At 60.2% G+C, this 57,671-nt stretch carries 44 protein-coding genes and 1 pseudogene (2 of these 45 only partly in view); 22 read left to right on the forward strand and 23 right to left on the reverse strand.

What is annotated here, in order from left to right; translation table 11 throughout:
* The 7 genes from HBO10_RS08135 to HBO10_RS08165 all read right to left on the reverse strand — a co-directional run.
* Positions 1–197: the start of a response regulator gene (locus HBO10_RS08135; protein ID WP_034129124.1), read on the reverse strand. 703 nt of this gene lie to the left of the window's left edge; only the first 197 of its 900 coding nucleotides appear in the window; the start codon lies at positions 195–197; its stop codon lies beyond the left edge, outside the window.
* 164 nt (positions 198–361) lie between these two features.
* On the reverse strand, positions 362–1,123 hold the full coding sequence (gene phoU, locus HBO10_RS08140; protein ID WP_034129125.1) for a phosphate signaling complex protein PhoU: 762 nt from the start codon (positions 1,121–1,123) through the stop codon (positions 362–364).
* 115 nt (positions 1,124–1,238) lie between these two features.
* Positions 1,239–2,072: a phosphate ABC transporter ATP-binding protein PstB gene (gene pstB / locus HBO10_RS08145; protein ID WP_003195626.1), complete on the reverse strand. Its 834-nt coding sequence runs from the start codon at positions 2,070–2,072 to the stop codon at positions 1,239–1,241.
* A 177-nt stretch (positions 2,073–2,249) separates the two neighbouring features.
* Positions 2,250–3,920 carry a phosphate ABC transporter permease PstA gene (pstA, locus tag HBO10_RS08150; protein ID WP_034129126.1) on the reverse strand — a complete coding sequence of 557 codons (1,671 nt, stop codon included), beginning with the start codon at positions 3,918–3,920 and terminating at the stop codon, positions 2,250–2,252.
* A gap of 15 nt (positions 3,921–3,935) precedes the next feature.
* A complete protein-coding gene (locus HBO10_RS08155) occupies positions 3,936–5,969 on the reverse strand; it encodes an ABC transporter permease subunit (RefSeq protein WP_169921968.1) in 2,034 nt (677 codons plus the stop codon).
* Positions 5,970–6,453: 484 nt separating this feature from the next.
* The gene (locus tag HBO10_RS08160; RefSeq protein ID WP_003195633.1) at positions 6,454–7,440 is read right to left on the reverse strand and encodes a phosphate ABC transporter substrate-binding protein PstS; all 987 of its coding nucleotides are present in this window, start codon (positions 7,438–7,440) and stop codon (positions 6,454–6,456) included.
* A gap of 119 nt (positions 7,441–7,559) precedes the next feature.
* Positions 7,560–8,849: an MFS transporter gene (locus HBO10_RS08165; RefSeq protein WP_034129128.1), complete on the reverse strand. Its 1,290-nt coding sequence runs from the start codon at positions 8,847–8,849 to the stop codon at positions 7,560–7,562.
* 406 nt (positions 8,850–9,255) lie between these two features.
* On the opposite strand from HBO10_RS08165, the gene HBO10_RS08170 reads away from it, so the two are divergent.
* Positions 9,256–9,660, forward strand: coding sequence for an acyl-CoA thioesterase (locus HBO10_RS08170; protein ID WP_003176975.1), 405 nt, complete (start codon positions 9,256–9,258; stop codon positions 9,658–9,660).
* A 58-nt stretch (positions 9,661–9,718) separates the two neighbouring features.
* Positions 9,719–10,618 carry a D-hexose-6-phosphate mutarotase gene (locus HBO10_RS08175; protein ID WP_034129129.1) on the forward strand — a complete coding sequence of 300 codons (900 nt, stop codon included), beginning with the start codon at positions 9,719–9,721 and terminating at the stop codon, positions 10,616–10,618.
* Between the two features lie 115 nt (positions 10,619–10,733).
* Here the strand turns inward: HBO10_RS08175 and HBO10_RS08180 are convergent, their stop codons facing one another.
* The 8 genes and pseudogenes from HBO10_RS08180 to HBO10_RS08215 all read right to left on the reverse strand — a co-directional run.
* Positions 10,734–11,270, reverse strand: a complete 537-nt coding sequence (locus tag HBO10_RS08180; RefSeq protein ID WP_034129130.1) for a DUF3299 domain-containing protein — start codon at positions 11,268–11,270, stop codon at positions 10,734–10,736.
* 77 nt (positions 11,271–11,347) lie between these two features.
* The gene (locus HBO10_RS08185) at positions 11,348–11,593 is read right to left on the reverse strand and encodes a GlsB/YeaQ/YmgE family stress response membrane protein (protein WP_005792540.1); all 246 of its coding nucleotides are present in this window, start codon (positions 11,591–11,593) and stop codon (positions 11,348–11,350) included.
* A gap of 105 nt (positions 11,594–11,698) precedes the next feature.
* Positions 11,699–12,784, reverse strand: a complete 1,086-nt coding sequence (locus HBO10_RS08190) for a 5-(carboxyamino)imidazole ribonucleotide synthase (protein ID WP_020302828.1) — start codon at positions 12,782–12,784, stop codon at positions 11,699–11,701.
* Positions 12,785–12,795: 11 nt separating this feature from the next.
* Positions 12,796–13,287, reverse strand: a complete 492-nt coding sequence (purE, locus tag HBO10_RS08195; RefSeq protein ID WP_003195648.1) for a 5-(carboxyamino)imidazole ribonucleotide mutase — start codon at positions 13,285–13,287, stop codon at positions 12,796–12,798.
* Between the two features lie 197 nt (positions 13,288–13,484).
* Entirely contained in the window at positions 13,485–14,021 is a 537-nt protein-coding gene (locus HBO10_RS08200) for a HipA domain-containing protein (protein WP_052200006.1), read from the reverse strand.
* The gene (locus tag HBO10_RS08205) at positions 14,018–14,170 is read right to left on the reverse strand and encodes a hypothetical protein (RefSeq protein ID WP_080757762.1); all 153 of its coding nucleotides are present in this window, start codon (positions 14,168–14,170) and stop codon (positions 14,018–14,020) included. The genes HBO10_RS08200 and HBO10_RS08205 overlap by 4 nt, the downstream gene beginning before the upstream one ends.
* A gap of 39 nt (positions 14,171–14,209) precedes the next feature.
* Entirely contained in the window at positions 14,210–14,416 is a 207-nt protein-coding gene (locus HBO10_RS08210; RefSeq protein ID WP_052200007.1) for a hypothetical protein, read from the reverse strand.
* A 110-nt stretch (positions 14,417–14,526) separates the two neighbouring features.
* A pseudogene (locus HBO10_RS08215) lies at positions 14,527–14,859 on the reverse strand (hypothetical protein); the annotation flags it as partial.
* Between the two features lie 151 nt (positions 14,860–15,010).
* On the opposite strand from HBO10_RS08215, the gene HBO10_RS08220 reads away from it, so the two are divergent.
* Positions 15,011–15,664: a reprolysin-like metallopeptidase gene (locus HBO10_RS08220; RefSeq protein ID WP_034129131.1), complete on the forward strand. Its 654-nt coding sequence runs from the start codon at positions 15,011–15,013 to the stop codon at positions 15,662–15,664.
* 59 nt (positions 15,665–15,723) lie between these two features.
* On the opposite strand, the gene HBO10_RS08225 is transcribed toward HBO10_RS08220, so the two are convergent.
* Positions 15,724–16,638 (reverse strand): LysR substrate-binding domain-containing protein, encoded by a 915-nt coding sequence (locus HBO10_RS08225; protein ID WP_034129132.1) that lies wholly within the window; start codon positions 16,636–16,638, stop codon positions 15,724–15,726.
* 181 nt (positions 16,639–16,819) lie between these two features.
* On the opposite strand from HBO10_RS08225, the gene aspA reads away from it, so the two are divergent.
* The 8 genes from aspA to HBO10_RS08265 all read left to right on the forward strand — a co-directional run bounded on the left by aspA (position 16,820) and on the right by HBO10_RS08265 (position 33,921).
* Entirely contained in the window at positions 16,820–18,244 is a 1,425-nt protein-coding gene (gene aspA / locus HBO10_RS08230) for an aspartate ammonia-lyase (protein WP_003195657.1), read from the forward strand.
* A 392-nt stretch (positions 18,245–18,636) separates the two neighbouring features.
* On the forward strand, positions 18,637–20,082 hold the full coding sequence (locus HBO10_RS08235; RefSeq protein ID WP_034129133.1) for an alanine/glycine:cation symporter family protein: 1,446 nt from the start codon (positions 18,637–18,639) through the stop codon (positions 20,080–20,082).
* Positions 20,083–20,158: 76 nt separating this feature from the next.
* Positions 20,159–21,136: an asparaginase gene (locus HBO10_RS08240; RefSeq protein ID WP_034129134.1), complete on the forward strand. Its 978-nt coding sequence runs from the start codon at positions 20,159–20,161 to the stop codon at positions 21,134–21,136.
* Between the two features lie 115 nt (positions 21,137–21,251).
* On the forward strand, positions 21,252–25,889 hold the full coding sequence (locus tag HBO10_RS08245) for a hypothetical protein (protein WP_034129135.1): 4,638 nt from the start codon (positions 21,252–21,254) through the stop codon (positions 25,887–25,889).
* A 63-nt stretch (positions 25,890–25,952) separates the two neighbouring features.
* Positions 25,953–26,945 (forward strand): AraC family transcriptional regulator, encoded by a 993-nt coding sequence (locus tag HBO10_RS08250; RefSeq protein ID WP_034129136.1) that lies wholly within the window; start codon positions 25,953–25,955, stop codon positions 26,943–26,945.
* A gap of 127 nt (positions 26,946–27,072) precedes the next feature.
* Positions 27,073–28,107: a histone deacetylase family protein gene (locus HBO10_RS08255; protein ID WP_034129137.1), complete on the forward strand. Its 1,035-nt coding sequence runs from the start codon at positions 27,073–27,075 to the stop codon at positions 28,105–28,107.
* Positions 28,104–29,195 (forward strand): polyamine ABC transporter substrate-binding protein, encoded by a 1,092-nt coding sequence (locus tag HBO10_RS08260; RefSeq protein WP_034129138.1) that lies wholly within the window; start codon positions 28,104–28,106, stop codon positions 29,193–29,195. The genes HBO10_RS08255 and HBO10_RS08260 overlap by 4 nt, the downstream gene beginning before the upstream one ends.
* A gap of 115 nt (positions 29,196–29,310) precedes the next feature.
* A complete protein-coding gene (locus tag HBO10_RS08265; RefSeq protein ID WP_034129139.1) occupies positions 29,311–33,921 on the forward strand; it encodes a DUF6543 domain-containing protein in 4,611 nt (1,536 codons plus the stop codon).
* A 5-nt stretch (positions 33,922–33,926) separates the two neighbouring features.
* On the opposite strand, the gene HBO10_RS08270 is transcribed toward HBO10_RS08265, so the two are convergent.
* Complete coding sequence (locus HBO10_RS08270; protein WP_034129140.1) at positions 33,927–35,465, reverse strand: PLP-dependent aminotransferase family protein; 1,539 nt, start codon at positions 35,463–35,465, stop codon at positions 33,927–33,929.
* A gap of 87 nt (positions 35,466–35,552) precedes the next feature.
* On the opposite strand from HBO10_RS08270, the gene HBO10_RS08275 reads away from it, so the two are divergent.
* Genes HBO10_RS08275 through HBO10_RS08285 form a run of 3 tightly spaced genes read left to right on the forward strand, consistent with a single transcriptional unit; the run spans position 35,553 to position 37,316 of the window.
* Positions 35,553–36,191 (forward strand): FMN-binding negative transcriptional regulator, encoded by a 639-nt coding sequence (locus tag HBO10_RS08275; protein ID WP_034129141.1) that lies wholly within the window; start codon positions 35,553–35,555, stop codon positions 36,189–36,191.
* Positions 36,188–36,634, forward strand: a complete 447-nt coding sequence (locus tag HBO10_RS08280) for a GNAT family N-acetyltransferase (protein ID WP_034129142.1) — start codon at positions 36,188–36,190, stop codon at positions 36,632–36,634. The genes HBO10_RS08275 and HBO10_RS08280 overlap by 4 nt, the downstream gene beginning before the upstream one ends.
* Before the next feature lie 10 nt (positions 36,635–36,644).
* Positions 36,645–37,316, forward strand: coding sequence for a GNAT family protein (locus HBO10_RS08285; RefSeq protein ID WP_034129143.1), 672 nt, complete (start codon positions 36,645–36,647; stop codon positions 37,314–37,316).
* A gap of 126 nt (positions 37,317–37,442) precedes the next feature.
* On the opposite strand, the gene HBO10_RS08290 is transcribed toward HBO10_RS08285, so the two are convergent.
* A complete protein-coding gene (locus HBO10_RS08290) occupies positions 37,443–38,345 on the reverse strand; it encodes a homocysteine S-methyltransferase family protein (protein ID WP_034129144.1) in 903 nt (300 codons plus the stop codon).
* Between the two features lie 114 nt (positions 38,346–38,459).
* Between HBO10_RS08290 and HBO10_RS08295 the strand changes: the two genes are divergently transcribed.
* The 5 genes from HBO10_RS08295 to HBO10_RS08315 all read left to right on the forward strand — a co-directional run bounded on the left by HBO10_RS08295 (position 38,460) and on the right by HBO10_RS08315 (position 45,879).
* Positions 38,460–39,281 carry an ABC transporter substrate-binding protein gene (locus tag HBO10_RS08295; RefSeq protein ID WP_034129145.1) on the forward strand — a complete coding sequence of 274 codons (822 nt, stop codon included), beginning with the start codon at positions 38,460–38,462 and terminating at the stop codon, positions 39,279–39,281.
* Entirely contained in the window at positions 39,278–40,048 is a 771-nt protein-coding gene (locus HBO10_RS08300) for an amino acid ABC transporter permease (protein ID WP_014720547.1), read from the forward strand. The genes HBO10_RS08295 and HBO10_RS08300 overlap by 4 nt, the downstream gene beginning before the upstream one ends.
* Before the next feature lie 155 nt (positions 40,049–40,203).
* On the forward strand, positions 40,204–43,170 hold the full coding sequence (locus HBO10_RS08305; protein ID WP_034129146.1) for an autotransporter outer membrane beta-barrel domain-containing protein: 2,967 nt from the start codon (positions 40,204–40,206) through the stop codon (positions 43,168–43,170).
* A gap of 111 nt (positions 43,171–43,281) precedes the next feature.
* The gene (locus tag HBO10_RS08310) at positions 43,282–44,610 is read left to right on the forward strand and encodes an autotransporter outer membrane beta-barrel domain-containing protein (protein WP_034129147.1); all 1,329 of its coding nucleotides are present in this window, start codon (positions 43,282–43,284) and stop codon (positions 44,608–44,610) included.
* A gap of 333 nt (positions 44,611–44,943) precedes the next feature.
* Positions 44,944–45,879: a hypothetical protein gene (locus tag HBO10_RS08315; RefSeq protein ID WP_127880328.1), complete on the forward strand. Its 936-nt coding sequence runs from the start codon at positions 44,944–44,946 to the stop codon at positions 45,877–45,879.
* Positions 45,880–45,953: 74 nt separating this feature from the next.
* Here the strand turns inward: HBO10_RS08315 and oadA are convergent, their stop codons facing one another.
* Entirely contained in the window at positions 45,954–47,762 is a 1,809-nt protein-coding gene (oadA, locus tag HBO10_RS08320; protein ID WP_034129149.1) for a sodium-extruding oxaloacetate decarboxylase subunit alpha, read from the reverse strand.
* Between the two features lie 102 nt (positions 47,763–47,864).
* A complete protein-coding gene (locus tag HBO10_RS08325; RefSeq protein ID WP_034129150.1) occupies positions 47,865–49,280 on the reverse strand; it encodes an acetyl-CoA carboxylase biotin carboxylase subunit in 1,416 nt (471 codons plus the stop codon).
* Between the two features lie 194 nt (positions 49,281–49,474).
* On the opposite strand from HBO10_RS08325, the gene HBO10_RS08330 reads away from it, so the two are divergent.
* Entirely contained in the window at positions 49,475–50,449 is a 975-nt protein-coding gene (locus HBO10_RS08330; protein WP_034129151.1) for a LysR family transcriptional regulator, read from the forward strand.
* Here HBO10_RS08330 and HBO10_RS08335 read toward each other — a convergent pair.
* The 3 genes from HBO10_RS08335 to HBO10_RS08345 all read right to left on the reverse strand — a co-directional run bounded on the left by HBO10_RS08335 (position 50,379) and on the right by HBO10_RS08345 (position 54,742).
* Complete coding sequence (locus tag HBO10_RS08335; protein ID WP_073526287.1) at positions 50,379–50,576, reverse strand: hypothetical protein; 198 nt, start codon at positions 50,574–50,576, stop codon at positions 50,379–50,381. The genes HBO10_RS08330 and HBO10_RS08335 overlap by 71 nt on opposite strands.
* Before the next feature lie 263 nt (positions 50,577–50,839).
* A complete protein-coding gene (hexR, locus tag HBO10_RS08340; protein WP_003177007.1) occupies positions 50,840–51,706 on the reverse strand; it encodes a transcriptional regulator HexR in 867 nt (288 codons plus the stop codon).
* Positions 51,707–51,868: 162 nt separating this feature from the next.
* Entirely contained in the window at positions 51,869–54,742 is a 2,874-nt protein-coding gene (locus HBO10_RS08345; protein WP_034129153.1) for an EAL domain-containing protein, read from the reverse strand.
* Positions 54,743–55,019: 277 nt separating this feature from the next.
* Here HBO10_RS08345 and uvrD point away from each other — a divergent pair, with 277 nt between their 5' ends.
* Together uvrD and HBO10_RS08355 are read left to right on the forward strand one after the other, a co-directional pair.
* The gene (gene uvrD, locus HBO10_RS08350) at positions 55,020–57,203 is read left to right on the forward strand and encodes a DNA helicase II (RefSeq protein ID WP_014720554.1); all 2,184 of its coding nucleotides are present in this window, start codon (positions 55,020–55,022) and stop codon (positions 57,201–57,203) included.
* Between the two features lie 306 nt (positions 57,204–57,509).
* On the forward strand, positions 57,510–57,671 hold the start of the coding sequence (locus HBO10_RS08355) for a Tim44 domain-containing protein (protein ID WP_003195740.1). 705 nt of this gene lie beyond the right edge of the window; only the first 162 of its 867 coding nucleotides appear in the window; the start codon lies at positions 57,510–57,512; the stop codon falls past the right edge of the window.

Raw genomic sequence — 57,671 nt, forward strand, 5'->3', positions numbered from 1 at the left:
TCAATGCCAGACATTTCCGGCATTTCCCAGTCACACAGCACCAGGTCGAAGGTTTCGCGCATGAGGATGGATTGCGCCTTTTTGCCGTTCACCGCATCTTCGATCTTGATCCCGGGGAAGTAATTACGCAGGCACTTCTTCACCAGGTCGCGAATAAACGAGGCGTCATCCACCACCAACACACTGACTTTACTCATCGACCCTTCATCCTATAAAAACGTCTGCAAAACGCCTGACTGATGGCATTTTGCCAAAACTCGCGGGTCACAGAAGGACTTTATGGCGCCTGCTGTGCAAAAAATTCACATGCCGCAAACGAAAACGCCCGGCCAGAGGCCGGGCGTTAATTTCTCGGGCAACCTTACTTATCGTCAGATTCGCCCGGAACATTAGGGATTAGATCAGCAGTGCCTTCAACTTCGGCCTTCATGCGCTTTAGGCCCATGTGCCGGACGTCGGTGCCCCGCACCAGATAAATCACCAATTCCGAGATATTGCGCGCGTGGTCGCCGATACGCTCCAGGGAGCGCAGCACCCAGATAATGTTCAAGACCCGCGAGATCGAACGCGGATCTTCCATCATGTAGGTGGCCAACTCGCGCAGCGCGGTCTTGTATTCGCGGTCGATGATCTTGTCGTACTGCGCCACCGACAACGCCAGTTCGGCGTCAAAGCGGGCGAAGGCGTCGAGGGCATCGCGCACCATATTGCGCACCTGATCGCCGATATGGCGCACCTCCACGTAGCCACGGGGGGCTTCACCCTCTTCGCACAGTTGGATGGCGCGGCGGGCAATCTTGGTGGCTTCATCGCCGATGCGCTCCAGGTCGATCACCGACTTGGAAATGCTGATGATCAAACGCAGGTCCGAGGCCGCTGGCTGGCGGCGGGCAAGAATGCGCAGGCACTCTTCGTCGATATTGCGTTCCATCTGGTTGATCTGCTCGTCAATCTCACGCACCTGCTGAGCCAGGCCCGAGTCGGCCTCGATCAGCGCGGTGACCGCATCATTGACTTGCTTCTCCACCAGCCCGCCCATCGCCAGGAGGTGGCTGCGCACTTCCTCAAGCTCGGCATTGAACTGCGCGGAGATGTGGTGGGTAAGGCCTTCTTTGCTAATCATGGGGTTGCTCCGCAAAAGCTGTAAGCCGCAAGCTACAAGCTGCAAGCTGATGTGTGTCGTTCCGTTGAACTGCTCTTACTTGCCGCTTGAAACTTGCGGCTTGCAGCTGCTCCAACTAGCCGTAGCGACCGGTGATGTAGTCTTCGGTCTGCTTCTTCGCCGGATTGGTGAACAGGGTGTCGGTATCGCCGAACTCCACCAGCTTGCCCATGTACATGAACGCGGTGTAGTCGGAAACCCGCGCCGCCTGTTGCATGTTGTGGGTCACGATGACGATGGTGAACTTGGACTTGAGCTCGTAGATCAGCTCTTCGACTTTCAAGGTGGAGATCGGGTCGAGCGCCGAGCACGGTTCGTCGAGCAGCAACACTTCCGGCTCTACGGCGATGGTACGGGCGATCACCAGGCGCTGCTGCTGGCCGCCGGACAAGCCGAGTGCCGATTCGTGCAGGCGGTCCTTGACCTCGTCCCACAATGCCGCGCCCTTGAGCGCCCACTCAACCGCTTCGTCGAGGATGCGTTTCTTGTTGATGCCCTGGATACGCAGGCCGTAGACCACGTTTTCGTAGATGGTCTTGGGGAACGGGTTGGGCTTCTGGAACACCATGCCCACGCGGCGACGCAGCTCGGCCACGTCTTCGCCCTTGCGGTAGATATTGGTGCCGTAGAGGTTGATTGCACCTTCTACACGGCAACCGTCCACCAGGTCATTCATGCGGTTGAAGGTACGCAACAACGTCGACTTGCCGCAGCCCGACGGGCCGATGAAGGCGGTCACACGCTGTTTGGGGATGTTCATGCTGACGTCGAACAGCGCCTGCTTGTCACCGTAGTACAGACTCAGGCCCGGTACTTCGATGGCCACGGTTTCCTGGGCCAGGCTCAGGCTCTGCTTGTCGCGACCCAGGGCAGACATGTTGATGCCGTGGGATTGGGTTTCGTGTTGCATGGGATGCTCCCTGTGCTACCAATTCATTTCGTTGAACCGCCGGGGCGGCTTACTCAAATTCTGTGCCTGACACCGAGCCCTGTGGAAGCTGGCTTGCCTGCGATGCGGGTGGCGCGGTATTGCAGTAAAACCGCGGTGATGCCATCGCAGGCAAGCCAGCTCCCACATTGGATCGCATTAGCTGTCCAGCGCTTTGTATTTTTCGCGCAGGTGGTTACGAATCCACACTGCCGACAGGTTGAGCGTGGCGATCACCAGTACCAGCAGCAAGGCGGTGGCGTACACCAACGGCCGTGCGGCTTCGACGTTGGGGCTCTGGAAGCCGACGTCATAAATATGGAAGCCCAGGTGCATGATCTTCTGGTCCAGGTGCAAGTACGGGTAGTTGCCATCCAGCGGCAGCGACGGCGCCAGCTTCACTACACCCACCAGCATCAGCGGTGCCACCTCACCCGCGGCACGGGCCACGGCGAGGATCATGCCGGTCATCATCGCCGGGCTGGCCATTGGCAGCACGATCTTCCACAACGTTTCCGCCTTGGTCGCGCCGAGCGCCAGGGAGCCTTCACGCACGGTGCGAGGAATCCGCGCCAAGCCTTCTTCGGTGGCCACGATCACCACGGGTACCGCCAGCAGCGCCAGGGTCAGCGAAGCCCAGAGCAACCCCGGCGTACCGAAGGTCGGCGCAGGCAGCGCTTCAGCGAAGAACAGACGGTCGACCGAGCCCCCCAGTACATACACGAAGAAGCCCAGGCCGAACACGCCGTAGACGATGGCCGGTACGCCGGCCAGGTTGTTCACGGCGATGCGGATGATGCGCGTCAAGGTGTTCTGCTTGGCGTATTCACGCAGGTACACCGCGGCCAGTACGCCAAACGGGGTCACGATCATTGCCATGATCAGGGTCATCATCACGGTGCCGAAGATGGCCGGGAAGATCCCGCCTTCGGTGTTGGCTTCCCGTGGGTCATCGCTGAGGAATTCCCAGACCTTGCTGAAATAGAAGCCGATTTTGGTCATCGTGCCCATGGCGTTCGGCTGGTAGGCGTGCACCACTTTGCCGATGCCGATTTCCACTTCCTTGCCGTTGCCGTCACGCGCCGTCAGGGCGTCGCGGTTGAACTGGGCATGCAGGTCGGCCAGGCGCGCTTCGATGTCCTGGTAGCGGGCGTTCAGCTCGGCGCGGTCGGCGTCCATGTCGGCCTGGGCGGCAGCGTCGAGCTTGCCTTCCAGTTCCAGTTTGCGACCGTGCAGGCGGATGCGCTCCAGCCCGGCGTTGATCGCGCCAATGTCGGTTTTTTCCAGGCTCTTGAGCTGAGCGGCCAGCTTGTTCACGCGGTCCACGCGGGCTTGCAGCTCCGGCCACGCGGCCTCGCCTTCGGCAATCACCTTGCCGTCCTGCTTGACGTTGACCAGGGTGCCGTAGAAGTTGCCCCACTCACGACGCTCGATGGCCATCAGGTTCGCAGGCTTGGTCTGGTCCTTCAGCCACTCACCGACAATCCAGGTGAAGTCGTTACCGTTCAGGTCGCGGTTGCCGACCTTGATCAGCTCACGGGTCATGAATTCCGGGCCTTGGTCCGGCACCGGCAGGCCCGCGCTTTTCAGGCGCTCGCGCGGCACTTCTTCTTTCTGGACCACTTCGCCGATGACGATGTGGTTGGCCTGGCCTGGCACGTTGTAGTTCGCCTGGATCAGGTCGGCCGGCCAGAAATGGCCCAGGCCCCGCACCGCAATCACAGCCAGCAAACCAATGGTCATGATGACCGCGATGGACACCGCGCCACCGCTGATCCAGACGCCGGGGGCGCCGCTCTTGAACCATCCATTCAGGGAGTTCTGTTTCACAGACTTCTACCTTTCTTAAAGCGACGAGTATTTCTTGCGCAGACGCTGACGAATCAGCTCGGCGAGGGTGTTCATGATGAAGGTGAACAACAGCAGCACCAGCGCCGAGAGGAACAGCACGCGGTAATGACTGCCGCCCACTTCCGACTCGGGCATCTCCACCGCAACGTTGGCCGCCAGGGTGCGCAGGCCCTCGAACAGGTTCATCTCCATCACCGGGGTGTTACCGGTGGCCATCAGTACGATCATGGTCTCGCCCACGGCGCGGCCCATGCCGATCATCAGCGCCGAGAAGATGCCCGGGCTGGCGGTGAGGATGACCACGCGGGTCATGGTCTGCCACGGCGTGGCGCCCAGTGCCAGGGACCCCAGGGTCAGGCCGCGTGGCACGCTGAACACGGCGTCTTCGGCGATGGAGTAGATGTTCGGGATCACCGCAAAACCCATGGCCAGGCCGACCACCAACGCGTTGCGCTGGTCGTAGGTAATGCCCAGATCGTGGGAGATCCACATGCGCATGTCACCGCCGAAGAACCAGGTTTCCAGGTACGGGCTCATGTACAGCGAGAGCCAGCCCACCAACAGGATCACAGGAATCAGGATCGCGCTTTCCCAACCATCGGGAACGCGCAGGCGGATCGACTCAGGCAAGCGGCTGAAGACAAAGCCGGCGACCAGGATGCCAATCGGCAACAGCATCAACAGGCTGAAAATGCCCGGCAGGTGCCCTTCCACATACGGCGCCAGGAACAGGCCGGCGAAGAATCCGAGGATCACCGTCGGCATGGCTTCCATCAGCTCGATCACCGGCTTGACCTTGCGGCGCAGGCTCGGCGCCATGAAGTAAGCGGTGTAGATCGCTGCAGCAACCGCCAGTGGCGCCGCCAGCAACATGGCGTAGAACGCGGCCTTCAAGGTACCGAAGGTCAGCGGGGCCAGGCTCATCTTGGGTTCGAAGTCAGTGTTGGCGGCCGTGGATTGCCAGACGTATTTAGGCTCGTCGTAGTTCTCGTACCAGACCTTGCTCCACAACGCGCTCCACGACACTTCCGGGTGCGGGTTGTCGAGCAACAACGGTTGCAGCTTGCCACCCGCCTCGACAATCACACGGTTGGCCCGTGGCGACATGCCGAACAGACCCTGGCCGTCGACCACCGGGTCCACCAGCAAGGTGCGGTGGGCAGTGCTGTGGAACACGCCGAACTGGCCAGCAGCATCCAGGGCGGTGAAGCCTTTGCGGCGCTCTTCAGCGCTGATTTCGACGATGGGCGCGGTGCCCATCTGGAAGGTGCGGATCTGCTTCAGGCGCTGTTCGCCATCCGGGTCGCGGGCCATGAACCACTGGGCCAGGCCGCCTTTGGAGTTACCCAGGATCAGCGAGATGCCGCCGACCAACTGGGTGCTGGCGGTGATTTCCGTGTCGGCGTCTTCCAGCAGTTTGTAGCGACCGTTGAGGCTCTTGTCGCGCAGGCTGAACACGTCGGCCAGGGCACGACCGTTGATCACATACAACCACTGCTGGCGTGGGTCGATGAAGATCGCCTTCACCGGCTCGGTCATCTGCGGCAGCTCGACGCGCTTCTGCTCGCTGGTGACTTCACCGGTCATCATGTTTTCTTCGCGGCTCAGGGTCAGCACGTTCAAGTGCGAACCGGCGGAACCTGCCACCACCAGGGAGGTGTCGGTGGCGTTGAGCGCAACGTGTTCCAGCGGGCGACCGGCGTCATCCAGCACGATCGGCGTTTCGCCGTAGGGGTACTCGATAGCTGGACTGATGGTTTTGTTGCCGTCCGGATACGACACCTTATAGGTGTGGCGAAACACCAAAGACTGGCCATTGGACAAGCCGAGAATCACCAGCGGGCTGCCCGGCTGATCTTCACCAATGGAAGCAACGCTGGTACCGGCCGGAATCGGCAGGTCGACACGCTTGAGCTCGGCACCGGTGTCCACGGCAAAGAACAGCGCCTGGCCCTTGTCGGAAACCCGCATGGCGACCTGGTTCTGTTCTTCGAGGGAGATCATCAACGGCTTGCCGGCGTCCTGCATCCAAGCGGGCGTCAACGCGTCTTCCTTGGTCAACGAGGCGCCCTGGAACAATGGCGCAACCACATAGGCGAGGAAGAAGAAGATCAGGGTAATGGCGGCCAGCACGGCGAGGCCGCCGACCAGCACATACCAACGGGTGAAGCGATCCTTGAGCGCGCGGATGCGGCGCTTGCGTTGCAGCTCAGGCGTATTGAAATCAATGCGCTTGGGAGGGGAAGTCGTCGTCATGGTGGAATTGGTCAGATCATTCATGCGCACACCCTAGCGATCCTGTATGACAGAAAGATGACAGTGCAGTGACGCAACAAATCCGCCGCGAAGCAGGGCTGGCAGCGGATAAAAAATTAGGGATGCAGACTGCTTATGTGGGAGCGGGCTTGCCCGCGATGGCATCAACACGATTTCAACGCTAAACCGCGTCGCCAGCATCGCGGGCAAGCCCGCTCCCACAGAAAAGCATGCGTCTACATCAGGTATCGCAGGCTTAGTTGCCTTCTTTCAGACCCAGGTCAGCCAGGGCCTTGGCGGCGACTTTGGCTGGCAGTGGGATGTAGCCGTCTTTGACCACTACTTCCTGGCCCTGCTTGGACAGCACCAGTTTCACGAACTCAGCTTCCAGCGGCGCCAGTGGCTTGTTCGGGGCTTTGTTGACATACACGTAGAGGAAACGCGACAGCGGATACTTGCCGTTCAGGGCGTTTTCTTCGGAGTCTTCGATGTAGTCAGTGCTGCCTTTCTTGGCCAATGGCACGGTCTTCACGCTGGCGGTCTTGTAGCCGATGCCCGAGTAACCGATGCCGTTCAGCGAGGAGCTGATCGACTGCACGACCGAAGCCGAGCCCGGTTGTTCGTTCACGTTTGGCTTGTAGTCGCCTTTGCACAGGGCTTCTTCCTTGAAGTAGCCGTAGGTGCCGGATACCGAGTTACGCCCGAACAGTTGCACTGGCTTGTTGGCCAGGTCGCCGGTCACGCCCAGGTCACCCCAGGTTTTCACATCGGCTTTGGCGCCGCACAGACGCGTCGAGGAGAAGATCGCATCGACCTGTTCCATGGTCAGGTGCTGGATCGGGTTGTCCTTGTGCACAAATACCGCCAGGGCATCCACGGCAACCGGGATTGCCGTTGGCTTGTAGCCGTACTTCTGCTCGAAGGCCGCCAGTTCGGTGTCCTTCATCTTGCGGCTCATCGGGCCCAGGTTGGAGGTGCCTTCAGTCAGCGCAGGTGGCGCAGTGGCAGAGCCGGCAGCTTGAATCTGGATGTTGACGTTCGGGTATTCCTTTTTGTAACCCTCGGCCCACAGGGTCATCAGGTTAGCCAAGGTATCGGAGCCGACGCTGGACAGGTTGCCCGACACACCAGTGGTCTTGACGTAAGCCGGGATTGCCGGATCAACACCAGCGGCCACCGCGTTGGCGGTCGCAACGCCAGCAGCGACAAAAGTCATTGCCGCCATCAAACGTTTCAGTTTCATGCCTTGCTCCTAGCAGATAGGGATAATTGGATCGGGGCCAAGTATCGGCAGGCCGTGTGAACACTCTATGTCTGAAATATGACAATTAGATGAAAGGCCACTATCTGAATGTGCAGGCTTCAGCGGCCGCGTTTCCACAGATACCCGCCCACCAGCATCCCCATCACACACAGGACGGCCACATAGTAAGCCGGGCCCATCGGGCTCTCCTTCATCAGCAGCGACACCGCCAATGGCGTCAACCCGCCGAACACGGCATAAGCAACGTTGTAGGAGAACGACAGACCGCTGAAGCGCACCACCGGCGGGAAGGCTTTGACCATCACGTAGGGCACCACGCCGATGGTGCCGACAAACAGACCCGTCAAGGCATACAACGGGAACAGCCAGTCGGGGTGGGCCATCAGGCTGTGATACAGCGTCCAGGAAGTCGCCAGCAGCAGTGCGCAACCTGTGACCAGCACGCGACCGGCGCCAAAGCGGTCGGCCAGCGCGCCCGAGGCGATGCAACCCAGGCTCAGGGTCACGATGGCCAGACTATTGGCCTGCAGCGCCACCGTAGGGCTGAAGTGGTAGATGGTTTGCAGCACGGTCGGGGTCATCAGGATGACTACCACCACACCGGCCGACAATAGCCAGGTCAGCAGCATCGACAGCACAATGGCGCCACGGTGATCGCGCAACACGGCGCGCAAGGGCAGTTCAGCGGCCAGGCTCTTGCGTTGCTGCATCTCGGCGAAGATCGGCGTTTCATGCAGCCAACGACGCAGATACACCGACAGCAGGCCGAATACGCCGCCGAGCAGGAAAGGAATCCGCCAGGCGTAATCAGAGACCTGTTCCGGTGTATAGGCGCTATTGATGGCGGTAGCCACCAACGAGCCCAGCAGAATACCGGCGGTGAGGCCGCTGGTCAGGGTGCCGCAGGCGTAGCCGATGTGGCGCGGCGGGACGTGTTCGGAGACGAACACCCAGGCGCCCGGTACTTCGCCGCCGATCGCCGCGCCCTGGATGATGCGCATCAGCAGCAACAGGACCGGCGCCCACAGGCCGATCTGCGCGTAGGTGGGCAGCAGACCCATGATCAGGGTGGGTACGGCCATCATGAAAATGCTCAGGGTGAACATCTTCTTGCGCCCCAGCAGGTCACCGAAGTGCGCCATGATGATGCCGCCCAAGGGGCGCGCCAGGTAGCCGGCGGCGAAGATGCCGAAGGTCTGCATCATGCGCAGCCATTCGGGCATGTCCACAGGGAAGAACAGTTTCCCGACCACGGTGGCGAAAAACACAAAGATGATGAAGTCGTAGAACTCCAGCGCTCCACCCAGGGCAGACAGCGACAGGGTTTTGTAGTCGTTGCGGGTCAGCGGGCGCGAGGGTTGCGCACTGCTTGCGGGCACGGAGGACATGGCAAGGCTTCTCTTATAGTAATCATCGTAAAGGACTGCACGCCCGTGACTTGCGGCGGGTTTGGCAAGATAGCAAATCGCCCGAAAAAGCACAGCGCCAGGAGCACAGTTGCGCGCAAAAGCCCCGATACAGCGTCTATTTACCGACCAAATGAGCGTCGGGAGGTCGTCGTGGCGCCAGGGTCTCGATATACTCGCCGGTGCAAGCGCCAGACCCGCTGTCTTGAGGGGCTGCTGTGCCAAAACGTTGTTGGGTGCCGTCCAGCCGGTTTGGCAGAGTTTCCCTTTAGTTCGCCTTACGAGAAACGCATCGAGCGGTGTATGTTGGTGCTGAAACGTTTTTCTAAGAAGACGGCTATCCACTTGAAATACCCATGAAGCGTCACGGGTCAGAGGCACCCTCGGCATGATCGAACTCGAACAAGAAGATCCTATCCCGCAAGGCGATCTCGCCCTGCAAATCACCGCGCTTCCGCGTGAAACCAACGGTTTTGGCGATATCTTCGGCGGCTGGCTGGTCGCGCAGATGGACTTGGCCGGCACGGCAATGGCCAGCAAGGTCGCCGGTGGGCGCGTGGCCACCGTGGCCATTGATCGCATGGCGTTTCTGGTGCCGGTGGCCGTGGGTGCGCAGCTTTCCTTCTATACCCAGGCCCTGGAAATTGGCCGCAGCTCGATCCAGATGATGGTCGAAGTGTGGAGCGACGATCCGTTGTCCAGCGAATGGCGCAAGGTGACCGAAGCCGTATTCGTGTTCGTCGCCATCGATGGCAGCGGCCGCACGCGCTCGGTACCGTCACGGGCGCGTTAAACCTCGCCGGGTTTTAACGGTCAATTGCCCCATTGCCTGCCACTAAGAGAGCTTTGTTATGCCTACGCCCCACGTTGAGACGGTAAAAATCGACGAGCTGGACTGTTGGCGCATCCGCCACAACGGCGCCGAGTTGATGGTGGCCCAACAGGGTGCGCATATCTTCAGTTACCAGCGCGAGGGCGAACAGCCGCTGATCTGGCCGAACCCTGAGGCTGTGTTCAAGCAGGGCAAAGGCATTCGTACCGGCGTACCGGTGTGCTGGCCGTGGTTCGGGGTGTTCGACCGCAACCCGCAAAGCGTCAAAGCCATGCGCCAGAGTGATCAGCCTGCCGGCGCCCACGGTTTTGTGCGCACCGCCCGCTGGGAACTGGCCACCACCGAACTCGACGGCCAGACGCTGCGAGTGGACTTGGTATTGCCGGTGCCGGCTGGCGGCTTTCCAGGCTGGCCCCATCAGGTAGACCTGACGCTGAGCCTGCTGTTGGATGACCAACTGCACATCCGCCTGACCAGCCACAACCACGGCGCCGACACCGTGACCCTCAGCCAGGCATTGCACACCTACTTCGCCGTGAGCGATGTGCGCAAAGTGCAGGTCGAGGGGCTGGATGGCGTGGCCTACATCGATACCGCCGACGGGTGGACCGAGAAACAGCAAGCCGGGCTGCTGCACTTCAGCGCCGAAACAGACCGCATTTACCTGAATACGCCGGCCCAGTTGAACATCGTCGATAGCGATTGGCAGCGCCGTATCCAGCTCACCAGCGAAGGCTCGAAATCCACCGTGGTCTGGAACCCCTGGACCGAACGCGCCAAGGCTTTCGACGATATGGCCGATGACGGCTGGCAGGGTATGTTGTGCATCGAGACGGCCAACGTGCTGGACGATGTTGTGAACCTGGCGCCCGGCGAAAGCCACACTCTAGGCGTGAGCATCACGGCACTGGCCTTGTAAACCCAATCAAATGTGGGAGCTGGCTTGCCTGCGATGCAGGCAACTGGGTGTATCAGGAACACCGAGGCGTTGCTATCGCAGGCAAGCCAGCTCCCACAGGGTTATGCTCTGAGCTTTAGAGATCAGACTCCTTCACCACCCGCACCTTCCCGGCCTCCAGCGCATATGCGGCATCTGCCAAGTCGTTATTGACCGTCTCCACCTTCAACGTGCCCGTGACCCACAGCGGCGTGTAGATATCATCCAGCTTCAACCCCTTGGGATAGCGCACCAGCACCAGTTGATTAGGCGGCGGTGGCGGCACGTGTATGCAGGCGCCCGGGTAAGGCACCAGGAAGAACAATGTGCTGCGGCCCTTGGCGTCCGTTTCAAGCGGCACCGGATAGCCGCCAATGCGGATATTCTTGCCGTTCATGGCCGCTACGGTCTTGGTGGAATACATCACCGCAGGCAGGCCCTTGCTCTGCTTCAAGCCACCCTTTTCGGTGAACGTGCCTTGAGCTTCGGGGGAGTTGTGGTCGATCTCGGGCATGGCTTCGAGAGCTTTCTGATCCGACAGCGGCATCAGGTCGAGCCAGTCGGTTTCCGGCAGTTCGCCAGCGTGCGCCAGGCCAGAGCCCAGCAGAAGAAGCGTTAACAGAAGACGGCGCATGGAGAGGCTCGGCAAATACAAGGGCCGAGCATTCTAGCCCTCTGCGCCTGCGCAGCGCAGAGGACTTTGTCGGCTGATTACTTCTTTTTAATCAGGCCGTAGATCACCAGCAACACGATGGCACCCACCAGCGCGCCGATGAAACCTGCGCCCTGGCCTGCCTGGTAGATCCCCAGGGCCTGACCGCCATAGGTCGCGGCCAGGGAACCGGCGATACCCAGCAGGATGGTCATGATCCAGCCCATGCTGTCGTCGCCAGGCTTGAGGAAGCGCGCCAGCAGGCCGACGATCAAGCCGATAAAAATGGTTCCGATGATACCCATGGCATTTCCCTCTGATTGGTATGAGTCATGCCAAAGCCTAGTCAGCCTTTGGCATCCTGCAATCAGAGAGACGCAGAACCCCAATGGTTCCCGCCGTGGTCAGGCTTATTGTTCGGCGATCAGCGCTTCAACCTTGAGGATCTGCGCCTGCAGCGTCGCACGGTCCTTGCAACGCAGGTTGGCGTGGCCGACCTTGCGCCCGGCCTTGAAGGCCTTGCCGTAGTGATGCACGTGACAATCGTCGATCGCCATCACACGCTCCACCGGCGGTACAGAGCCGATGAAGTTGAGCATGGCGCTCTCGCCGACCTTGGCCGTGGAGCCCAACGGCAAGCCCGCCACCGCCCGCAGGTGGTTTTCGAACTGGCTGCACTCGGCGCCTTCGGTGGTCCAGTGCCCGGAGTTGTGCACACGCGGGGCGATTTCGTTGGCTTTGAGGCCGCCGTCGACTTCAAAGAACTCGAACGCCATTACACCAACGTAATCCAGCTGCTTGAGCACACGGCTGGAATAGTCTTCGGCCAGGGCCTGCAGCGGGTGGTCAGTACTGGCTACCGACACTTTCAGGATGCCGTTGACGTGGGTGTTGTGCACCAACGGGTAAAAGCGGGTTTCGCCATCACGGGCGCGTACGGCAATCAGCGAGACTTCGCCGGTGAACGGCACGAAGCCTTCCAGCAGGCAGGCAACGCTGCCGAGCTCGGCAAAAGTGCCGACCACATCGGCAGCGGTGCGCAGGACTTTCTGGCCCTTGCCGTCGTAGCCCAAGGTGCGGGTTTTCAACACCGCCGGCAGGCCGATGCTGGCGACCGCGGCGTCCAGGTCGGCCTGGGACTGGATATCGGCGAAGGCCGGCGTCGGAATGCCCAGGTCCTTGAACATGCTCTTTTCGAACCAGCGATCGCGAGCGATGCGCAAGGCTTCGGCGCTCGGGTACACCGGCACGAACTGCGACAGGAAGGCCACGGTTTCGGCCGGGACGCTTTCGAATTCGAAGGTCACAAGGTCAACTTCATCGGCCAGTTGGCGCAGGTGGTCCGGGTCGCTGTAGTCAGCGCGCAGGTGTTCACCCAGGGCCGCAGCGCAGGCGTCCGGCGCCGGGTCCAGGAAAGCGAAGTTCATCCCCAGCGGCGTACCCGCCAAAGCCAGCATGCGGCCCAGTTGGCCGCCACCGATTACACCGATTTTCATCGTCAACAACCTCAGGCGATGCGTGGGTCTGGATTGTCCAGCACGCTGTCTGTCTGCTCAGCACGGAATTTTTTCAGCACCGCATGAAACTGCGGGTGCTTGGCGCCCAGGATGCTGGCGGACAGCAAGGCTGCGTTGATCGCGCCGGCCTTGCCGATTGCCAGGGTTGCCACCGGAATGCCAGCCGGCATCTGCACAATGGACAACAGCGAATCCACGCCCGAGAGCATCGACGACTGCACCGGCACGCCAAGCACGGGCAGGTGAGTCTTGGCCGCACACATGCCAGGCAAGTGCGCCGCGCCGCCGGCACCGGCGATGATCACCTCGATGCCACGGGATTCTGCTTCATCGGCATACTGGAACAGCAAATCCGGGGTGCGGTGGGCGGAGACCACCTTCACTTCGTACGGAATGCCGAGTTTTTCCAGCATATCGGCGGTGTGGCTAAGGGTGGACCAATCGGACTTGGAGCCCATGATCACGCCAACCAATGCACTCATCGTCGTGCCTCTTCTCTCTGGGCGCCCGCAGGCGCGTCAAAAAACAACAAGCCACGCGGGAAATCCAGCGTGGCTTGGTGTACGAATTAAGGCCGGTTTGGACCGGCCGAAGGCCGCGCAGTATACCGTAATAATCCAGATAAACAGCCCCTGGGATGACCATCTGTCTAGCGGCGCAAAGTGGCGGTTTTATTGACTTAAGAGTCAGGCAAAAGGTCCAGTCGATGGGTCTTGGCAATGGCATTGATCATCACCGACGAGACCCCCGTTTTTGCAGCGATCACGGGCCATTGCATCACCGCTTCATGCACCTCGCGGATGATCTGCTTGGCCTTCAGCCCTTTGATCTGGCTGCCCACACTGAGCAGGTCAGCCACCACAAAATGGTCGCGCCTACCGTTGATGCTCATCTGATGGCTGTCGACCCAGAAATTTCCAGGCATATAGGACCAGGTAACGTCATAGGCAGGCGACAAATACCAGGTACCGTCAGTGTCCAGCAAAAAGCTGATGTTCTTGGTGTGGTCGTCCTGATTTCGAGCGATAACGTTGAACACCATGCGCCTGAAAAACTGCTCCGCCTCCCGACGCCCCAGTTTCAGCGCCCTGAACACGTTCAGGGCCTCGGCGTAGGAGTACTCACCCGGTTTTTTGTAGTCGGCATGATCCAGCGCGCACAAGGTCGCGGTGTGAATGTTGTCACCTTCATCGGTGCGGTCGAATCGCTTGGTCATGAAGTGAGCAAGCCCTCTTCAAGCAGACGGCACTCCGTCATTACCACGCCGGCTTGCCTGGCCATCAAGTAGTAGGCGTACTCGATGCGACCAAACCCCTGGCTATCGGCAAGCACATCGGTGTTTTTTGCGACATCGAACTTGAGCAACCAGTAGCTATAGCCTTTGGGCGCCGGAACCTGCCCTGATCAGATATGCCCTTCGCGATTGATGGCAATGATCGCCTTTGCGCGAGCGCCACCAGCACTTGTGCCCATCTGGATCAAGCGCGGCAACGCGGCGTCGTCGACGCTAGGGTCATTGGATGTCAGCCGGTCCTCCAGGCTTTGGCGCCCCGAGAGCACCTCCCCAGCCAACTGGGTCAGCGCCGCTGATCTCGATGGTTTCGGCCTCATTGGCCTCAATGTTCATAAGTGATCGCGTATTGAAAAATACCTTTTGGTCAGAAAAATGATCAAAAAATGACAAAAAGCGATCTATTGAGCACTAAACCACTCAATGTCATTCAAGCGAAACCTTGATCTCCTTGCGCCGCCCCACCTTCCAGCTTGCGCCACAACAACCGCACATTGGCCTTACGCACCAACGCGCAGCGATACAAGCGAATCTCCAGCGGCACATGCCATTGCGGCCCGCCGCGCACCAGCCGTTCGCCACGGGCCAGTTCCGCACGCACGCTCAATTGTGGCACCCAGGCGATGCTCAGGCCTTTATTGCACAGTTGCGCGATCCAACGAGGGAAGAAGCCCGGCACCAGGGGGTGCGCCGCCACCTCTTGCATGCTTTCGCCCAGCCCGCCTTCGAGGTGATGTAAATGGCGCAGCACTTCACCGAGCTCTCCAGGCTGCGGATGCGTCGATTGGGTAACACAGCGCCGCTTCACCGTAACGTAGAGAGTTAATTACCGCCAGGCGGAAACCTTCATCAATAAACTCGCTGGCACCCTGACTCACTCTCTATAACTTGGAACTTCTTGAAAGGATTAAAGGATGACTAAGACAGTCGAACGCACACAAAAAAAAGACATTACCATTATCGCCGCCATTCATGATGACGTGACGCAGACAAAACGAAAGACCATTTACGCTGATTACTTTCACGCAGTCGTAAAAGAACTGGAAAGCTTCGCAGAGCGAAAAATCAATGTCGTCTTCGCCCAGGGCGAGCCCCAAAGCAACATGGAATACAAAGGCGATGTTATTGAGGTCGCTGCCACACGCTGGAGTGCGGTCGGCGCTCAACTTCTAGAAGATATGACGAAAGAAGGCCTAGAAACCAATGAGCTGACCAAAGTCCTTCTCGTCACCAACGACAAATTAAATGATACGGTTTTAGGCATCGCGAGCACATACGGGGAAACCCAAGGCGGAACATACGCCATCGCATCATTGGTCTCGCCAGAAGTCATCGCGCATGAGATCGGTCATTTATTAGGAGCCAAACATGACGACTCTGAAGTTCATGTCAAGCGCCGCTGGGCCAGTGGCCTTAAGCTCCTTGAGGCCTGGTGGCTATTCGGAACCTGGTACGAGGACATTAAGACTCATACCTATATGACACCCTACAGTAGCAGTTCCACTACTTACACTTTCAGCCCCGCCAATCGGCAAAATATTAAGAATTACCTAGCCAACAAAGATTAATACCGACACCTCTTTATACCGCTGTATTCCCATCGGTTCGATCATTGGCTTTCCTCCGCTTAGGCGGAGGAACTCACTGCAATGCCACTCTCGAGCTTCCTCCACAACAACCGCACATTCGCCTTGCGCACCAACGCGCAGCGATACAAGCGAATCTCCAGCGGCACATGCCATTGCGGCCCGCCGCACACCACCAGTTCGCCACGTGCCAACTCTGCACGTACGCTCAACTGCGGCACCCAGGCGATCCCCAAGCCTTCGAGCGCCATGCTCTTGAGGCTGTCGGCCATGGCGGTTTCATAGATGGTGGTAAAGCGCAGAGCCCTCTGGCGCAGCAGCAAATTCACCGAGCGGCCCAGGAACGCGCCGGCGCTGTAGGCCAGCAGCGGCACGCTGCCCTCGCCCTCCAGGTCGAACAGCGGCTTGCCCTCGGCATCGGCGGCGCACACCGGGAGCATTTCGGTGTTGCCCAGATGCAGCGACGGGAAAATCTCGGCGTCCATTTGCATCGCCGCGTCCGGGTCGTAGAACGCCAGCATCAGGTCGCAACCGCCTTCGCGCAGGGCGTGCACGGCGTCGCCGACGTTGGTGGCCACCAGCCGCGTGGCGATATTCAAGCCCTCGTTGCGCAACTGCGCGATCCACCGCGGGAAGAACCCCAAGGCCAGGGAGTGGGCGGCCGCCACTTGCATGACTTCGCCCTGCCCGCCTTCCAGGTGATGCAAATGGCGCAGTACTTCACCGAGCTGTTCGACCACGGTGCGCGCCGTCACCAGAAACAACTGCCCGGCCGCCGTCAGCTCCACCGGCGTACGTGAACGGTTGACCAGCGTCAGCCCCAGCGCGGCTTCCAGGCTGCGGATACGCCGACTGAACGCCGGCTGGGTGACAAAGCGCCGCTCAGCCGCCTGGGAAAAACTACGCGTCGCCGCCAGGGCGCTGAAGTCTTCCAACCACTTGCTCTCAAGGTTCATCACTGCCTCCCACGGAATGCACCATTTTGGCACACACGCCCGCCAAGATAACCGGGTCACATCCACATTATGCCGTTTGTGCATAGGCCAGTGTTTAACAGCATTGGCCCAAAAAGTTCTACAAGCCTAGCATTCGCAGCGTTCCGGCCAGTTCCGGGTCCATATTGAGATGATTTCCGTCATGTCCTCTGCTGCATCATTCCGTACCGAAAAAGACCTGCTTGGCGTACTCGAAGTACCGGCTCAAGCGTATTACGGCATCCAGACCCTGCGAGCGGTGAATAACTTCCGCCTCTCGGGCGTTCCGATTTCGCATTACCCGAAATTGGTGGTCGGTCTGGCAATGGTCAAGCAAGCGGCCGCTGACGCCAACCGCGAGTTGGGCCAGCTCAGCGAAGCCAAGCACGCTGCCATCAGCGAAGCCTGTGCTCGTCTGATCCGCGGCGATTTCCACGAAGAGTTCGTGGTGGACATGATTCAAGGCGGCGCCGGCACTTCAACCAACATGAATGCCAACGAAGTCATCGCCAACATCGCGCTGGAGGCCATGGGTCACCAGAAGGGCGAATACCAATACCTGCACCCCAACAACGACGTGAACATGGCGCAGTCGACCAACGACGCCTACCCCACCGCAATCCGCCTGGGTCTGCTGTTGGGCCATGACGCGCTACTGGCCAGCCTCGATAGCCTGATCCAGGCGTTCGCCGCCAAAGGCGCCGAGTTCAGCCATGTGCTGAAAATGGGCCGCACCCAGTTACAAGACGCCGTGCCGATGACCCTCGGCCAGGAATTCCGCGCCTTCGCCACCACCCTGGGTGAAGACCTGGCCCGCCTGAAAACCCTGGCGCCAGAGCTGCTGACCGAAGTGAACCTGGGCGGCACCGCGATCGGCACCGGCATCAACGCCGACCCGCGCTACCAGGCCCTGGCCGTACAACGCCTGGCCACCATCAGCGGCCAGCCGCTGGTACCGGCAGCCGACCTGATCGAAGCCACCTCCGACATGGGCGCCTTCGTACTGTTCTCCGGCATGCTCAAGCGTACCGCCGTGAAGCTGTCGAAGATCTGCAACGACCTGCGCCTGCTGTCCAGCGGCCCACGCACCGGCATCAACGAGATCAACCTGCCGGCTCGCCAGCCTGGCAGCTCGATCATGCCCGGCAAGGTCAACCCGGTGATCCCGGAAGCGGTCAACCAGGTAGCGTTCCAGGTCATCGGTAACGACCTGGCCCTGACCATGGCAGCCGAAGGCGGCCAACTGCAGTTGAACGTGATGGAGCCGCTGATCGCCTTCAAGATCTTCGACTCGATCCGCCTGTTGCAACGCGCCATGGACATGCTGCGCGAGCACTGCATCGTCGGCATCACCGCCAACGAAGCACGCTGCCGCGAACTGGTGGAGCATTCCATCGGCCTGGTCACCGCGCTGAACCCGTACATCGGCTATGAAAACGCCACCCGCATTGCGCGTATCGCTCTTGAAAGCGGGCGCGGCGTGCTGGAACTGGTGCGTGAAGAAGGCTTGCTCGACGACGCCATGCTCGACGACATCCTGCGCCCGGAAAACATGATCGCTCCACGCTTGGTCCCGCTGAAGGCCTAAGCGTTTGTTGCACCGCTCACCAGGTTGAGGGACTAGACACCTCTCACCTTTTGAGGGCCTGAAGGCTCGTTCTTCAGGCCCTTTTTTTTGCCTTGAGGTTGCTCCATGACGCCCATAAAAAATCTAATATCGCACCGCAAACCTTCCTCCCCTTCCGCGACCGCGCTGAAACCTTTAATCGCCCCGTGCAGACGGATCACGCTCGCCTAGGTATAGTGCCGCCCCTCTTCGCGTCTGCGGCCGTCGGTAACGAGGCCCGGGTACACCGCGAAAGCGCATGAATAACAACACCCGCAAAAGGATGGGGATCGAGCGTCGTGCACTGCCTGGTGCCGAGCGATGCGTCGGACCGTCCTGCGTTTGCCATTAGAAAAATCAGCGAGGAACACTCCATGCTCGAAGTCATCAACGACTTCCTCTCAGGGAAAGTACTGATCGTGCTCATAGTCGGGCTCGGCGGTTATTTCACGATCCGCTCGCGTTTCGTGCAGTTGCGTCACTTTTTCCACATGTTCTCGGTGTTTAAAGACAGCCTCAAGAGCAGCGCCGGCCAACTCAGCTCGTTCCAGGCGCTGATGCTCAGCCTGGCCGGCCGCGTGGGTGCCGGTAACATCGCCGGTGTCGGCATTGCCGTGACGTTGGGTGGCCCGGGTGCCGTGTTCTGGATGTGGGTCACCGCGCTGGTGGGCATGTCTTCGAGCTTTATCGAGTGCTCCCTCGGCCAGTTGTACAAGCGCACCGACGCTGAAGGCACCTACCGTGGCGGCCCGGCGTATTACATCCAGCACGGCCTGCACAAGCGCTGGCTGGGGATGGTCATGGCGTTCCTGCTGCTGGTGACCTTCGGCTTTGCCTTCAACGGCCTGCAAGCACACGCTGTCACCCACTCGCTGAACAACGCCTTCGGCCTCGACACCACCTACACCGGCCTCGCGCTGGCGGTGTTGCTGGGCCTGGTGTTCATCGGCGGGATCAAGCGTATCGCCTCGATCGCCGACCTGCTGGTGCCGGTCAAGACCCTGGTCTACATCGCCGTGACCCTGTACGTGATCGTGCTGCAATTCGACCACGTACCGGCCATGCTCGCGACCATCGTCAAGAGCGCGTTCGGCCTCGACCAAGCCTTCGGTGGCCTGGTGGGCAGCGCGATCATCATGGGTGTAAAGCGCGGCGTGTTCGCCAACGAAGCAGGCTTGGGCAGTGCGCCTAACGTGGCGGCAGTGGCGTCGGTAGAACACCCTATCGCCCAAGGCGTGGTGCAAGCGTTCAGCGTGTTCCTCGACACCTTCGTGATCTGCACCTGTACTGCGTTGCTGATCCTGCTGTCGGGTTTCTACACCCCAGGCTTTGAAGGCGACGGCATTGCCCTGACCCAGAACTCCCTGGCGGCAGTAGTGGGTGACTGGGGCCGCATGTTCATCTCGGTGGCCCTGGCGTTGTTCGTGTTCACGTCGATCATGTACAACTACTACCTGGGCGAGAGCAACCTGCGCTTCCTGGTCGGCAACAACCGCAAGGTGCTGATGGGTTATCGCGCTTTGGTGCTGGTGCTGATTTTCTGGGGCTCCATCGAGAACTTGAGCACGGTGTTTGCCTTCGCCGACATCACCATGACCATGCTCGCGTTCGTCAACCTGTTCGCCCTGGCGTTCCTGTTCAAGATTGCCATGCGCATCCTCAACGACTACGACAACCAGCGCGCGGCGGGTATCAAGACCCCGGTGTTCGATTCCAGCCAGTTCCCCGACCTGGACCTGGACCGCAAGGCCTGGCCGGCCAACCCGGTGAAAACCGAAGCGGCCCCGGCAGCTGAACTGAGCGCTCAAGCGCAACGTTAATCACGGCTAGATGACACGCCGCCCGGCCTTGGGCATGCTCTGGGCCCGGCGGCGTTTTTCGTTCAGGAGATTTTCGATGCAATCAGCTAATAACGTGATGGTGCTCTATACCGGCGGCACCATTGGCATGCAGGCCAGCGCCAATGGCCTGGCACCCGCGTCTGGTTTTGAAGTACGCATGCGTGAACAGCTCGCCGACGCAGACCTGCCCGCGTGGCGCTTCCGGGAAATGTCACCACTGATCGACAGCGCCAACATGAACCCCGCTTACTGGCAGCGCCTGCGCAGCGCCGTGGTCGAGGCGGTAGACGCCGGCTGCGATGCCGTGCTGATCCTGCACGGCACCGACACCCTGGCCTACAGCGCGGCGGCCATGAGCTTCCAACTGCTGGGCCTGCCGGCACCGGTGGTGTTCACCGGTTCGATGCTGCCCGCCGGTGTGCCCGACAGCGATGCCTGGGAAAACGTCAGCGGTGCGTTGACAGCCTTGGCCGAAGGGTTGGAGCCGGGTGTGCACCTGTACTTCCACGGCGCGCTGATGGCACCGACCCGCTGCGCGAAGATTCGCAGTTTTGGGCGCAATCCGTTTGCGGCCTTGCAACGCAAGGATGACTTCGCCCGTGCCGAAACCCTGCCGGCAGCGCTGGATTACCGTCAGCCCAAAGCCTTGGCGAACGTCGGCGTACTGCCGCTGATACCCGGTTTCGACGCTGCACAGCTAGACGCAATCATCAGCAGCGGCATTCAGGGCTTGGTGCTGGAGTGCTTCGGCAGCGGCACCGGGCCGAGCGATAATCCGCAGTTCCTCGCCAGCTTGCAGCGTGCGCAAGATCAAGGTGTGGTGGTGGTCGCCATCACTCAGTGCCATGAAGGCGGTGTAGAGCTGGATGTCTACGAGGCCGGCAGCCGCTTGCGGGGCGCCGGCGTGTTGTCCGGCGCAGGCATGACCCGCGAAGCCGCGTTCGGCAAGTTGCACGCCCTGCTCGGTGCCGGCCTTGCCGTCGAGGAAGTGCGGCGCCTGGTAGAGTTGGACCTGCGTACCAACCCAGCTTGAACGCCCAAGACAGCCCTACATAAGCACTGCTATTCCCTGCTTGCTGATACCTAACATGGAAAACCCGAGCCTGCTCTCGGCTTTTTCCATTGATCGGCAAGACAGGGATGCCCGCATGACAACCTCCAGCTCCACACCCTCGCAGCAAACGCCTCCAGACACTGAAACACACAAACTGGCCACTCAACTGTCCGTCGGACCTTCGTTCCGTGAAGCCGCTCGCGAACTGCTGCGCCAGTCTTTACTGGAGAAATACCCAGACCTGGACATCGACCCGGCCATGACACTGATGGGCACTCCTACCTGGGAGCTCATCGATGACCAGATCGTGCCAGGGCCAACACGCTATGAAACCTTGAGCAGCATCCTGGCCCGGCAGGCCATCCTCAAGGTGCCGACGCTGTGCGTCGAGGGCAATCACTTCCTGACCCTGAAGCCGTTGACCACCCCCCCGCTTCATTTACCCGTGCGTATTGTCGAAATCGCCAATCTTATCAATACCCTGGCGCCGGTGGTCTACCGGGCCTTTCAGGAACAGTTGGTAACGTTCTGGAACCAGAGCAACGGCAACGGTCCTCGCTGGCAAACACTCACCCAGAGCCTGCGCGGGGCCTGGAATGTGCAACACGTCGATGCCTGGACCGACGAAGACTGCACGATGGCCCGAACGCTGTTTCATGCACCCACCCGCTCCGCTCGCCAAGGCAATAACCCTTATGGCAGCCGCGCTTATCTGATTGATGCCGACCTGGTAAAAGGTTCCAAGACGCAGCACACCGACCAAGTATTCATGACCGTGCTCGAGGGCAAATCCGAAGACAAAACCCTGATCCTCTGTTACTCACCCTTCAAGGGATACGAGAAATACGACACCTACCAACAGCTAGGCGATTCGTTGAAGGATCACCTGGAGCAACCGGAGGCTTTTGATCGCCTGGAGTGGCGCCTTTATGAACCTGACGGCGATTTTTTCGAGCACGCTGCCTGCAAGCTGATCGCCCTGCAACTTGAGACTGTGGAAAACCTCAAAACCGGGGATTACAAACAGCCCAGCGCGAAACACCCGCCCCTGCAAACACTCCCGATGCCTGCCGAAAAAGCCATCGCCAAAGGGCCGGGCCCAGGCTGGTATCAAACCCAACTGCCGGACTGGCTGACCGATGCCTCTGCCAGCGATCAGTCGCTTTATTCACGCCACCTCAAGGACTTGGCCTCGCTCAATAGCCTGAATGCCGGCAAGACCTACGATGACGGTATTCCCAGCATTCATCAGTTCGCCTTGGACCAGTTGAAAATCGAGCTGCTCAAGGACCACCCGACGCTGCATTACCTGAAGCTCGACAAGCTGAAAATCCAGGTCAAGAGCCTGGTGGTATGGGGCCTTTTCACCGTGCCCGGGCAGTTCGAAACCACCACGTTCAGCCTTGCCGAACTGGCCCTGCAAAACCTGATTGCACTGCCCACCGGTAATAAAACGTTGCTGAGCGACATCCGCCAATCCATACCGGATCGGATAACCGTGGCTTACCTCGAAACACTGATCAGCCGCTGTAATATCGGTGTCACGTACCCTGCATTGATCCGCAGCAAACTGCTGGATGACCCGGCCGAGGCGTCACGTCGCAAAAAACTGTACGGCGATCACCTGCGAGTCCAATTGCCGATGCTGGCCTTACAGCACAAGATTCGCCGCATGGGCGGGATTGACGAGCGCGGCTACCGCTACGTTGTGGCTGTGATGCAGCCTGAAAGCGGCGACCATTACGTCGACGGCAAAGCCATCATGGTGCGACGCCTGAGCTTCAACCCCAAGCGCCGGCTCATCAACGGCAACGATGACGTCACCAATATGTACATCATCGGCCCAGAAAATGCTCAAGACGGCCCTTGCCTGCTATACCGCCCGTTGTTTGAACCCGCGTTGCTGCAATACCCATCACCGGCAAACTTGCTGTATGCCATCAGCCAGTCGCGCACGTTGCGCGATTCGGTGATTAGCTGGCTACCGGACGCGGTGCGTAACCACTACGCCAATTATGTCTTTACCAGTCATTGGCCGTCGCCGTGGGTCATCGCCGACTTTCTGGTAAACCCCATCGAGCTATGGACCTATAGCGGTCCCGTGAGTCTTGGTGAGGAGAGCCTCAACGGGGATATGTTCAAGACGCTGTTCGAGAGCAACGCCAAAGCGCTGATTGAACTGGCGGACCGCCAATCGGTATCGAATGCCGAAAGCCGCTGGGACACGCTAAAGCAGGCCGGTTGGGTGCTCTTCAATGCCGCACTGCCCTTTATGGGGCGCGTCGCAAGCACTAGCGCGTGGATCTGGCAAATCGTCGAACAGCTGGAAACTTTTGCCCAGGCCCATGAGGAGGGCGACAAGCCTGCACAATGGTCTGCGCTGACCGATGTGCTGCTTAACCTGGGCATGGCGATCACCTTACACAGCGCACAGCGCAGCAGACCTAAGTTCGAACCGGCCAGGATCGAGCCCACCAAAGTCAAGACGACCGAGCTTGCGCCTGAAACGCCGGGCCCCTCCAGCACGATAAGCTTCACCGTCGAGCAACTGCCTGAGCGAACCTCGCTGGCCCCGCCTCCCGATCACGAGATCGCACTGAACACGAGCGGCGCAATCAACCGCACGCCAGCGCTGGAAACCTCGATGCTTGAAAGCTTTAAAACAGAAAAGCCCGCTGACCTCGGCGCCGTCATAGACCAGCCGGCTGCTGACCGCTACCTGTATCAGTCAGGAGAGCAGCACTACGCTCCCGTCGGCGAAAACTGGTTCATGGTGAAAGTGGACGACGATAAAAACATTGTTGTCATTGACCCCAACCAGGCCAACCGCATCGGCCCCATACTGATTCACAACGCTCAGGGCGAATGGTCCGTCGACCACCGGGTGCGCCTGCGCAAACCCAGTACCGATCGGTTGAAAAATACCGCCAAGGACCTTGCGATCACCGAAGCCGACGCATCGCGCAGTAAATTGAAAGCGTTTGAAAGCGCGAAGAAAACCCAGCAGCGCCTACTGCAAGAAACCCGCAAAGCAATGGACGAGGCCCCCAGTACCAGTGCCCAAGCCAAACGCCAGGCCTACCTGGACACGCTCGATGGCCAATCGGAAGACTACGAACAAGCACGGCAACACCTGATGACCATCGCCGTCTTCACCTCGGAGCCTGAGTTCCAAGTAAAAGCCATTGGCTATCTACAGGCCCAACTGGCGCTCAATGAAGCAGGGGTAAACGAAGAACTCGTCCCCTTTACTTCAAAACTTTCGCCCGTTCTGGACCAGCTCCCAATCCATGCACCGCCCCCTCATACCAGCGATATCGCGGACTACCAACAGATCGTCGAGATGAGCGACAGCATGATCAAGCGCCTGGATTACGCTCAGTCACGCTTCACCGAACTACGCAAATTCGGCCCGGCCGGATTCGACGTGATCAGGGAGAGCAAACGCAAACTGCCCCGCTATATGAGCGACGATCTGAGGGCCCTGCAGGTGACGTTGGCGCGTCACTTGTGCCTGACCCCTGAATCCCTCGCAACCGAACCCCATGCCTGGGAGATGCTCAACGACACGCTCGACAGTGCCGACGTCGCGGTACAGACCCTGCGTGACACCCTGGATGAGCGAAGCGAATATCGCCTGGACGAGCGCATTGATGCCTTGAGCAATCTAGTGGAGCAGTTCAAGTTCATCGATGAGCGCTTGAAGGACTTTTCTCAAGAGTTCTCCGAACAGATCCAGGCCCAACCCCTGGAACGCCTGAGTCGATCGCTGCAAGGGTTCGCCAACCGCGCCAAGGCGGCACTTGTCCCTCTGCACGAAGAACAGAAACTGACGCGAATCAGGCCCACCCCTCCCCCTGCGCTACCCAGGCCGCTGAAAAAATTTATCCAGACACGCTACAACGGCGTGTTGATTGGCGAACCCCGCTTGGACCCCATAGGGACCGTATCAAGGTTCGTTGATATCAAGACCCCGATAACCGGCCAGGTCCTGGCCACCTTTCATGAGAAGACTCCGGGTATGTGGGTCGAACACATCGAAACGCCCCCGGCACAGGCCACATCCGCAACGCTCACGCTCCACGACGCCACCACCGCGGGCGAGAAACTACTTGCCCAATTGCCGAAGTTTCAAGAACGCGCCAGCCAACAAGCCAACGATACCTCGCGCACGGCCATCGGCATCGAGTACATGTTTCACCAGCACGCCTGGTTGCTCGAGCGCAGCGAGCAAGATATTGACGAGGCATTGATCAAAGCCAAAGTCACGGCACAAACCAAGCAATCCAGCGCAGACCTGCGCAAACGACTCAAGGCTGCCACAAAAGCACTTTACGCACGAGCCACTGAAACCGTGGCAAAGCTGATCAAGCAACAGCCACCCACCATTGCCCATGTCGACTGGCTCATTAACCACCGCGAAATTGCGATCAAAAAGGTCACGACCCGGCAGCCTCTCAAGGGCGCCACTTGGAGCTATCAAGATGAGTATGCCGTCATTGATCTGTCTACCAGCAAACCCCTCTGGTATGCACATTTCCAATACTCGAGCGCCCACGCTTCACTTAACAGATTTCTCCATGCACGGTTGAAAACACCAGCAGAACAACAGCTCAAAGAGGTGGCTGACACGATCACCGACTTAAACGCAGAGGAACAACTCAACTACTACCGCAGCTCCATCAACCTGACGCAAGCCCAGCGCTTGTTTTTCCCGCCAGAGGTCTATTGACCTCCCCCTCGCGCAACGGCACATAACTTGCTCCAGCCTGGCAAACCCAGGCTGGAATCGATCATGCTGCATTCACACCTGACCACCCTCAATGCGGTCTCGCTGATACTGGAGACGTTCAAGCCTGACGGCATACCCAGCCAAACCCTGCTGGCCGGCAGTGGCATCAGCAGCGCCGACCTGGGCCGCGCCGATACGCGTATTACCACTCATCAGGAAATGCGCGTATGCGCCAACGCCGTGGCGTTGCGCCGGGGTATCGGCTTGGAACTGGGCCGGCGCATGCATGTGTCATCCTACGGCATGCTCGGTTATGCACTGCTCACCAGTGCCACCTTCGGTGACGCTTTGCGCCTGGCCCTGCACTACCCGGCGCTGTTGGGAACACTTTTTGAACTGAGCCTGGAGGAGGACGGCCAGCGTGTCTGGTTCAGCGCCAGTGACTATCGCGAAGACCCAGCCCTGCACGCCTTCAATGTCGAGTTCTGCCTGCTCTCGCTGAAAGTCATCGGCGACGATCTGCTCGGCCAACCACTGCCATTACTCGGCGCGCGCTTTGAATACCCAGCGCCCGACTATCGAGCACGCTACGCCGAACGCTTCGACTGCCCGCTGCAATTTGGCGCCGCCAGCAATGCCTTTGCGTTCGACCGTGACTGGCTCGATCAACCCCTGCCGCTGGCCGACGCCGTCACCCACTGCGCCATGGTGGAACGCTGCCGGCGGCAGAATGCCGAGTTCACCGGTCGCCAGGCCTGGCTGGGGCGTGTGCGCCTGTTACTGGCCGCGCAACTGAATGCCGCTCCGGGCCTGGAGGGACTGGCAGGGCAGATGAACTGTTCAGCACGTACCCTGCGCCGGCATTTGCATGATTTGGGCTGCAGCTATCAGGAGTTGCTCGACGAACTACGCTTCGAACGCGCCAAACATTTGCTGGGGGAGGATGAACTGCCGATCTACCGGATCGCCGAGCAACTGGGCTTCAGCGAGACCGCGAGCTTCAGGCATGCGTTCGTGCGCTGGAGCGGTGTGGCACCGAGTCAGTTCAGGCCTTAGCAAGGGGCGAATAGCGGACAGACACATTGGCCATATCGATCCCCTTTTGGCCGCTCCTGCCGTTCTCCAAAACCCGGCGTCTGGCAACACTGCAAGGCATACCCCAGAGCCTTCGGAGAACAACAACATGCTGACGATCTACTCGGACGATCATCATTTGCACCATGGCCGCTGTGAACTGATGGACGGGCAACTGATGCCCTGCTTCGAAATGCCCTCGCGCGCCGACCATGTGCTGCAACGGGTCAAGGCGCGGGAGCTGGGGCCCGTGCAAGCACCGCTGGACTTCGGCCTGGCACCGCTGCAACGTATCCACAGCCGCGACTACCTCGACTTCTTCAAAGGCGCCTGGCAGCGCTGGACCGAATACGACCAGGACGGCGATCTGTTGCCCTACACCTGGCCTGCGCGCACGTTGCGCCGCGTGATGCCCACCAGCCTGCACGGCCAGTTGGGCTATTACAGCTTCGACGGTGGTGCGCCGATTACAGCCGGCACCTGGCAAGCGGCCTACAGCGCAGCACAAGTTGCCCTCACCGCCCAGGCCGCTATCGCCCAAGGCGCCCACAGTGCCTTCGCGCTGTGCCGCCCGCCGGGGCATCACGCCGCCAGCGATTTGATGGGCGGTTATTGCTACCTCAACAACGCGGCCATCGCAGCCCAGGCATTCCTTGATCAGGGCTGCAAAAAGATCGCGATCCTCGATGTGGACTACCACCACGGTAACGGCACGCAGTCCATTTTTTACGCGCGCAGCGACGTGCTGTTCACCTCGATTCACGGCCATCCGGAGGCAGAGTTTCCGTTCTTCCTCGGTTATGCCGATGAGCATGGCGAAGGCGAAGGCGCGGGTTTCAATTTCAACTATCCGTTGCCGGCCGGGTCCGGCTGGCAGGCCTGGAGCGCCGCGCTGGAACAGGCCTGCGCCGAAATCGAGCGCTACGCCGCCGACATCATCGTGGTGTCCCTGGGCGTGGACACGTTCAAGGACGACCCTATCTCGCAGTTCAAGCTCGACAGCCCGGACTACCTGACCATGGGCGCACGCATTGCCCGCCTGGGCAAACCCACGCTGTTCGTGATGGAGGGCGGCTACGCGGTGGAAGAAATCGGCATCAACGCCGTCAACGTGCTGGAAGGTTTCGAGGAAGCAGCCCAATGAACATACTCAAGTCGCTCGCCCTGTGCGCCGTGGTTGTCAGCGGCGCAGTCCAGGCCGAAGAAAAAACCCTGAAGGTCTACAACTGGTTCGACTACATCACGCCCAAGGCGCTGGAAGACTTCAAGGCCCAGCACCCGTCGATCAAGCTGGTGTACGACATCTTCGACACCAACGAAGCCCTGGAAGCCAAACTGCTCACCGGCAACTCCGGCTATGACGTGGTGGTGCCGTCCAACGTTTTCCTGGCCAAACAGATCGAAGCCGGCGTGTTCCAGCCCTTGGACCGCAGCCAGTTGCCGAACTGGAACCATCTTGACCCCAAACTGATGAAGCTGATCGAAGCCAACGACCCCGGCAATCAATACGCCGTGCCCTACATGTACGGCACCATCCTGATCGGCTTCAACCCAGCCAAGGTCAAGGCGGCCCTGGGCGACAACGCCCCCGTGGACAGCTGGGACCTGATCTTCAAGGAAGAGAACATCAGCAAGCTCAAGCAATGCGGCGTCGCACTGCTGGACTCGCCCTCGGAGATCCTGCCCCTGGCGTTGCAGCACTTGGGCCTGGACCCCAACAGCAGCAACCCCAAGGACTACGACAAGGCCGAAGCGCTGTTGATGAAGATCCGCCCGTACATTACCTACTTTCACTCTTCCAAATACATGGCGGACATCGCCAATGGCGACATCTGTGTCGCGGTGGGTTATTCCGGCAGTTTCTCCCAGGCCGCCAACCGTGCCAAGGAAGCCAAGAATGGCGTGACCGTGGACATGCGCTTGCCCAAGGAAGGCGCGCCGATCTGGTTCGACATGCTCGCCATCCCGAAGGGCGCGCAAAACCCACAGGACGCCTATACCTTTATCAACTACTTGCTACAGCCCGAGGTCATTGCGCTCATCAGCGATTTTGTCGGCTATCCCAACCCTAACAAGGATGCGACCGAACGGGTCGATCCGACCATTCGCAACAACCCCAACCTTTACCCGACCGAAGCGGCGATGGCGACGCTGTATACGTTAAAGCCTCTGGGACGTGATGCGGAGCGCGCCAGGACCAGAGCCTGGACCAAGATCAAATCCGGCACGTGAAACACTGGCGGGCGTAGATGCGCCTCGACGTATCTACCGCCCTCGACGCAACACAGCTCGCTACTTTGCTCATTTGCGAAGCCCGTCCGGGCCATCGAATGCAGAGGAGCTGCACATGCCCAATGACACCGCTAATAACCACCGTCCGCCCAGTACCTATGAACTGCTTACCCAGTTAACCACTGGCCCCACCGCCCGGGAAGTTGCCGCCGCCACCCTGCGCTCTGCACTCAAAGAGTTGTATCCCAACCTGAATATCGACCCCGATCTGGCCGTGGTAGTCAGCCCTCAATGGGAGGTGGTCGGTAACGCCGTCGAGCGCGCGCCGGCTGCTGTGGAATCGCTCACCTCAGTGCTTGCTCATCAGGCACTGTCCAGCGACAGGGTGACCTACCTCGACGGTCAACACTTCCTCACGCTACAACCCAACGCTACGGCTCCTGTACACCTCGCGGTGAAAATCGATGCCATTGCACGTTTGATCAACGAGTTATCCGACCTGCTGTTCGCCGCGTTCCAGGAACAGCAGCTGGACTTCTGGAACGCGTCCAATGGCGCCGCCGGCCCGCGCTGGCAGGCCTTCTCCAGCGCGTTGAGAAACGTGTGGAACATCACCGAAGAGCAAGGCCTGGATGAGCACGAATGCGCCATGGCCCGCACGGTTTTTCAGGAGCCAGACCGAGCCAGGCGTTCGCTGAAAGATCCCTATAAAAGCCATGCCTACCTGGTTGACGTGGATATTCTTGAAGATGGCCAGTCCACCCACCTCTACTTCCTGGACATTACCGTATTGGTAGGCGAACACGAGAACCGCCCAATGGTGCTGACGCACTCGCTTGTGAGCGGGTATGAGACGTTCGAGTCATTGGCCCAGTTCGGTGCTTCGCTGCCGGCAAGGCTGAATGCACCAGAGCGGGACACCACCTTGCAATGGCGCTTGTATGAGCCTGATGGCAACTTCTTCGATGCGCTGGCCTGCACACTGATCTCGCTGCAAATCCAGGTCATTGGCAGCCTCAGCGGGGCCGGTCTGCAGGATCAGCCACGCGCCCCAACTGTCGCCCGGATCGTGCCGAGCATCGAAGAGATGAGCGATCACCAGTTGTCGAATATTCGCCAGATTCACCAACAACTCCCGGACTGGCTAACCTCGGCGACGGACTCCGATACAGCCGCCTACAGCCGCTATATGATCGACCTGGCCCAACTGCACACCCATTACCACGGCGAAACATTCCAAGACGGCATTCCGTCTATTCGTGACTATGCCCGGACCCAGTTGCAAAGCCATATCCGCGACCCGGAAAAGGGCGTGCGTCTGAATCTGGATAAGGTCGAGGTTGTGATTGAAAGCCCGGTTCTGTGGGGCACATTTATCATTCCAGGTGCCGTCGACATCACTCGTCGTAACCTGATCGACCTGGCCTTGGAAAACCTTACCGGCTTGCCTACCGGCAACGCGACCGTGCACTACAACGGCAAGGACAACGGTGTACCCACCTGGCTGACTTACCGCTTTCTGAAAGACGTCATAGAAGACATTGATATAGGCCAGAACTACCCAGCCCTGGTCAAACAAAAACTGCTCGATGATCCGCAGCAATCGCGCCATCGACAGCAGATCTACACCCGCCACCTTCAGGTGCAACTGCCACTGCTGGCCTTGCAGATGAAAATCCGCGGCCAGGGCGGCATCGATGAACGCGGTTACCGCTACATCGCCGCGGTGATGCACAACGAAGAACAGGAGCGCAAAGTAGATGGGCAGCCCATTGTCATTCGCTGCCTGGCCTTTGTGCCCACCTTGCGTCCCGGCCATGAGCAAGACGTAGTCGCCAATATGTTCGTGATCGGCCCGAGGCATTCCGACGCCGGCCCCTGCGTGCTTTATCGGCCCCTGCTCGAACCAACGCTGATGCAATTTGCATCGAGGCAAAACCTGCTGTACGCCATCAAGCATGACCGTACCTTGCGCGAATCAGTGCTGGCCTGGCTGCCCGACGCACAACGCTTCAACTATGCCCAGTATGTGTTCCCAGACACCCTACCCTCGCCCTGGACCGTAGTGCGCGCACTGGTCGAGCCGCTTACCGTGCTGTACATGAGTGGCCCCGTGACGCTGACCAATGAGGAAATAGGCAATGACGCATTAGCGACGCTGTTCAACGCCAATGCCAATGCCATGGTTGAATTGGCGACACGCCAGTCGGTGTCCAACGTACAGAAACGGTGGGCGACCTTTCGACATGCAGGTTGGCAAATATTCAATGCCGCGCTGCCGTTCATGGGCCGCACCCTGGGAGTCGCCGCCTGGATCTGGCAAATCATGGACGACCTGCAAGCTGCCGAGGAGGCCGTGAACAAGGATGACGACTCAACAGCCTGGACAGCGTTGGTGGATGTATTCCTGAACCTGGGTATGGCGCTGACTCTGCATATAGCCCTGCGGCACCCGCGCCCTCGAAAGCAGTTCGATGCGGCCAGGATTGAGCCTGAATCCGAACGCACGACAATCGAAACGGTGAACAAACTGCCGGTTGCCGAGAAAAAATATACCTGCGTGCAGCAACCGGATATTCCCGACAATCAACTACCTGCCAAGCATCAAGGTGCCGTACACACTCGCGGCGCCCTGAGCCATAGTCGCCTGGGGCTGGCCAGAACCCTCGACAGTTTCAATGTTGCCAAACCCGATAAGCTTGGCGAGCAAAATAAAACCCCCGGCCGCCATCTCAATCTCTATCCACTCGCGGATCGGTGGTTTGCGCCCGTTGGTGAGCGCTGGTTCGAAGTCATCGTGGATGACAACGACAGTGTCATTATCATCGACTCCAAATCTCCCTTGCGTACAGGCCCGCCGCTGATCGGCAATCTGGCGGGCCAGTGGTTTGTCGACATACGCCTGCGACTGCGCGGCGGCGGTCTTCGAAACCGCCGGCGGGCGGTCAAGGTCGATCAGCCTGCGCGCATTGCAGCACTCAAGACCCAGCTCAACGCTTTTGACGCCGTCGCCGCCAGTCAACAACTGGACGTGCTTGAATCAAAGCCCGCGCTGGACGCTACCCCGGGGCCGTCCACGGACCTGCAGCGTACAGCGTTCATCGATAAGGTCGACAGGCGGCTGGCGGCGTACGACGAAGCGATCAGCCAGCTGAAGTCCTTGAGTATCATCGACACGGTACCCACCTACCAGAGCAACATGAGCGGTTACCTGAAACAACAGGTGCAACTGACACAGATAGCCATGGAGCAACAGGTGGAGAGCTACAGGAAAGCCTTGAAGGCGTCGTTGCCGGTTCTTGATGCCGAGGTAGACATTGACTATAAAAACCAGGCAAAAAGCGCACACACCCTGTCCACTCTGAACCTTGGCATCATCAGGCGGCTGGAATTCATCAACGACCGCTTCAACGAACTTAAAACCCTGGGAGATGAAGGCGCGGCGATCATTCGTAAAACCATGCGAGAGTTGCCGCAGCTCACGCTCATTGAACTCAAATCTCTCGAGATCGGCTTGGGCCGTTACCTGTGTATCGATGAAACGCAAAGCCAGATTCCAGCCACCGTGCGTGAGCGAATGGGCCAGATCGTCGATTCAGCCGAAATCAACGTTGAAAGTTTCAGTGAGATTGTTGAACGCGGTAATGGCGCCTCGCTGGATGATCGTATCGAGGTGCTCAACAGCCTCGTTGAGCAATTTTCCAGCGCCGACCAACGCCTGCTGGATCTGCACGCCGATTACCCACAGCACTTGCTCAAACCTCGCCTCGAACGTTTTCGCCTGCAAATAAGCGAGTTCAGCCAACGGGCCATCCACGACCTGGCCTACCTGCTGCGAGAGAAAAAAGCCCAGCAGCCCAAGCCCGGCAGCTCCAGGGCCGAGCCCGCCCCAAGGCGTAAAGTGATCAAGACACGTCATCACGGCTTGGTGATGGGTGAGCCCCGCGAAGCAGACAGTTCGTTGGTCGACGTCAAGGCACACATGACCGGCAAGGTGCTCGCCACGTTTCATGAGAAGGCACCGGGAGTCTGGGTTAAACGGCAGATAACCCCATCGCAGCCAAGCGCACCGGTAGCTGTGGATCTGGACACCAGCGTCAACGCGGGGCAAGCGCTATTGGATGGCGAACAAGCTGAAACCCGTAAATACCAGGGTTTCTCCAGGAAACCCTGGCATGCGCCGCAGGATATTCAGGACATGTTCGATGATTATGCAAAGACACTGGAAAAAGCCTCAAACGATATCGAAGAAGCCCTGACCCAGCGCAATCTTACTGAAAGCGATCACGCTTCTGCCGCCTCAACCAAGCGCCAGCTCAACGACGCGGCGCAACGCCTCTATCGACTTGGTAAAAAACACTACATCGACATGATCAAGCATCAAGCGCCAACCGCCGAACGGGTTGACTGGCTCAACAGCCAAGGGTTGATCCGCATCGTCAAGGTCATCAGCCGCCGCCCCCTCAAGGGGCCCAAAAAGGACTATCTGGACGAGTACGAGATTCGCGACAAAGAAAACGGCACTGTGCTGTGGTACGCGCACTTTCACTATGAAACAAAAGATGCCGCGCTGGAAAACTTCACCAAGGATCACCTCAAGACCCGCGAGCAACAACGTCTAGGCGGTGCCTATCAGCGCACCGGCCCCAGTGACTGGGACATGATTGAAATCCATCGCAGCAGCATCGGCGCCCAACTGGCCCAGTCGCTGTTCTTCAACACCTGATCGGCTTATGGCAGCCAAGCCAGACGCAAACGCTCCAGCGCCTGCGCAATGCCCGACTCAGGCACGGCAGCAAACCCCAGCACCAGGCCGGCGCGTTGATCCGGCGGTGTGCTGGAGTCTGGCAGCCAATAGGTGCTCAATCCGTTGATCTCTACACCGACTGCATGAGCTTGCTTTAGCAATTGTTGCTCGCGGGACACGCTGTCGACACGCACCGTCAAGTGCAGCCCCGCTGCAACGTTGGGCAATGGGCCAACACCGGCTAATGCCTCTGGCCATCCAGCCAACAAGGCATTGCGTCGGCTCAACGCAGCACGGCGCATCCGACGAATGTGCCGCTGGAAATGCCCCGCCGCCATGAACTCGGCCATCACCGCCTGGGTGCTGACTTCGGAGTGACGCACGTCCACCGCGCGGCGCCGGGTGAAGGCTTGCACCAGGCCCGGTGGCAACACCAGGTAACCCAGGCGCAACGCCGGGAACGCCACCTTGCCGAAGGTGCCCACGTACAGCACGCGGCCACTGCGATCCAGCGCGGCCAATGGTGACAGCGGCGCGCCGCTGTAGCGGTACTCGCCGTCGTAATCGTCCTCCACGATCCAGCCGCCTGAACGCTCGGCCCAGGCCAGCAATTCCAGGCGGCGTGCCAGGCTCATCACCACGCCCAGCGGATACTGATGGGAAGGCGTGACATACGCCACGCGGCAATCATTGAGGGTACTGAGCACCTGGCAATCCATGCCCTCACCGTCCACCGGCACGCCGTGCATTCGCCCCCCGGCCAAAGCGAATGCATGGCCGGCCGCGCGATAGCCAGGGTTTTCCACCGCCACGCCATCCCCAGGCTCCACCAGCAACTGTGCACAAAGGCTGATGGCCTGCTGTGCGCCGCTGGTGATCACAATTTGTTCAGCCGTGCATTGCATGCCACGCGAGCTGCGCAGGTACGCGGCGATCAAACCGCGCAGGCGGCCATCACCTGCCGGGTCGCCATAGCACAGCTGTTCCAGGCCGGGTTTGCGCCAGAACGCCCCATTCAGCTTGGCCCATACCTCAAACGGGAACAGATCGAAGGCGGGTACGCCCACGCGAAATGCCCGAGGCGGCCCCGAAGGCGGCTGAGGCAGGTGGTGGTCTTTTACCCGCGCCAACCCGGCACTGTGGATAACTTCGTCATCCAAATCCTCAGGTAAATTTGCGCATTTTGTGGATAACCCTGGGGATAAGCCTGTTGACAACCCTGTGGATACTTTTGTGGATAGTTTTTGGGGCATCGGCAATTGGGCAACATAGGTGCCATCACCCACCCTGCTCTCGATAAACCCTTCGGCATACAACTGGTCGTAGGCGCGCACCACGCTGTTGCGGGAAATCGACAAGGCTGTCGCCAAATCGCGGGTTGCGGGCAACCGCGTGCCGCTGACCAATCGCCCATCCAATACCCGCTGGCGCAGGGCCTCATAAAGCTGGCGCGTGAGGCCCTGGCGGCGGTCCAGCTCGATACCGGCGGGGTTGAAGGACAGCGGTGGCGAAACAGGCGGCATATTGGACCTATGAAAATAGCGCGAGATGGCTCTTACAACGAACCAATAGCCTGCCTAGGATGCAGGCATTCGCCAAGGAATATCTCCATGTACACACCCCGCGCCTTTGCTCTCGATGACTTGCCCGAAATCCAGCAACTGATCCAGCACACCCGTCTGGCGCAGTTGGTAACCGTGGGTGAAAACGGCCTGCAAGCCAGCCACTTGCCCTTGCTGCTCAACCCCGATGAAGGGCCCAACGGCACGCTGTACGGTCACCTGGCCAAGGCCAACCCGCAATGGCGCGAGCTGCAAAATGGCGGTGAAGCGCTGGTGATCTTCGCCGGTGCCGACGCCTATATCAGCCCGGCGTTTTACCCCGCCAAGGCCGAGCACGGCAAAGTGGTCCCGACCTGGAACTACATCGCCGTGCACGCCTATGGCACGCCTGCGGTATTCAGCGACGCCGAGCGCTTGCTCAAGGTGGTCACCGCCCTCACCGACCGCCATGAAAGCGCCCGCGCCCAACCCTGGCGTGTCAGCGACGCACCGGCGGACTACATCGACGGCATGCTCAAGGCCATTGTCGGCTTTGCCCTGCCGATCGAACGCCTGGTGGGCAAACGCAAACTCAGCCAGAACCGCAGCGCCGCCGACATGGCCGGTGTCCGTGACGGCCTGGCCGCCAGTGCCGATGTACGTGACCAGACCCTCGCCCGCTTTATTCCCCAAGGAGTTTCAGAATGAGCTTGATCGACATTCGCCAGGTCACAGCCGCCGACCAAGCCGCCTGGCTGCCGCTATGGCAGGCCTACTTGGCGTTCTACAACACCGAATTGCCGGACGCCGTCAGCCAAAGCACCTGGCAACGCCTGATCGACCCCAGCGAGCCGACCCATTCGGCACTGGCTTGGGAGGACGGCAAGGCGGTGGGCATGGTCAACTTCATCTACCATCGCTCCAACTGGAGCATCGAGAACTCCTGCTACCTGCAGGACTTGCTGGTTGACCCAGCCCAACGTGGCACAGGCGTCGGTCGCAAGCTGATCGAATTCGTCTACGCCACCGCCAAGGCCGATGGCTGCTGCAAAGTGCACTGGTTGACCCATGAGACCAACGCCACGGCGATCCAGCTGTATGCGCGCATCGCCGAACGCCCAGGCTTCATCCAATTTCGCAAAGGTCTTTAAGGAGCACTGCATGATCAATTCCCTCGCTGATTGGAAAGGCGTCCCGGCGCCGACTGCGCAACTGCTTGAAGGGCGTTTTATCCACCTGGAAAAGCTCGACCCGGCGCGCCATGCCGATCAACTGTGGCAAGCCCTTGACGGCCCAGGGGCCGATCCGAAGCTGTGGGATTACTTGCCCTACGGCCCGTTCACCGAGCGCAGTGCCTTCGACGCCTGGTTGAACAATCACGCCGCCCACAGCGACCCGTACTTTTTCAGCGTGATCGACCGTGCGACGGGCCAGGTTCAGGGCATCCTCAGCCTGATGTCCATCGTCCCGGCGCAAGGCCGTATCGAAATCGGCCACGTCACCTTCGGCGCACCCATGCAGCGCTCGCCGAAAAGCACCGAAGCGGTGTACCTGCTGGCCAAGTATGCGTTCGAGCAGGGCTACCGTCGGCTGGAGTGGAAGTGCAACAACGGCAACGCGCGGTCCAAGTACGCAGCCGAGCGCTTGGGGTTCAGTTTTGAAGGGGTGTTCCGCCAGCACATGGTGGTCAAGGGGCAGAACCGCGATACGGCGTGGTATTCGATCCTGGATTCGGAATGGCCGAAGGTCGGTGCCGGGTTTGAGGCGTGGTTGTCGGAGGCGAACCAGAGTGGTTCGGGCCAGTTGAAGACACTCACAGAGTGTCGGGATTAATGCTCACATGTGTGGGAGCTGGCTTGCCTGCGATACAGACACCTCGGTGTATCAGGCAAACCAGTTGATGCCATCGCAGGCAAGCCAGCTCCCACATTGGAGGGTGGCGACTCTCGGAACTTAGGCTCAGCCAGCCAACTTCTGGGCCAGCACCGCAATATGCTCCGGTCCGATGCCGCAGCACCCACCCAAATGGCTAGCGCCGCGCGCTTGCCAATCGGCCGCCCATTGCAAGTAACCGGGCGGGTCGAGGTCGTCGCGCAACGGGTCCAGACCATCGTTGGCCGTGGCTTCCTTGGGTTGCGGTGGGAAAGCGTTGGCGTAGGCGCCGATCTGAATCGCTACACCCAATCGTTCGAAAGTTGCCCGCGCCGCATCAATGGCCGCGCCGATCACTTCCGGCTGGCTGCAGTTGAACAGCAATACCTGCACGCCCAGTTGCGCCGCCGCCTCGGCTGCGTCCGCCACCGGTTCGCCGGAGCGCAAGCGCGGCACCTCGTCGGTGTCTTCGTCTTTCAAGGTAAACGACAGCCAGAACGGCTTGCCATCTTTCGGCAACCCTGCATGGATAGCACGCGCTTCAGCGATTGAGCTCTGGGTTTCCGCCAGCCACAGATCGACATGCGGCGCCAGGCCGTTCACCAAGGGGGTGAGCAACTCACTGACGCGCTCGGCCTGGAACAGATCTGGGCGATAAGAGCCAAACAGCGGTGGCAGTGAGCCGGCTACCTGCACGGCTTTACCGGAGGCCTGCACCGCCCGTCGCGCCAACTCACCGGCCAGGGCGGCGAGCGCCTGCCCTTCTTGGGCAAACCGCGCTTCGCCAATGTGGAACGGCACCACCGCGTAACTGTTGCTGGTGATCACATTGGCACCACTGTCGATGTAGGCCGCGTGCACCGCCTCCACCGCTTGCGGCGCTTCGCTCAAGGCCAGTGCCGACCATTCCGGCTGACGGAACGGCGCGCCACGGCGTTGCAGTTCACGGCCCATGCCACCATCGAGAATTACTGTGCTTACTGCGCCCATATGCTTTTTACTCATATGCTTATGAAAATAACTCACTATGAGAGTCGTTCTTATAACTATTTAATGCGTACCGTTCGGTTAATAACAACCTCTTTTTTATTCAGGTGTTCGATTTTGAAATTCAGACCGCTGTTGGCCCTGGGCCTGACGATGTTGGCTGCTTCAACCCAAGCCTTTGGCGGTGCCACGCTGGATCGTGTCGAGCAGAAGAAAGAGCTGGTCGGCGTGCTGATGGAAAGCTATCCACCGTTTTCATTTCTCAATGACCAGAATCAGCTCGACGGTTTCGACGTGGACGTGGCCAAGGCCGTGGCGCAAAAACTGGGCGTGAAGTTGCGCCTGGAAACCCCATCCTGGGACGTGATCGCCGCCGGCCGCTGGAGCGGGCGCTACGACATTTGCATTTGCTCCATGACCCCAAGCAAGGCACGCGCCGAGGTGTTCGACTTCCCGGTGGAGTACTACGCCTCACCCGCCGTGATCGTGGTCAATGCCAAGGACGATCGCATCCACGAAGCGAAGGACCTGAGCGGCAAGAAAGTCGGCCTCACCAGCGCCTCGAGCTACGAAAGCTACCTGAACAAGAACTTGGTGATCGAAGGCGCCGAAGACACGCAGTTGCAGTACCCGTTCGAGGAGGTGCAGATCGCCCCGTACGACACCGACAACGTGGCGTTCCAGGATCTGGGCTTGGGCGCTGGCGTGCGCCTGGATGCGATCCTCACCAACCTGGTCACCGCGCAGCCGCGCCTGACCCAGGACAAGCGTTTCAAGCTCGCCGGTGCGCCGCTGTACTCGGAGCCCAACTCGGTGGCCATCGAGAAAGGCGACCCGCAGTGGGACAGCAAAGTGCGTGAGGTCTTCGCCCAGCTCAAGCAGGACGGCACCTTGAGCGCGCTGTCGCAAAAATGGATCGGCGCCGATATAAGCCGATGAGTTTTCGCCTACGGCTTTACCTGACCTGGGCGGCGCTGTTCGCGCTGTTTGCGAGTTTCTTCCTTAGCTTTGACCTGAAGTTCTCGATCATCCTCGACAAGCTGCCCAACCTGGTCGGCCTGCACCTTGCGCCCAACGGCTTCCTGCAAGGCGCGGCGCTGACGCTGTTCTTGTGCCTGTGCGCCATTGTCGCGTCGTCGGTGCTGGGCTTTATCACCGCGTTGGGGCGCCTGTCCAAAAGTGCCGTGGCGTTCGGCATTGCCAGTTTCTACGCCTCGTTCTTTCGCGGCACGCCGCTACTGATCCAGATCCTGTTGATCTACCTGGGCCTGCCGCAATTGGGGCTGGTGCCAGGCGCCATCGTCGCCGGGATCATCGCGTTGTCACTGAATTACGGCGCCTACCTGAGCGAGATTTTCCGCGCTGGCATCCTCGGCGTGCCCCATGGTCAACGCGAGGCTGCGCTGGCCCTGGGCATGCGCGACAGGGCGATCTTCTGGCACGTGACCCTGCCCCAGGCCATGCGCACCATCATCCCGCCGGCCACTAACCAGTTCATCTCGATGCTCAAGGATTCGTCGCTGATCTCCGTGATGGGCGTGTGGGAAGTGATGTTTCTGGCGCAGTCCTATGGCCGCTCAAGCTACCGCTATATCGAGATGCTCACGACGGCGGCGATCATTTATTGGGTGATGTCCCTGGGGCTCGAATTGATCCAGGCGCGGATGGAGCGGCATTTCGGCAAGGGCTACGTGCGGCGCGGTTGACGTGCAGAATGTGCAATATATTGCAGCGCTCAGGCTGAATAGGCTCAAGGATCTGCAATAGATTGCATATTCATTGTCGTCATCTTTTCGACACATTCCTGCAACTCCCCTCCGCTATACAGGTCGACTCGCTTGCCATAACAAGGTCGCCCAGCATGCCCCCGTCTCCTCAACGCCTCGCGCTCGCCATCACCCTGTTGGCCAGCGGTGGTTTCATCGAAGCAGCCGCAGCCAAAACCCTGCAGCTCGACACGCCTACCACCCAGGGGCAAACCTTGGGGGACAGTGATACGTTGACCACGTCGGCGCCTGGCAGCATTACAACCTCTGGGGTGGCGGTGACGCTCAAGGACGGCACCCGCGGTGCGGGGGTGGTGGTGACTAACGCGGGCAAGCTGGTCTCCAGTGGCGGTCGGGGTATCGACAGTTCAGGAAGTGTCAGCGGGGAGCGCAGGTACAGCATTTACAACCTTGCCGGCGGGGTGATCCAAGGCGCCAATGATGCGTTGCGCATCAACAGTAACTTTGCCAGCGGCAGCGTGCTGATCGACAACAGCGGCACCATTCGCTCGGCCACCGGCCAAGGGCTGGACCTGGATGCGCTGCGCAGCAGCAACGTCACCACCACCATCATCAACCGTGCCGGTGGCTTGATTCGCGGGGAGGCCAGCGACGGCATGAAGACCGGCGCCAACGCCACTATCACTAACTACGGCGAGATTTCCACCGGCAACACCTTCTCCCGCGATGACAAGTTCGATGGCGTGGATATCGACTCCGCCAGCGGCGTAACGGTCACCAATTACGGCCTGATTTCCGGTGGCCGCCATGGCATCACCACGGACGAGGGCGCCACGCTGACCAACTACGGCACGGTGATCGGCCGCAACGGCTCGGGCTTTGGTTCCGATGGCGACGGCACTGTGATCAACCACGGCACCATCACCGGCGCGTTCTCCGGGCTGCAACCGGATGGCGACGGTGACGGCGTGGACATCGACAAGATCGCCCATATCGAAAACTACGGCGTCATCCAGGGTGTCGGCGCCGGGGGTGTCGACAAGAACGGCTTTGCCAACGGCAGCGACGGGATCGCCCTGGGCGGCGGCGCTATCTACAACGCCCAGGGCGCGCTGATCAGTGGTGCCAACAATGCCATCCTGGTGGACGACGGCAGCGACGGGCCCGGGCTTGCGACTACCACCCTGGAGAACCACGGCACGATTCAAGGCCTGGATGGCTTTGGTGTGAAGTTCGTCGGCAATTACGCCGACACAGTCATCAATAGCGGCACGATCAGTGCCAGCAATGGCCTGGCCCTGGACTTGGGCGGCGGTGACGACCACGTGATCTTGCGCAATGGCAGCCGCTTTATCGGCACAGTGGACGGCGGCAGCGGTTACGACCGACTGACCCTGGACGACGTCGCAGGGGGCAGTTTTGGCGACAGCCGCAACCTTGAATGGCTGGAGGTCAAGCAAGGCATCTGGACGTTGACCGGCCAGGGTGATTTCAGCGACGGCGGCGAGATTTCCAGCGGTGCCAAGCTGGTCAACCAAGGCGGCATTGCCGGTAATGTGACGGTCGATGCAGGCGGTGTGTATGCCGGCGGCGGCTCGGTGGGCAGCCTGCTGATGAACGGCACCCTGCAGACCAACACCGCATTGGGTACCGCCAGCATCAGCCGTGACTTGCGCATGGGCAGCGGCTCGACCCTCGCCTATGGCGTCAACGCCGACGGCAGTAGCGCACCGATCAAGGTCGGCGGCACCGCTTACCTTAATGGCGCGACCCTGGCGGTCAACCCCGGCGAAGGCACCTACCCGTGGCAAAGCCATTACAGCGTGCTGCAAGCCGGCAGCATCAACGGCACGTTTGGCAAGGTCACCAGCGACTACGCCTTCCTGACCCCAACCCTGGATTACAGCGCCACTCAGGTCGGCCTCACGTACACACGTAACGACATCGCCTTCAACCAGTTCGCCAGCACCGCCAACGGTGCCAGCGCCGCCAGCAGCCTGGCGGGCCTGGGCACGAACAATCCGCTGTACAACGCCCTGCTCAATACCACCACCGCCACAGCCGGTGCAGCCATCGAGCAACTGGCGGGCAGCAGCACTGCCAGCCTCACCAGCGCCACCCTCAATGCCAGTGCTCAAGTGGGCAACAGCATGCTCGCCGCCATGCACCAGGTGGGCGGCGGTGCGGGACTGCTGGTGGGGCTGGACGGCAAAGACACACCCTCACTGGCGGCCACCGGCGTACCCGCCGAGGTGCGCAACCTCAATGACCCGAACGCCCGCGGCCGCCTGTGGCTGCAAGGTATCGGCAGCTACGGCAAGCTCGACGGCGAGCACGGCAGTAACGGTTTGACCCAACGCACCAAGGGCACAGTGCTCGGTGCCGATTGGGCGGTGGACGGCAACTGGCGCCTGGGTATGCTGGGGGGTTATTCCAAGACCGACCTGGACACCACCGGTGTGGACGGCAGCGTCGACAGCTGGCACGCCGGCGTCTATGCCCTGCGCCAGAGTGGCCCACTGGCCTTGCGCCTGGGTGCTGCCTACAGCGGGCACCAAGGCGACAGTAAACGCACGGTGGCCTTCAACGGTTTTAACGACCGCCCCAAAGGCGACTATGACGCCAACAGCCAGCAGGCTTTTGCTGAACTGGGATACGCCCTTGGCGCAGGTCGCTTGAGCGCAGAGCCGTTCGCCAACCTCGGCTACCAGCGCTACCAGCGCGACGGCTATAAAGAAAAAGGCGGCGCCGCTGCGTTACACGTCAAGGGCCAGACCCAGGACAACTTCAGCAGCACCTTCGGCCTGCGCCTGGCGCACCTGAGCCAGCTGGACAACGGCGTCAGCCTCACACCCCGCGCCAGCGTTGGCTGGAAGCACACCTATGGCGATGTCGACAGCACCACCGGCCAGGCTTTCCTGGCGGGGGGCACGGCGTTCAATGTGCAAGGCAGCGCCCTGGATCGGGACAGCCTGTTGCTGGAAGCGGGCCTGGACCTGGGCTTATCCGCCCGCCATCGCCTGGGCCTGGGCTATACAGGCGAAGTGGGCGGCAACAGCCGCAACCATGCACTGACCGGCCAATGGCAGATGAGTTTTTAATCGCACCGTACTAGAGACAACTCCCGCAAATCAGGGGTCGATGGCCTGACAGTTATCCCCCCCTCACCTCGCCTAAATTCCCGGCCTCATTAATCAAGAGGTTGGGACTGCATGCCATTCACCTTACAGCGACTCGTGCTCGTCATGTCCTTCGGGCTGGCCGCCAGCAGCATTCAATTTGCCCAAGCGCAGGGAAGCGTGGAACACGTGTTCGATCGGTCCGGGATCACAGAACTGACCGGGTCAATCAATCGTGACGGCGTCTTGCATCGCCTTTCGACAGACGCCCCCGTCGATTTTTACCTGGCCGAACACACAAACACTCGCAACGGCCAGCGCCTGGCCCTGGCCGTGGACGCGGCGGTCAAATCGCTACTTGAATCAGACAAACTCACCCCCTGGGACAGGTACGAACTGGGCAATATCGGCGAATACCTCAATAACCTCGCGCCGGGGAAGGTCGCTCAGGCCCTCGAACAACTCGCGGGCAGCCAGAACGCCAACCTTGCCGCAGCCACCCAAATGAGCACGCAACAGGTCAGCGACACGCTGCTCTCGGTCCTGCGCGACCTGCCAGCAAACGTCGCAGACGATGCCGATGGCCGCATCTGGGTAAAAGGCCTCAGCCACAACGGCAAACTTGACGGCCAATATGGCAGCGTCGGGTTGCAGCAAAGCACCAAGGGCGTTGTTCTGGGCGCCGACTGGGCAGTCGATCACGCTTGGCGTGCCGGTGTGGTGGGAGGCAAATCCGAAAGCGAGTTTGAGCACAAGCGTTTCAAAGCAGCGCTCGACAGCTGGCATCTGGGCGCATACGCCGTACGCCAGGACGGCCCGCTGGCTCTGCGCCTGGGTGCCATCTACAGCAACCATGACGGGCAAAACAAGCGCGGTGTCGATATCGACTTCTTGGGTTATCGCGAGCAACTCAAAGGCAAATACACGGCCCAAAGCCAAACCGTGTTTGGCGAAATGGGCTACCAGCTGGGCAAGGATACGTTAAGCGTCGAGCCGTTCGCAGGCCTGGGGTACCAGCGCTACCATCGTGAAGGCTTCAAGGAAAAAGGCGGCTTTGCGGCGTTGAATGTCGGTGCGCAAACCCAGCAAAACCTCAGCAGCACCCTGGGGCTTCGCTTGGGCAGCCTTTATCGTTTTGATAACAACATGAGCCTGTCCCCGCATTTGAGCACCCACTGGAAGCACCTCTACGGCGACGTGCAAAGCAGCGTGAAGCAATCTTCCCGACTGATTGACCTGACCGGAGAAAAGAGTGATTTCACCGTCGATGGCGTCTCGCTGAACCGCGACAGCCTGGCCCTGCGCACGGGGTTGGACATAGGCCTTTCTGCTCACCAGGCAGTGAGCCTCGCGTACACCGCTGAGGTCGGCAGTAACAGCCGTAACCATGGGCTGGTAGGCGAATGGAAGATGGGGTTTTAAGACAGCAACTGAGGAAACTTCACGCTCAAGCCGGTTACAACGCCTGACATTAAGCCGGTGATTGTGCTCGCTACACTCCGGCCTCCTACACCGAAGAGGCCGGAAACCATGATCTCGCCATTCTCGTATATCCCTTCCATGGGCATGCTGTTTGCCCATGGCACCCAGTCCCTCGCCGCTGCCGTCACCCCGGCCACACCAGCAGAGCCACCTGCACACCCGCCAGCGATGTCTGGCGAGCTCAAGACTGCCCATAGCCAACCGTCCAATGGCTTGCTCAATACCCATACCATCAAACTCATGACTACCCCAGGCTCAGCGAGCAGTCACGGTATGAATATCGACCACTTGGCCAAACTGACCCAAAGCGACGCCAATCTGGCTAACCCCCACCTCATGACAGCCGTTGAAATCGTCAACAGCCCGGATGTACAGATCAAGGCGCCTGTTCATGGCTTGGTCAGCTCCGGGCTCACCTCTGTCTGGCTGGATAACCGAGGGGGCATCACCGGTGCAACAGGCACGGGTGTGAAGCTGGACGGAAATAAAGCCGATGAAGTGACCAATCAGGGCGTTATCACCGGCGGCAACGGCGTAGCCCTCGACATGGGAGGCGGTGACGATCTGTTGATTATCAAGAAAGGCAGCCGTTTCAACGGCGAAGTGGATGGGGGCAGTGGCACCAATCAGGTGATTCTCGACGATGCTGAAGGAGGGACTTTTGAAGGGGCGACAAGAATGCAGCATCTGTGGGTCGGCAAAGGCTCCTGGGAGCTGACCGGTGCACTGCACGCCAACCGACAAGGCAAGGTGTACAGCGACGCGACGTTGATCAACCGTAGTGGGATCAAGGGCACAATGGATATCGAGCCGGGCGCGAGCTATTCCGGCGGTAACGTCGACAATCTTAACGTAGCCGGCACCCTGCTGCTCGACCCCGCGATTACGGCGCGGACAAGGATCACCAACGATCTGAATCTGAAACCAGGATCGAGCGTGAATTTCAAAATCGGCGTGGATCAACAGCACTCCGTGCTGAACGTCGGCAACACATTAACGTTGGGGAACCCCACCCTGCACCTTGACGTACAGCCAGAGAGCGACGAGTTGCTCAAACGCCAGCTACCCATCGCCAAAGCGACCACCATTGATGGGAGGTTCGGCGCCATCAGCAGTAACCTGACCACCCTGGAACCTGAATTGATCTACACCCCGAAGGGCATTTTTGTCGAATTCAAACGCAAGGAGAGCCCGGCAATCACCGCCTGATGGTCAAAAAATCAGCAAAAAAAAGGGGGCACATGCCCCCCCGAGGTTAAAGCGGTAGTTGGAAGGCTGAGTAATCAGCCTTCGATCTCGATCAGGATTTCCCCAGGGTTCACCCGGTCGCCCTTGGCCACATGAACAGCGGCGACCTTGCCGGCAATCGCTGCCTGCACTTCGGTCTCCATCTTCATGGCTTCGGTAATCAACACGGCCTGGCCGGCCTTGACCACGTCGCCGACCTTGACCAGCACATCGACGATATTGCCCGGCATCGCCGTGCTGACATGGCCCGGTTCGGTCGCGTGCTTGCGCTTGCTGCCGCCGCTGCTGACAAATTCGTTTAGCGGCTCGAACACCACTTCTTCCGGCATGCCGTCGATGGACAGGTAGAAGTGACGCTTGCCTTCGGCCTTTACACCGACACCGGTGATATCCACACGGTAGCTTTCGCCGTGCACGTCGATAACGAATTCGGTCGGTACACCTTCACCGCCAGCACGGGCCACGCCGCCCGCTTCCGGGATCGGCAACAACACTTCAGGGGCCAGGGTGCCGGCGTCGCGTTCTTCGAGGAACTTGCGCCCGATGTCGGGGAACATGGCGTAGGTCAGCACGTCTTCTTCGGACTTGGCCAATGCGCCGATTTCGCCGCGCAGCTTGGTCATTTCCGGCTTGAGCAAATCCGCCGGGCGCACGTCGATCACGTCTTCGCTGCCGATGGCCTGGCGGCGCAGTTTTTCGTTCACCGTGCCCGGCGCCTTGCCGTAACCGCCTTGCAGGTAGAGCTTCACTTCGTTGGTGATGGTTTTGTAGCGCTCGCCGGCCAATACGTTGAAGAACGCCTGGGTGCCAACGATCTGCGAGGTCGGCGTTACCAGTGGCGGGAAGCCGAGGTCTTCACGCACTCGTGGAATCTCGGCCAGCACTTCGCTCATGCGGTTCAGGGCGCCCTGCTCTTTGAGCTGGTTGGCCAGGTTGGAGATCATCCCGCCCGGCACCTGGTTGACTTGCACACGGGTGTCGACGGCGGTGAATTCGCTCTCGAACTGGTGGTACTTCTTGCGCACGGCGTAGAAGTACAGGCCGATCTCTTGCAGCAGTTCCAGATCGAGGCCGGTGTCGAACTCGCTGCCTTTAAGGGCTGCGACCATCGACTCGGTGCCCGGATGGCTGGTGCCCCAGGCAAAGCTGGAGATGGCCGTATCGATGTGGTCGGCACCGTTTTCGATGGCCTTGAGTTGGCACATCGCGGCCAGGCCGGCGGTGTCGTGTGAATGGATAAAGATCGGCAGGTTCTGCTCGGCTTTGAGTGCCTTGACCAGTTCGCCAGTGGCGTAGGGCGTGAGCAGGCCGGCCATGTCCTTGATCGCGATGGAGTCGCAGCCCATGGCTTCCAATTGCTTGGCCTGGGCCACGAACGCTTCCACGGTATGCACTGGGCTGGTGGTGTAGGCAATAGTGCCTTGTGCATGTTTGCCAGCGGCTTTCACCGCTTCAATGGCCACGCGCAGGTTACGCACGTCGTTCATTGCATCGAAAATGCGGAACACGTCGATACCGTTGACCGCCGCCTTGGCCACGAAGGCTTTGACCACGTCGTCGCTGTAATGGCGGTAGCCCAGCAGGTTCTGGCCGCGCAGCAGCATTTGCAGGCGCGTATTGGGCAGTGCGGCACGCAGTTGGCGCAGGCGCTCCCACGGGTCCTCCTTGAGGAAGCGCACACAGGCGTCGAAGGTCGCGCCGCCCCAGACTTCCAGGGACCAGTAGCCGACTTTGTCGAGCTTGTCGCAGATCGGCAGCATGTCGTCGGTGCGCATGCGGGTGGCCAGCAACGATTGGTGGGCGTCGCGCAGGATGGTGTCGGTTACGAAGATCTTCTTGCTCATATTCGGGACTCCTCATAGCTGCGAGCTTCAAGCTACAAGCTGCAAGAAAAAGCCAATCTGCTTTTACTTGTAGCTTGCCGCTTGGAACTTGCAGCTGCATGTTTATATGCCCGCGTGGGCGGCGATGGCGGCGGCGATGGCCAGGGCCAGCTCTTCGGGTTTGCGCTTGATCGAGTAGTTGGTCAGCTCAGGGTGGCTTTCCACAAAGCTTGTATTGAACTGGCCGCTACGGAATTCCGGGTTGCGCAGAATTTCCTGATAATAGGCGGCAGTGGTCTTCACGCCTTGCAGGCGCATGTCGTCCAGGGCACGCAGGCCGCGGTCCATGGCTTCTTCCCAGGTCAACGCCCACACCACCAGTTTCAGGCACATGGAGTCATAGAACGGCGGGATGGTGTAGCCGGTGTAGATCGCCGTGTCGGTACGCACGCCGGGGCCGCCAGGGGCGTAGTAACGGGTGATCTTGCCGAAGCTTGGGAGGAAGTTGTTCTTCGGGTCTTCAGCGTTGATACGAAACTGCAACGCGAAACCACGGTGCTGGATATCTTCCTGCTTGACCGACAACGGCAGGCCGGAGGCGATGCGGATTTGCTCGCGAACGATATCGATGCCGGTGATTTCTTCGGTGATGGTGTGTTCCACCTGCACCCGCGTGTTCATCTCCATGAAGTACACCTCGCCCTCGGCGAGCAGGAACTCCACGGTGCCGGCGTTCTCGTAGCCCACGGCCTTGGCGGCGCGCACCGACAGATCGCCGATGTAGGCGCGCTGTTCCGGGGTCAGTTGCGGGCTGGGGGCGATTTCGATCAGCTTCTGGTTGCGACGCTGGATCGAGCAGTCACGCTCGAACAGGTGCACCACGTTGCCAAAGCTGTCACCGAGGATCTGCGCTTCGATGTGCTTGGGGTTAACAATGCATTTTTCCAGGAACACTTCCGCCGAGCCGAAGGCCTTGGTGGCCTCGGAAATCACGCGGGGGAAGGCTTGCTCGAGTTCTTCGCGACTGTTGCAACGACGAATGCCACGGCCGCCACCACCGGAGGTGGCCTTGAGCATCACCGGGTAACCGATGCGGTCGCCTTCAGTGAGGGCTTCGTGGATGTCGGCAACGTTGCCTTCGGTGCCCGGCGTGACCGGCACACCGGCCTTGATCATGCTGCGGCGCGCTTCGGTCTTGTCGCCCATGCGGCGAATCACTTCTGCCGAGGGGCCGATGAACTTGATGCCGCGCTCGGCACAGATATCTGCCAATTCGGCGTTTTCCGACAGGAAGCCGTAGCCGGGGTGCAGCGCATCGCAGCCGGTTTCCACCGCCAGGTTCACCAGCTTGCGCGGGTTCAAGTAACCGGCGAGCGGCTCGGCACCGATGCTGTGGGCTTCGTCGGCACGCTTGACGTGCAACGCATGGCGGTCGGCGTCCGAATAAACCGCGACCGAGCGAATGCCCATCTCGGCGCAGGCACGCACGATTCGTACGGCAATTTCACCACGGTTGGCGATCAGGATCTTTTTTATCACTTGGAAATTCCCTTGAGCCGATTTGCGTGCTTCGACCCGTTGCAGCCGGGCCGGCGCGTGACCAAATGTTTCATGACAGTCGCGAGACACACACTATGCGCACAGGAGAATTAACAAAAATCAATAATTATTGGGTTGTGTATAAGTAAAGACTTATAGTTAGCGGGAACACCAAGGGGCCGAGGCTTTATAAAATGCGTAAGTCATTGATGCGTATGACATTGCGTCAATTGCAGATCTTCAATGAAGTGTGTGATTTGCGTTCCTACAGCCGTGCCGCCGAGGAAATGTCCCTCACCCAACCGGCGGTCAGCCTGCAAATTCGCCAGCTGGAAGAACTGATCGGCCAGCCGCTGTTCGACTATGTCGGCAAAAAACTCTACATGACCGAGGCCGCCGAAGCTTTGCAACGGGCCAGCCGCGACATCTTCGGGCGCCTGGAAAACCTCGATATGCAGCTGTCGGACATGCAGGGTTCACTGCAAGGCCAACTGAAACTGGCGGTGGAGTCCAGCGCCAAGTATTTCGTGCCGCACCTGTTCGCCGCCTTCAAGCGCCAGCATCCGGAAGTGCAATTGCAGCTCACGGTGGTCAACCGTGCCCAGGTGATCCGCCGGCTCTCGGACAACCGCGACGACTTGGTGATCATGTCCATGGTGCCCCAGGACATGGGCCTGGAATTCCTGCCGTTTCTCAACAATCCGATTGTCGCCGTGGCGCTGCCAGATCATCCGTTGAGCCTGCAAGGGCCACTGCGCTTGCAGGACCTGGAGCCTTATACCCTGCTCATCCGCGAGCCGGGCTCTGGCACGCGACTGGCCTGCGAGGAATACTTCAAGGAAAAACGCGTGCACTTCACCCAGACGGTGGAAGTGGCCTCGGCCGAGGCGCAGCGTGAATGTGTGAGTGCAGGGTTGGGCGTGGCATTGCTGACGCGCCACGCCTTGAACCTGGAGCTGGCCACCGGCGGGCTCAAGGAGCTGCCGGTGGAAGAACTGCCGCTGTACCGCAGTTGGTGCCTGGTACAGGCCAAGGCTAAACGCCTGTCACCGGTGGCCCATGCGTTCCTGGGCTTTATTCGCAGCGAACGGGTGCAGATCAGCGCGCTGGCTGAGCGTTTCGCTGGGCAGCCACGGGTGCCTGCCAATGCAGTTCCGGGTAGTCACTGATGCTCTGGAGCAACTGGCGCTCTTCGCAACGGTCTTCGATGGCGCGACGGAACGCCATGCGGCGCTGGTCTTCCTGCTGACGACGGGTCTTGACGGTGCTGTTGCTGTCTTCGTAGGGCCGGGTCATTTGGAGTCTCCCAATGCGAGTACGGGGAGTACAGGATGGGCGTGGGGGATGACGGTTTGGCGGCGCGGGGATTACAGGATGATGAATCTTGCGAAATTGACGCAAACTCCCTGTGGGAGCTGGTTCGCTGTGGCGAGCAAGCTTGCTTGCGCTGGGGTGCGAAGCGCCCCCAAAAAAGCCGGAGACTGCCGCGCAGTCAGCGGGAGCAAGCTCCCTCGCCACAGCAAGCCAGCTCCCACACTTTGACCGAGTATGGCCTGGGCTTAGTCGTCGAGGGCTTTGACGGATTTTGGCGAGAGGCGAAGGCTACGCAAGCTGCGCTTCACGCTCTTGAGGTGGTTAACCAGGCTCGGGCCACGGGCCATGGCCACGCCCATCGCCAACACGTCGATAACCACCAGGTGGGCAATGCGCGAGGTCAGCGGCGTGTAGATTTCGGTGTCTTCATGCACGTCGATCGCCAGGTTCACCGTGGACAACTCGGCCAATGGCGTCTGGCTCGGGCACAGGGTAATCAACGACGCGCCGCTCTCACGCACCAGGTTGGCGGTGATCAGCAGGTCTTTGGAACGACCTGATTGGGAAATGCAGATGGCCACGTCAGTGGGCTTCAAGGTCACCGCCGACATCGCCTGCATGTGCGGGTCGCTGTAGGCCGCGGCGGTCAGCAGCAGGCGGAAGAACTTGTGCTGGGCATCGGCCGCCACCGCGCCGGACGCACCGAAGCCGTAGAACTCGACGCGCTGGGCCTGGGACATTGCGGTCACGGCCTTTTGCAGCTCCACCGGGTCGAGCTTCTCACGCACTTCCATCAAGGTGTGCAAGGTGGTGTCGAAGATTTTCAGGCTGTAGTCGGCGACGGAGTCGTCTTCATGGATTGCAAACTGGCCGAAGCTCGCACCGGCAGCCAGGCTTTGCGCCAGCTTGAGCTTGAGGTCCTGAAAGCCGGAGCAACCAATGGCGCGGCAGAAGCGCACGATGGTCGGCTCGCTGATGCCCACGCTGTGGGCCAAGTCGGCCATGGAACTGTGCATCACGGCCGCAGGGTCAAGCAGCACATGATCGGCAACCTTGAGTTCCGATTTGCGTAACAGGTGGCGCGACTGGGCGATATGTTGCAACAGGTTCAAAGGGCAGGACTCTTGTTATTGGCAGGCGCCAGGGATGTAGCAAGCTTGTAGTTATACTACAAGAATTGTCGTTTTGCCCGTTAGATGCATCACTAAATCGCCCTGCTCCCCTCTGATTCAGCGGGCAGCCGCTATGTAGCCATAAACGCGGCCTACGCTGCGTTAAGAAAAATCTGCGTTTTTGCGTAACAAATCCGCCAGCCCTTCGGCCCTCATGGGCGGGCTGATCAGGTAACCCTGTACCTCGTCACACTGCTCACCGCGCAGGAAATCCAGCTGCTGCTGATCCTCCACTCCTTCGGCCACTACCTTGAGCGCCAACCCGTGGGCCATGGCGATGATCGCACGGGTGATGGCCGCATCCTCGCGCCCCTGGCCAAGCCCCCGGATAAAGGCCTGGTCGATTTTTACGTAGTCCACCGGGATACGCTTGAGGTAGCTGAGGGACGAATAACCGGTGCCAAAGTCGTCGATGGCCAGCTTCACCCCCAGGTCGCGCAATTGCTGGAAGGTGGCGATGATGTGTTCAACGCTGTCGAGCAACTGGCTTTCGGTCAGTTCCAGCTCCAGGTACTGCGGGTCCAGTGCGGTTTCCTCCAGCACTTGGCGCACCAGGCTGACCAGCTTGCCCTGGCGCAGCTGATGCACCGACAGGTTGACCGACACGCGAATCGGCGCCAGCCCCTGACGCTGCCATTCGCAGGCCTGCCAGCAGGCCTGGCGCAGCACAAATTCGCCCAACGGCACGATCAAGCCGGTTTCTTCCGCCAAACCGATAAAGTCACTCGGCGGCACCATGCCCCATTGCGGATGCTCCCAGCGGACCAACGCCTCGGCAGCCTTCAGCTTGCCAGTGACCAGGCACAGCTTGGGTTGGTAAAACACCGTGAGCTGACGCTCGTCGATGGCTTTGCGCAGGTGGTTTTCCAGCTGCAAACGCTCCAGGGTGCTGGCTTGCAGGCTGTCGGTGAAGAACTGGAAATTATTCCCGCCCAAATGCTTGGCGTGCTGCATCGCCATATTCGCCTGGCTGACCAGTGCAGAAATCTCCCGTGCGTTATCAGGCAGCAGGCTGACGCCCATAGAGGCGCTTACCACCAGCTCATGGCCCTCCACGTTCACCGGCACGCGCAGCTTCGCCAGCAACCGGGTCGCCACCCGCGCCAGGCTGGATAAGTTGCCATAGGCGTCAAACAGTACGGCGAACTCATCACCGGACAGGCGCGCAATGGTGTCGGCCTCCGGCAGCGCGTTGATCAAGCGCCGCGCCATTTTCTGCAGCAGTTGGTCGGCCACTTCATGGCCCAGGCTGTCATTGAGCAATTTGAAGCGGTCGAGGTTGATATGCAGCAGCGCGAGGCTGCGACCGCCTTGGCGCACCCGCTGGTGAGCTTCGCGCAGCCGTTCGCGAAACAGCGAGCGGTTGGCCAGGCCGGTCAACTCGTCGTAGTGGGTGAGGTAGCGCATGCGCTCTTCCGACTCGCGCCGGGCGGACAGATCGGCGAAGAATCCTACGATATGACTGACGTTCCCCCGTACATCACGCACCACATTCAGCTGTAGCCATTGCGGGTACAGTTCGCCGTTCTTGCGCGTCTCCACCAATTCGCCCTGCCAGGTGCCGTGGCTGAGCAATGCCTGGCGGATCAGCGGGAAGTGGCGCCGCGCATCGCGACTGCTGGGCAGTTCCACGACGTTGCGGCCAAGCATGTCGTCGATGTCGAAACCGGTGACGCGGCTGAACGCCTGGTTCACGGCGATCAGCGCGTAGTTCGGGTCGAGGATCACAATGCCTTCGCTGGCCGCCTCGAACACCGTCGAAGCCAGGCGTTGCTGCTCCTCCACCGCCTTGCCGGCGCTGATGTCGCGGCGCGTGCCCAGCATACGGATGACGCGGCCACTGGGCGCGCGCTCCACGGCGCGCCCGCGGTCTTCGATCCACACCCAATGCCCATCGCCATGACGTATCCGGTACTCCACCTGATAGTCCTCGCTGCGGCCTTTGAGATGCTCTACCAGCGCGTGCTTGAGCAGTGGCAGATCGTCGGGGTGCAGGCGCGGTTTGAGGTGGCTGAGCATCGCCGTGACGTATTCGGGCTCCAGGCCAAACAACTCCTTGAGTTGCGTGTGGTGGACCTCGTCGGTTTGCAGGTTCCAGTCCCACAGGCCCAGTTCACTGGCTTGCAGGGCCATGGCCAGGCGCGCTTCGCTTTTACTCAAGGCGAGGCTGGCAGCATCCAATTGCTGGCTGCGTTGCGCCACACGATCTTGCAGACCGACCTGGGCTTCACGCAAGTTCTGCTCCACCTCGCGGCGCTGCTCGACTTCGCGCACCAGGTCCTGGTTCAACTGCTCACTGCGTTGCTGCGCCTGCTGTAAATGCTCGATCAGGGCCTGGTTCTGGAAACGGCGCAACAACCCGCGCTGGATCAGGCGGTTGACCTGCCACGCGACCAGGCTCAGGGACGCCAGCAGGATCAGCCCGAGGACGCCCCAGCCTTTTTGCTGCGGTGTGCCATTCCAGAACAGGTAGACGATGGCCGGCACCAGGCACGGCAAGGCAAACGACAGGTAAGCCCAAAAGCTCACGGCATAGGCCACGCTGGCCGACAAGGTGGCGGCGCCGATCAGGCCAAACACCCAGGCCTGATGCATGAAGCTGTCCGTGGGCACCAGGGCAATGGCCGCAACGGAGAGGGTCAGGCCACTGACCGCCGAGCCGAGCATGAACATACGGCGCCACACGGGCTGGGCCTGCCGGCTGGGCATGGCCGAATCAAAGGCTGCCACTTGAATCACGCGCATCGCCACCAGGGCAAGCAGCCAGAGCAGCCAGACGCTGTCCAGCAGGTACTGATTGGGGTTCCACAGCAACCAGGCGCAGACCAGGCCGTTGACCAGCATCAGCAGCGTCGGCAGCAACGAACCTTGATACAGCAGGCGCGTGCGCTCAACCGCGATTTCGGTTGCATAGTGTTTACGGATGACCTGTGCCGGGGCCGGCGAGGGGCCAAACAGGTCGGTGCTAAGGGTCATAGGCGGTGTTCTTATAATGGTGAGCCCGAAACGTCGACGGAGCATACACAAGCAAGCGCCTGGGCCAAACTGCTACAAGTCATAAAAAACCTCCTGCGATTGGCCGCAAACCTTTGGCCCAGACCGCTTGAGCAAGACACGGCATGGGCTGCGGGCGATGACCAACCGGTCATCACCCCCGTCAGAATGTTCGCCCGTCGATAGCTTGCAGGCGTTTTGCATCGACCATCCGGCATTGGGATTTGCCCAGGCCCCCCAAGGCCCATAGAATGCGTCGATGCGCGATGATCTCTCTCTTTTGCTGAACTCCCTCAACGATGCCCAACGCCAGGCCGTAGCGGCCCCCGTTGGCCGTCAGTTGGTCCTGGCCGGTGCTGGCTCCGGTAAAACCCGAGTGCTGGTGCACCGTATCGCCTGGTTGATCCAGGTCGAAAACGCGTCCCCGCATTCCATCCTGTCGGTGACCTTCACCAACAAGGCCGCTGCCGAGATGCGTCATCGCATCGAGCAGTTGATGGGCATCAGCCCGGCGGGCATGTGGGTGGGCACCTTCCACGGCCTGGCGCACCGCCTGTTGCGGGCGCATTGGCAGGAAGCCGGCCTGAGCCAGACCTTCCAGATTCTCGACAGCGACGACCAGCAACGCCTGGTCAAGCGCGTGATCCGCGAACTGGGCCTGGACGAACAACGCTGGCCGGCGCGCCAGGCACAGTGGTTTATCAACGGCCAGAAAGACGAGGGCCTGCGCCCGCAACATATCCAAGCCAGCGGCGACCTGTTCCTGGCCACGATGCGCAGCATTTATGAGGCCTATGAAGCGGCCTGCGTGCGCGCCGGCGTCATCGACTTCTCCGAACTGCTGCTGCGTGCCCTCGACCTGTGGCGCGACAACCCCGGTTTGCTGGCCCATTACCAGAAACGCTTCCGCCATATCCTGGTGGACGAGTTCCAGGACACCAACGCCGTGCAGTACGCATGGTTGCGTCTGCTGGCCAAGGGCGGTGACAGCCTGATGGTGGTGGGCGATGACGACCAGTCGATCTACGGCTGGCGGGGCGCGAAAATCGAGAACATCTACCAGTATTCCGAAGACTTCCCGGACGCGGTGACCATCCGCCTGGAGCAGAATTACCGCTCCACCGCCGGGATCCTCAAGGCGGCCAACGCCTTGATCGCCAACAACACCGGGCGCCTGGGCAAAGAGCTGTGGACCGACGGCGGCGAAGGCGAAGCGATCAACCTGTACGCGGCGTTCAATGAGCACGATGAAGCGCGTTACGTGGTCGAAACCATTGAAAGCGCACTGAAAACCGGCCTGGCCCGCAGCGATATCGCGATTCTGTACCGTTCCAACGCCCAATCGCGGGTGCTGGAAGAGGCCTTGCTGCGCGAACGCATCCCGTACCGCATCTATGGTGGCCAGCGCTTCTTCGAGCGCGCCGAAATCAAGAACGCCATGGCCTACCTGCGTTTGCTTGAAGGCCGTGGTAACGATGCAGCGCTGGAGCGGGTGATCAACATCCCGGCGCGTGGCATTGGCGAGAAAACCGTCGAAGCGATCCGCGACCATGCGCGCCATGCCGATGTGTCGATGTGGGAAGCCATGCGCTTGCTGATCGCCAACAAAGGCCTGACTGGCCGTGCTGCGGGGGCGTTGGGGGTGTTTGTCGAGCTGATCGAGAACCTGGCCGCCAAGTGCGCAGAGATGCCGCTGCACCTGATGACTCAGACCGTGATCGAGCAGTCCGGGCTGATCGCCTATCACGAAGCGGAAAAAGGCGAGAAAGGCCAGGCCCGGGTAGAAAACCTTGAGGAACTGGTCAGCGCCGCCCGCGCGTTCGAAAACACCGAGGACGACGAAGAGCTGACGCCGCTCGCCGCCTTCCTGGGCCACGCCTCGCTGGAAGCCGGCGATACCCAGGCCGACGAGCATGAAGACAGCATCCAGCTGATGACCTTGCACAGCGCCAAAGGCCTGGAATTCCCTTATGTGTTCCTGGTGGGCATGGAAGAAGGCCTGTTCCCTCACAAGATGAGCCTGGAAGAGCCCGGCCGCCTTGAAGAAGAACGCCGCCTGGCCTACGTGGGCATCACCCGGGCTATGCAGAACCTGGTGATGACCTACGCCGAGACCCGACGCCTATATGGCAGCGAAACCTACAACAAGGTGTCGCGCTTCGTACGTGAGGTGCCGAAAGGGCTGATCCAGGAAGTACGCTTGTCCAACAGCGTCAGCCGCCCGTTCGGCGGTGGCCAGCAACAGAACTCCAGCAGCATGTTTGCCGGTTCCGAAATACCGGAAACCCCGTTCAGCCTGGGCCAGCAGGTCAAGCATGCGATCTTCGGCGAAGGCGTGATCCTCAACTTCGAAGGCGCAGGCGCCCAGGCGCGGGTGCAGGTGAACTTCGCCGAGGGCAGCAAGTGGCTGATGATGGGTTACGCCAAGCTCGAAGCGGTCTGAGCTGATCACCTGTGACCATAGATTGCTTCCGCTGGCGTGCGCAGCGCGCCCGTTTTTTGGGGCTGCTGCGCAGCCCAGCGGGAGCAATCTCTGGCCACAATAAGCCCACCATCATGAAACACTGCGTAACATGAAGATTATTGGCCCAGCCTTGTTTTAGAGGCGTGCGGGCCAATATCCGTAATTGGTCCTACAGACCCTTCGGATTTGGTCTTACGCAAAAGCCCGAAACATTATGCCGCTAGCCTCTGCCACGACACCTGTGCAACATGGCGCGCGTGCAATCCACAAATGGGAATTCCCTATATGAAACGTTTTCTTAGCATCGCCATGGCGTTGTGCATCGGCCTGACGATGAGCCTCGACGCCAACGCCAAACGCTTCGGTGGCGGCAAAAGCTCGGGCGCGGCACCGACTCACCAGACCAGCCAAATGGCTCCATCCGCCGGTGCCGGCGGTGCTGCGGCT

Origin of the sequence: Pseudomonas sp. WS 5503 (assembly GCF_012985385.1) — a bacterium.
GTDB classification, from domain to species: Bacteria; Pseudomonadota; Gammaproteobacteria; order Pseudomonadales; family Pseudomonadaceae; genus Aquipseudomonas; species Aquipseudomonas paracarnis.

Bases quoted from the DNA above. Each gene is read 5' to 3' on its own strand.
- HBO10_RS08175 (WP_034129129.1), top strand. From the start codon at position 9,719: ATGCCTACGCCCCACGTTGAGACGGTAAAAATCGACGAGCTGGACTGT.
- HBO10_RS08190 (WP_020302828.1), bottom strand. From the start codon at position 12,784: ATGAAAATCGGTGTAATCGGTGGCGGCCAACTGGGCCGCATGCTGGCT.
- HBO10_RS08165 (WP_034129128.1), bottom strand. From the start codon at position 8,849: ATGTCCTCCGTGCCCGCAAGCAGTGCGCAACCCTCGCGCCCGCTGACC.
- aspA (WP_003195657.1), top strand. From the start codon at position 16,820: ATGTCCTCTGCTGCATCATTCCGTACCGAAAAAGACCTGCTTGGCGTA.
- HBO10_RS08265 (WP_034129139.1), top strand. From the start codon at position 29,311: ATGCCCAATGACACCGCTAATAACCACCGTCCGCCCAGTACCTATGAA.
- HBO10_RS08315 (WP_127880328.1), top strand. From the start codon at position 44,944: ATGAATATCGACCACTTGGCCAAACTGACCCAAAGCGACGCCAATCTG.
- HBO10_RS08200 (WP_052200006.1), bottom strand. From the start codon at position 14,021: ATGACCAAGCGATTCGACCGCACCGATGAAGGTGACAACATTCACACC.
- pstB (WP_003195626.1), bottom strand. From the start codon at position 2,072: ATGCAACACGAAACCCAATCCCACGGCATCAACATGTCTGCCCTGGGT.
- HBO10_RS08255 (WP_034129137.1), top strand. From the start codon at position 27,073: ATGCTGACGATCTACTCGGACGATCATCATTTGCACCATGGCCGCTGT.
- HBO10_RS08330 (WP_034129151.1), top strand. From the start codon at position 49,475: ATGCGTAAGTCATTGATGCGTATGACATTGCGTCAATTGCAGATCTTC.
- HBO10_RS08285 (WP_034129143.1), top strand. From the start codon at position 36,645: ATGATCAATTCCCTCGCTGATTGGAAAGGCGTCCCGGCGCCGACTGCG.
- purE (WP_003195648.1), bottom strand. From the start codon at position 13,287: ATGAGTGCATTGGTTGGCGTGATCATGGGCTCCAAGTCCGATTGGTCC.
- HBO10_RS08155 (WP_169921968.1), bottom strand. From the start codon at position 5,969: ATGCAGGACGCCGGCAAGCCGTTGATGATCTCCCTCGAAGAACAGAAC.
- HBO10_RS08185 (WP_005792540.1), bottom strand. From the start codon at position 11,593: ATGGGTATCATCGGAACCATTTTTATCGGCTTGATCGTCGGCCTGCTG.
- HBO10_RS08335 (WP_073526287.1), bottom strand. From the start codon at position 50,576: ATGACCCGGCCCTACGAAGACAGCAACAGCACCGTCAAGACCCGTCGT.
- HBO10_RS08305 (WP_034129146.1), top strand. From the start codon at position 40,204: ATGCCCCCGTCTCCTCAACGCCTCGCGCTCGCCATCACCCTGTTGGCC.
- HBO10_RS08235 (WP_034129133.1), top strand. From the start codon at position 18,637: ATGCTCGAAGTCATCAACGACTTCCTCTCAGGGAAAGTACTGATCGTG.
- HBO10_RS08280 (WP_034129142.1), top strand. From the start codon at position 36,188: ATGAGCTTGATCGACATTCGCCAGGTCACAGCCGCCGACCAAGCCGCC.
- HBO10_RS08240 (WP_034129134.1), top strand. From the start codon at position 20,159: ATGCAATCAGCTAATAACGTGATGGTGCTCTATACCGGCGGCACCATT.
- HBO10_RS08290 (WP_034129144.1), bottom strand. From the start codon at position 38,345: ATGGGCGCAGTAAGCACAGTAATTCTCGATGGTGGCATGGGCCGTGAA.
- HBO10_RS08310 (WP_034129147.1), top strand. From the start codon at position 43,282: ATGCCATTCACCTTACAGCGACTCGTGCTCGTCATGTCCTTCGGGCTG.
- HBO10_RS08300 (WP_014720547.1), top strand. From the start codon at position 39,278: ATGAGTTTTCGCCTACGGCTTTACCTGACCTGGGCGGCGCTGTTCGCG.
- HBO10_RS08210 (WP_052200007.1), bottom strand. From the start codon at position 14,416: ATGAGGCCGAAACCATCGAGATCAGCGGCGCTGACCCAGTTGGCTGGG.
- HBO10_RS08220 (WP_034129131.1), top strand. From the start codon at position 15,011: ATGACTAAGACAGTCGAACGCACACAAAAAAAAGACATTACCATTATC.
- HBO10_RS08225 (WP_034129132.1), bottom strand. From the start codon at position 16,638: ATGAACCTTGAGAGCAAGTGGTTGGAAGACTTCAGCGCCCTGGCGGCG.
- HBO10_RS08245 (WP_034129135.1), top strand. From the start codon at position 21,252: ATGACAACCTCCAGCTCCACACCCTCGCAGCAAACGCCTCCAGACACT.
- HBO10_RS08160 (WP_003195633.1), bottom strand. From the start codon at position 7,440: ATGAAACTGAAACGTTTGATGGCGGCAATGACTTTTGTCGCTGCTGGC.
- uvrD (WP_014720554.1), top strand. From the start codon at position 55,020: ATGCGCGATGATCTCTCTCTTTTGCTGAACTCCCTCAACGATGCCCAA.
- HBO10_RS08250 (WP_034129136.1), top strand. From the start codon at position 25,953: ATGCTGCATTCACACCTGACCACCCTCAATGCGGTCTCGCTGATACTG.
- HBO10_RS08180 (WP_034129130.1), bottom strand. From the start codon at position 11,270: ATGCGCCGTCTTCTGTTAACGCTTCTTCTGCTGGGCTCTGGCCTGGCG.
- HBO10_RS08270 (WP_034129140.1), bottom strand. From the start codon at position 35,465: ATGCCGCCTGTTTCGCCACCGCTGTCCTTCAACCCCGCCGGTATCGAG.
- HBO10_RS08275 (WP_034129141.1), top strand. From the start codon at position 35,553: ATGTACACACCCCGCGCCTTTGCTCTCGATGACTTGCCCGAAATCCAG.
- HBO10_RS08260 (WP_034129138.1), top strand. From the start codon at position 28,104: ATGAACATACTCAAGTCGCTCGCCCTGTGCGCCGTGGTTGTCAGCGGC.
- oadA (WP_034129149.1), bottom strand. From the start codon at position 47,762: ATGAGCAAGAAGATCTTCGTAACCGACACCATCCTGCGCGACGCCCAC.
- HBO10_RS08170 (WP_003176975.1), top strand. From the start codon at position 9,256: ATGATCGAACTCGAACAAGAAGATCCTATCCCGCAAGGCGATCTCGCC.
- phoU (WP_034129125.1), bottom strand. From the start codon at position 1,123: ATGATTAGCAAAGAAGGCCTTACCCACCACATCTCCGCGCAGTTCAAT.
- HBO10_RS08345 (WP_034129153.1), bottom strand. From the start codon at position 54,742: ATGACCCTTAGCACCGACCTGTTTGGCCCCTCGCCGGCCCCGGCACAG.